This window comes from Streptomyces sp. NPDC055189 (assembly GCF_053606765.1).
This window is the reverse complement of the sequence record NZ_JBSGSG010000011.1, coordinates 1-55,507: the sequence shown is the minus strand read 5'-3', so window position 1 is coordinate 55,507 and position 55,507 is coordinate 1. Positions and strand designations below refer to the sequence as shown.

Sequence of the window (55,507 nt, the reverse complement as noted above, 5' to 3'; positions counted from 1 at the left end):
CGCAGGGGCAGTGGAGCGCGCCGACCGCGCCGATGGGCGTGCCCCAGCAGCCCGGCGGGGGCGGTGGCAACGGCAACGGCAGCAAGAACAAGCTCGTCGCCATCGTCGCGGCGACGGCGGTCGTGGTGGCCGCCGGTGTCACCGGATTCCTGGTGCTCGGCGGCGACAAGGACGACGAGGCGGATGCCAAGCCTTCCGAGTCCCCCGCCAAGTCGGCTTCGAAGAAGCCGGGTTCGGACCCCGCGAAGGACGGCGGCTCGGAGCGCGGCACGGACAACGGCCCGAAGCCGGTGGTCAAGGGCTGGCAGGTCGTGGTGAACCCCAAGTGGGGCACCGCCTTCGACGTCCCGGCCGACTGGGAGGTGCAGACGGCCGACACCTTCATCGGGTTCGAGGACAAGAAGAAGGGTGACGGCTCCCCCCTCATCGGCATGTCGGCACCGGCGATCTACAAGTCGAAGTGGTGCTCCGACGACGACGACAAGGACGGCGGCAAGGACGACACCTCCCTCGGCGCCGTCGGCACCAAGGGCGCGAACGGCGCGAAGAGCACCGGCGAAGTCGCGGTCAACCAGGTGCCGTGGTGGGTCTTCGGCGGGTACACGCAGCCGGACAGGAAGAGCCTGACCTTCACCAAGAAGGCGGAGCCGTTCACCACGAAGACCGGCATCAAGGGCAGCATCGCGCGCGCTCACTCGACGAACACGCCGCAGAACGGCAAGTGCGACTCGGACGGCAAGGCGATCACCTTCGGCTTCAAGAATTCCGACGGTGAGTACGTCGCCTGGAGCCTCTACGGCGCGAAGGGCGTCAAGGAGGAGATCCCCGAGGCCACCGTCATGAAGATCCTCAATACGGTCCGTCTGCACGGGGACCCCACGGAGTCCTGAAGCGCTTCGTACGCCGGTGGGGCTTGTGACCCGATGTGCCGCTTCCCGCGCGGGGGCAGCGATGACATCAGGCCACAGGCCCCTCTATGGTTACTGCTCATGTGGCCAGGACAGCAGCCGCCCGGGGGCGAGCAGAACCCGCAGGACCAGAATCCCAATCCGTACCAGCAGCCGGGGTACCAGCAGCCGAACCCGTACCAGCAGCCCGGGTATCAGCAGCAGGGATACCAGCAACAGCCGAACTCGGGTGCCTTCTCGCAGCCGGAGCAGGCGCAGTGGGCCGCACCCACCCCGCCGCCGATGCCGCCCCAGCAGGGCGGCCAGGGCGGGGACGGGAACAAGACGAAGATCACCGCGATCGTCGCGGCGCTCGCCGTCCTGGTGGCCGCCGGTGTCACGGGCTTCCTCGTGCTCGGCGGCGACAAGGACGACGAGGCGAACGAGAAGCCGGGCAAGTCTCCGGCCAAGTCCGCCTCGCCGAAGCCGAGCGCCGACGAGAGCGACGACGGCGGCTCCGAGCGCGGCACGGACAAGGGCCCGAAGGCGACGATCAAGGGCTGGCAGGTCGTCGTGAACCCCAAGTGGGGCACCGCCTTCGACGTCCCGGCGGACTGGGAAGTCGGCACCCCGGACACCTTCATCGGCTTCGAGGACAGCGAGAAGGGTGACGGCAGCGTGCTCATCGGCATGTCCGCGCCCGCGCACTACAAGTCGAAGTGGTGCTCCTCGGACGACGACAAGGACGGCGACAAGGACGACGTCGCCCTCAGCGCCGTCGGCACCAAGGGCCAGAACGGCGCCAAGAACACCAAGGACGTCGCGCGCAACGACTCGGCGTGGTGGGTCTTCGGCGGCTACACGGGCCAGAAGAAGGCCGACAAGAAGCGGATCAAGATCGGCAAGGTGGAGTCGTACACCACCGCGTCGGGCGTCAAGGGCAGCGTCGCGACCTCCTCGACCTCCGGCGTCGTCAAGGAGGACAAGTGCGATTCGGACGGCAAGGCCACGACGTTCTCGTTCAAGAACGCCGACGGTGAGTATGTCGCCTGGTCGCTCTACGGCGCCAAGGGCGTGAAGGACGAGATCCCCGACGCCACGGTGAAGAAGATCCTCAGCACGGTACGGCTGCACGGCGACCCCGAGGGGTCCTGAGCCGCTGACGGGGTCCCGCCCCGCGGAGAATCGGTTTGGCAAGTCGGCGTCACGGCGGGGATAGTCCCCTGGTGAACACTCCCGCCGCCGTGCGCCGTCCCTCCTGGGCCGGGCGCAACTACAGCCTGCTGACCGCCGCCGCGGTCGTGACCAACCTGGGCAGCGCCGGCGCCCTGATCGCGGCGGCGTTCGCCGTGCTCGACGCCGGCGGCGACGGCGGGGACGTCGGTCTGGTGGCGGCGGCGCGCACGCTGCCGCTCGTGCTGTTCCTGCTCATCGGCGGCGCCGTGGCCGACCGGCTGCCGCGCCACCACGTGATGGTCGCGGCCAACGCGCTCAACTGCCTCTCGCAGGCGGTCTTCGCCGTACTCGTCATCTCCGGCACGCCCCCGCTGTGGTCGATGATGCTGCTCACCGCGCTCGGCGGCACCGGCCAGGCGTTCTTCGGCCCGGCCGCCGAGGGCATGCTGCTTTCGTCCGTCAGCGGCGAACAGGCGGGGCGCGCGTTCGCGCTGTACCGCATGGCGATGCAGGGCGCGGGGCTCGGCGGCGCGGCGCTCGGCGGTCTGCTGGTCGCCGCGATCGGCCCCGGCTGGGTGCTCGCCGTGGACGCGGTGGCGTTCGCGGTGGCCGGAGCCCTGCGGTCGTTCCTGGACGTAAGTCACATACCGGCTCGAAAGCCCGGCGGCGGGCTGCTCTCCGATCTGCGGGACGGCTGGCGCGAGTTCATCGGGCGGCCGTGGCTGTGGGCGATCGTCGCGCAGTTCTCAGTGGTGGTGGCGGTGGTCGGCGCGGCCGAAGCCGTCTTCGGGCCACTGGTCGCGCAGGACGAGCTGGGGGGCGCGGGACCCTGGGGCCTGGCGCTCGGCGCTTTCGGCGCGGGCACGGTCGGCGGCGCGTTCCTGATGATGCGGTGGAAGCCGCGGCGCCTGCTGCTCGCGGGGACCCTGTGCGTCTTCCCGCTCGCCGCTCCTTCGGCGGCGCTCGCGGTGCCGTTGCCGGTGGCGGGGCTCGCGGCGGTGATGTTCGTCAGCGGCGTCGCGATCGAGGTGTTCGGCGTCTCCTGGATGACGGCCATGCACCAGGAGATCCCCGAGAAGAAGCTGTCGCGGGTCGCCGCGTACGACTGGTTCGGCTCGATCGCGATGGTCCCGCTCGCCACGGCGCTCGCGGGCCCCGCGGAGACCGCCTTCGGGCGTTCGGCCTCGCTGTGGGGCTGCGCGGCCCTGGTGATCGTGGTGACGGCGCTCGTGCTGCTCGTCCCCGACGTGCGCAATCTGACCCGGCGCACGGCGTCGAAGGAGGTCGCCAAGGACGTCGCCATGGCGGGCGCTTCCCTGGTCGAACCTTCGACTCTCCCGGTCGGGCCCCCGACTCTCCCGGTCGCGCCCTCGGCTCCCCCGGTCGCACCCTCGGCTTCAGCCGATGCCGAAGGCTCCGCCCGGCGGCTCGGGTGACGCGACCGCGTCCTCGTCCCGCACCGGCCGCGCGTCGCCGATGAACAGGCGCAGCGCCACCCCGTGCTCGACGCGCGCCGGGAAGACGTCGGCCGCCGCCCGCCGGGCAAGGGCCTCGACCTCGATCGCCTCGTGCGAGGCGACGAGCACCGCGTTGCCGAAGCGCCGCCCCCGCAGCACGGTCGGTTCGGCGATCAGCGCGACCTGTCCGAACACCTCCGCGAAGGTGGCGAGCTGCGAGCGCAGGAAGCCGAACGGGGCCCCGTCGGCGAGGTTCGCGGCGTAGACGCCGCCCGCGCGAAGGACCCGGTCCGCCGCGCGCGCGTAGGCCACCGACGTCAGATGGGCGGGCACCCGCGAGCCGCCGAACACATCGGCGACCAGGACGTCGGTGCTGTCGGGTGCCGCCGCTTCGAGCCACTGCCGGGCGTCCGCGCCGTGCACGGTGATCCCGGAGTCCGCGGGCAACGGCAGCCGCTCGGTGACCAGTTCGAGGAGTCCGCGGTCCGCCTCCACCACGTCCTGCCGCGAGCCGGGCCGGGTCGCGGCGACGTAGCGGGGCAGGGTGAGCGCGCCGCCGCCGAGGTGGGTCACGTCCAGCGGCCGGTCGGGATCGCCGGTGGTGTCGAGGACGTGGGCGAGCCGCTGCGCGTACTCGAACTCCAGGTGCGTGGGCGCGTCCAGATCGACGTACGACTGCGGGGCACCGTCGACCGTGAGCAGCCAGGCGCGGGGCCGGTCCACGTCCGGCATCAGCTTGGCGGTGCCGTGATCCACGTCCTTGATGACCGCCATGGCCTCGTCCGCGCGTTCTTCCTCAGTCACCGCTCCATTGTGCCCGCGCCGACGGTGCGCCCGCCCTCGCGGATCGCGAAGCCGAGGCCCGTCTCCAGAGGCATGTCGCGGCCGAGCTCGACCGTCATGGTGACGGTGTCGCCGGGCCGGGCCACGGCGGCGTCGCCGAGGTCGACGTCGCCGACGACGTCCGCCGTGCGGAGGTAGAACTGCGGCCGGTAGCCGGTCGCGATCGGCGTCGACCGTCCGCCCTCCTTGGTCGAAAGGACGTACACCTGAGCGGTGAAGCGGCGACTGGGACTGACGCTCCCCGGCTCCGCGACGACGTGCCCGCGTCGTACGGCGTCGCGTGGCACTCCGCGCAGCAGCAGCGCCACGTTGTCGCCGGCCTGCGCCGACTCCATGGGCTTGCCGAAGGTCTCCAGGCCCGTGACGACCGTCTCCGTCTCAGCCCCGAGCACCTCCACCCGGTCGCCGACCCGCACCGTGCCGCGCTCGACGGCTCCGGTGACGACGGTTCCGCGCCCGGTGATGGTGAGCACGTTCTCCACCGGGAGCAGAAAGGGCGCGTCGACATACCGCTCCGGCATGGGCACATAGGTGTCCACCGCGTCGAGCAGCGCCTCGATGGCGGCGGCCCACCGCGGGTCGCCCTCCAGCGCCTTGAGACCCGAGACCCGTACGACGGGGACGGAGTCTCCCCCGTAGCCGTGCGAGGAGAGCAGTTCGCGCACCTCCAGCTCCACGAGGTCGGTGAGCTCCTCGTCACCCGCGTCGGCCTTGTTGAGGGCGACGACGATGTGGTCGACGCCGACCTGCCGGGCGAGCAGGACGTGTTCGGCGGTCTGCGGCATGATCCCGTCGAGCGCGGAGACGACGAGGATCGCCCCGTCGAGCTGCGCGGCGCCGGTGACCATGTTCTTGACGTAGTCGGCGTGGCCCGGCATGTCCACGTGGGCGTAGTGCCGGGTGTCGGTCTCGTACTCGACGTGCGCGATGTTGATGGTGATGCCGCGCTGGGCCTCCTCGGGGGCGCGGTCGATGCGGTCGAAGGGCACGAACGTGCCGGTGCCGCGCTCGCTGAGGACCTTGGTGATGGCGGCGGTCAGGGTGGTCTTGCCGTGGTCGACGTGGCCCATCGTGCCGATGTTGAGGTGCGGCTTGGTGCGGACGTATGCCGTCTTGGACATGGCGGTTCCTTCTCCGGAACTCGAAGCTGAAGTCCCGCGCGCACGTCATCGCGTGCGCGCTCGGGACGGGGACCCCGGGGCCGAACCGACCCTCCCCCTATGGGGTCCGCCGGAGTGTCCGGGGAGGGTCAGCGTCGGGCGCCGTCGACGGGGAATGCGGCGCAGAGGAAGACGGCAGCCTTCGCAGCGCCCGCGACTGCGGGCGTGGCTGCGTGGAAGGCGTACCGGAACATGTCGCAGATCATTGCCGACGGGTGGGGGTACGTCGAATGGTTTTCGCCGGGCGCCGAGCGGCAGTGGCCGGTGAAGACCACTGTGCCCAGCGGTATTTCAGAGGTTCTTCAGGGCCTCGCGCACCGAGAGGGGCGAAAGGCGCCCGCGCTCCCGCTCGACGAAGTCGCGTACGGCGTCGGGATCGGTCTTGGCGTACTCGCGCAGGCACCAACCGATGGCCTTGCGGATGAAGAAGTCGGGGTGGCCCGACTGGCGCAGGCAGTAGGCGAAGAGGCGCTCGGTGTCGGTGGCGTCCTTGTACCGGAGCTGGTGCAGGAGGGCGGTGCGGGCCACCCACAGGTCCTCGTCCCCGATCCAGGCGTCCATCTCGGCCGTGAGCTTCGGATCTGCGGTGACCAGACCGCCCACGACGTGCGCGGCGAGCGCGTCGACCGTGTCCCACCACGGGACCGTCGTGACGAGGTGACGGGCCACCGGCAGGAAGCCGGACGAGCACTGCTTCACGTGCCGTCGCAGATAATCGACGGCGAAATAGGCGTACTCGCGCTCCGGCAGCCGCCAGCAGCGCAGCGCGATCGCCGTGCAGTCCGCCTCGTCCGGGCGCGGTGTGCCGTCGAGCACGTCGCGGGACAACTGGCGGCGCAGCGGCGAGGGCAGGCCCAGGAAGGGAGCGATGTTCTTCATGTACGCCCTGGCCTGCGCGGCACGCTCCGGATCGGCCGCCCGCGGGTAGATCGTCGTGAGCCGTTCCAGGACGGTGTCCGCCAAGTAGCTGCGCGGGACTGTGACGCTCATGAGACGCACCATACGGCGATCACACACATTTGTCGGTTAGTCTCCCCGGATGCTCGACACCGCCGCCGCCCGTCCGCAGGGCTTCGCCGTGCGCTGCACCAGGGCGCTTCTCTCGCCCTGGTCGAGGCTGTCTCTGCTGCTCGTACTGCTCGCGGCCGCCGGAACATGCGTGCTGCTCTTCGAGCCACAGCGGCTGCTGTCCGACGGAGGGCTCCGCCAACTCGGCGGCGCCGCCGCCGTGACGGTGTTCGCCGTCGCGTACGGCCTGTGCACCACGGCGTTCGTGCCGCGTCCGCTGCTCAATCTGGCGGCGGGCGCCCTGTTCGGGTCGCAGGCGGGGCTCGCCGCGGCGCTCGCGGGCACGGTTCTCGGCGCCGGGATCGCCTTCGGGCTCGGGCGGATGCTGGGGCAGGACGCCCTGCGCCCGCTGCTCCGCGGTCGCTGGCTCCAGGCGGCCGACGGTCAGCTGAGCAGGCACGGCTTCCGGTCGATGCTGGCGGCGCGGCTGTTTCCGGGGGTGCCGTTCGCGGCCGCCAACTACTGCGCGGCCGTCTCCCGCATGGGATGGCTGCCGTTCCTGCTCGCCACCGGCCTGGGGTCGATCCCGAACACCGCCGCGTACGTCATCGCGGGCGCCCGCGCCTCGACGCCAACCTCCCCCGCCTTCCTCGTCGCCATGGGCTTCATCGCGGTGACGGGCCTCGCGGGCGCGGTGGTCGCCTGGTGCAAGCGCCACCACATGCGGGGCCGCTGAACCGTCCGCCGCTCGCGGGCGGCGGCCCTGCGGCGATCTCGTAACTTTGTGGCGCTACGCTGCCCCACGGCAGGGGAGTGATCACCCCTCGCGCATATCTTCCGTGCTCCCATCACATGACCGCACCCGCAGCCCATGATCCGTACTTGGACGGCGCAGTTTCCATGTCTTGGCTTGAATCCTTCATCCTCGGGCTCGTCCAGGGACTGACCGAGTTCCTTCCGATCTCGTCCAGCGCGCATCTTCGGCTGACCGCGGCATTCGCGGGCTGGCACGATCCGGGGGCCGCCTTCACCGCGATCACCCAGATCGGCACCGAGGCCGCCGTGCTGATCTACTTCCGCAAGGACATCGCGCGGATCATCTCCGCCTGGTTCGGCTCCCTCTTCGGCAAGGTGCCACGCTCCGACCACGACGCGCAGATGGGCTGGCTGGTAATCGTCGGCTCGATCCCGATCGGCGTGCTCGGCGTCACCTTCAAGGACCAGATCGAGGGCCCGTTCCGCGATCTGCGGCTCATCGCCACGACGCTGATCGTGATGGGCATCGTGCTCGGCATCGCCGACCGCCTCGCGGCCCGCGACGAGACCGGCGGCAAACACCGCGCCATCAAGGAGCGCAAGAGCCTGAAGGAACTGGGCGTCCGGGACGGTCTGATCTTCGGTTTCTGCCAGGCGATGGCCCTGATCCCCGGCGTCTCCCGCTCGGGCGCCACGATCAGCGGCGGCCTGCTCATGGGCTACACCCGCGAGGCCGCGGCGCGTTACTCGTTCCTGCTCGCGATCCCGGCCGTCCTCGCGTCGGGCGTCTTCGAGCTCAAGGACGCGGGCGAGGGGCATGTGTCCTGGGGACCGACGATCTTCGCGACGATCATCGCCTTCATCGTGGGTTACGCGGTCATCGCGTGGTTCATGAAGTTCATCACCACCAAGAGCTTCATGCCGTTCGTGTACTACCGGATTCTGCTCGGCATCGTGCTGTTCGCGCTGGTCGGAGCGGGTGCGCTCAGCCCGCACGCGGGAGAGTCGGCGGGCTGATGCCCGGCCGCGGCCGTCCCTTGTGACCAAAGGCATGCCGAAAGACCCTCTTCAGGGGGTTTGGCCCGGCCTATGTTGATGGGATGTCGCCCCTCGCCCGCATCAGCGCCTCGTACGCGCCGCGATTCGCCGAGTTCGCCTTCGAACCGGGATTCACGGCTGCCGTGGACCAGCACGTCGCCGAGGTGCGGGAGCGTCTTGAGATGTGCGGCGCCGGGCTCGTGCCGCCGGCTCCGGACCCCGAGCTCCTCGCGGACTACGCCCTGGGGTTCCTCGACGGTCTGTCCGAGAACGGATGGCGCGAGCCGGTCGGCCACGACTACGCGGTGTGCCGCCTCACCGCCATCTCCTGGCTGGTGAGGCGGCACGACCTGGTGCCGGAGACTTCCGGGTCCTGAGACCCGGACCGGTCACATGTCGTCGCGCAGGCCGCCGCGCATGTCGTTGCCCGGGTCGTCGTCGCGCATGTGACTGCCGGTGCCGCCCATCGCGCCGCGCGTGCGCTCCTGCACGGGCTGGTTGGTCATCGCGTCCGCACGACCGGCCTGGTAGGCGCCGACGCTGCCACGGGCCTTGGCCGTCTCCTGCTCCGCCGTGTCCAGCCAGCGCTCCCAGCGCTGCCGCATCGGGCCGATCAGACCGCCGCCCACACCGACGATGAGGATGCCCGCACCGGCCGCGAGGGCCGCGTACAGGACGGGCTGGGTGACCGTCGTGGCGATGCCCGCCTGACCGAGGGCCGCGATCACGCCGAGCGCGACGATGAAGGTCCAGGCGATCGTGCCGATGGTCTTGCCGTACGACATCGAGGACAGGGCACTGGTGACGATGTCGCGTACGACGTTGGCCACCGCCATGGCGACGACCAGCAGGACGATGGCGACGATGCCGCGCGGGATCCAGCCCACGATGCTGTTGAGCATGCTGGAGACCGGGTTGCTGCCGAACACACCGAAGCCGAGCTGCAGGGTGATCAGGAGCAGGGCGTAGTACACGACCTTGCAGACGATCCCGGTCATGTCGTACTTGGAGTTCGCGAGCATCCGGGAGGCGCCCGACCGCTCGGCGAGCTTCTCGGAGCCGACCTTGCGCAGGACCCGGTCGAGGACCTTGGCGATCATCTTCGACACGAACCAGCCGATGGCCAGGACGACCAGGAAGCCGATGAGTTTCGGCACGAACGTAGCGACCTTCGACCAGGCGTCGTTGAGGCCTTGGGTGAAGTCCACGGAGAGACTTATGTACTGCTGGGACATGAGTGGTCCTCCACTCGATGGGCCCCGGGCGCCAGTACGGCGTCAGGGCGACGAATCCCCCACGGCGCGCGGCTTCCGGCGCGTCCCTTCACCCTGGATATCAGGCGCCACGTCCCGGTACGGCGCGGTGATGGGCCGGACGGGTGACGGGCGGATGGCGAGCCGATGCGGCGGCCGACGCTGTGCGAATGCTCACTTGGAGGATCGACCCGGTAGCTGACAGTTCCGATTGTCGTAGCCATCCCCTAGGCTTGACCGCATGCCCTTAAACCCTCATCCCCCTGGTTCCGCGCGGTCTGCCGCGGAATTGAACGAGCGGATCCGCGGCCTGTGGATGCGCACGGGCGGCCGCCTCACGACCGAACAGCGCCGTGAGTACGAACAGCTGGTGACGGAGTGGGCGGCCGCCGTGCGCCAAGAGGTCGTCAAGGCGGCCTAGCCGACGCCCCGGCGTCCCGGGAGGGGGCGCCACCTCTGCCCCGCTGGCTGCCGGGTCAGCTCTTGCCCTGGTGCGCCTTCTTCGCGAGACGGCGCTTCTGGCGGCCCGTCAGTTCGCTGCGATTGCCCTGGCGCTTGTACGCCGCGATGCGCTGCTCGTTCTTCACCGGGCCTCCAGCTCGGGATGATCCCGCTCCTGCGAACGGTCCGACATCCGGTCAACTTCCCTGCATCGTAAGGCAGTTCACCGGAATGCGACCCGAGCCGGGCGCAACTTGTGCGCCGCGTTCCCGCATCCTTTGCGGCACGTTCCTGCACGCCTCTTGGCTCGGCACCCCCGGTGCCCAACACTGACCCGATGACGCAGCGCGTGGAACTCGCCGCAGTGATGGACCGGTTGGCCATCGACTCCCTCATCACCGAGTACGCAGTAACCGTCGACGACGGCGACTGGGACGCCTACCAGCGGCTCTTCACCCCGGACGGCCGCGCCGACTACAGCTCGGCGGGCGGCATCGACGCGAGCGCCGCCGAGGTGGCCGGATGGCTGGCCGGGACGATGGAGCTCTTCCCGATGCGCCAGCATCTGATCGTCAACAGGAGGCTGCGGTTCGGGACGCTCGACCAGGACCTCGGCGACGTCGCACAGGTGCAGGCCGACTACGTGAACCCGATGCGCTTCGCGACGGCGGCACGTAAGGATGGCGCGGAATCAGCGGCTCCGGACTTCATCTGCGGCGGCCGCTACGCCTTCACGGCGCTGCGTACGGATCAGGGCTGGCGGCTGCGTCAGGTGACCGTGCAGGAGAAGTGGCGCCAGATAGAGGAACGCTCCCCGAGCCGCACTCCTAACTGAGAGAAGGCACCGCAGTAGCACTGTCCTAGATCGTCCGGGGCGCGCACACTGAACGAACGACCGGGCGTCGGGACCGAGGGAGGCGCTGCATGGATCGACCCAGCGACGACCGGGGGCGGCGACGGCCACCCCTTGCGGCCGCCTCGGCGAAGGCGAGGGGCCTGCCCGCTTCGCCTCGCTGGCGCGCCGTCCTGGCGGTCGCCGCCGGGGCACTGCCCGCCCTCGCCTTTCCCGCCCCGGCGCTGTGGTGGTTCGCCTACGTCGCCCTGGTGCCCTGGATCCTGCTCGCGCGCTCGGCGGACACCGGGCGCAGGGCGGCGCTCGACGGCTGGCTCGGCGGTCTCGGGTTCATGGTGGCGGTGCACCACTGGCTGCTGCCGAGCCTGCATGTGTTCACGCTCCTGATAGCCGCGCTGCTCGGCCTGCTGTGGGCTCCGTGGGGCTGGCTGGTGCGGCGCCTCCTGGGCGGGGCCGCCTCGCCCGGACGGAGCGCGGCCGCACTGGTCGTCCTGCCCTCCGGCTGGCTGATGGTCGAACTGGTCAGGTCCTGGGAGGGGTTGGGCGGTCCCTGGGGGCTGCTCGGTTCCAGTCAGTGGCAGGTGGGGCCCGCCTTGCGCCTCGCGTCGATCGGCGGTGTATGGCTGGTCAGCGCCTTGATCGTCATTCTGAACACCGGCATCGCGGTACTCGTCCCGGCCCTTGCCGCCCGCCCGCGGGGAACATCACGCCCGCCCGCCGCACTGGTCGTACCCGCCACCGCCGGTCTCGTGGCCGTGGCCGCCGTGACCGCGTCCGCCTGGGCTTGGGCGCCGCGCCCCGAGCCGGCGGGCCGGACGCGCGTGGCCGTCGTGCAGCCCGGAGTCATCGACGGGGTCGGCGGCGCCGGCAAGCGCCTCGCGCGCGAGGAGGCACTGACCCGCGGCCTGGCCGGGCGGGATCTCGACCTGGTCGTCTGGGGCGAGAGCAGCGTCGGCTACGACCTCGCGGAGCGCCCGGACGTCGCGCGCCGGATAGCGGCGCTGTCCCGCGAGGTCGGCGCCGACATCCTGGTGAACGTGGACGCGCGCCGCTCCGACAAGGCGGGCATATTCAAGAGCTCCGTCCTCGTGGGTCCCGACGGCCCGACCGGCGACCGCTACGACAAGATGCGGCTCGTCCCCTTCGGCGAGTACGTCCCCGCCCGCTCGCTCCTCGGCTGGGCGACGTCCGTGGGCAAGGCGGCGGGCGAGGACCGCAGGCGCGGCGAGCGTCCGGTCGTCATGGATGTCGGGCACGGCCTGAAGGTCGGGCCGCTGGTGTGCTTCGAATCGGCGTTCCCCGACATGAGCCGCCATCTGACGCGCGAGGGGGCCCAGTTGCTGCTCGCGCAGTCGTCCACCTCGACGTTCCAGTCCAGTTGGGCGCCCGAGCAGCACGCCTCGCTCGCGGCGGTGCGGGCCGCCGAGACCGGCCGCCCCATGGTGCACGCCACGCTCACCGGCGTCTCCGCGGTCTACGACGCGGACGGCGAGCGGGTCGGGCAGCCGCTCGGCACCTCGGCGAACACGACGGCGACGTACGACATTCCGCTGGCCGAGGGCGTCACTCCGTACGTCAGGCTGGGCGACTGGCCCGTGCACGCGGCCCTCGCCGTGCTCGCGGTGCTGTGCGCGGCAGAAGGCGTGCGCGCCCTGCGGGGACCCGCGAGGGGCCGGTTCAGGCGTCCTGCTCCAGAGCCGCACGAACCACGTGCTCGCACAGCTCATGGGTCGCCAGTGCGTCCCGGGCGCTGAGCACCTTGCCCGCGCGCACGGCGTCGAGGAAGGCGAGCACCACCTGCTCGATGCCGCGCTGCCTGGCCACCGGCACCCAGTCGCCGCGCCGGCGCACGCTGGGCTGGCCCTTGTGGTCGATGACCTCGGCGAGATTGAGCACCTGCCGCTTGGTCTCCTGACCGGAGACCTCCAGGATCTCCTCGGTGGAACCGCTCATCCGGTTCATCGTGCCGAGCGCGGTGAACCCGTCACCGGCGAGCTGCAGCACGACGTGCTCCATGAGCCCGTCCTGGATGCGGGCGCGCACGCCGACGTGCTCGATCGGTCCCGGTGCCAGGAAGCGCAGGGTGTCCACGACGTGGATGAAGTCGTCCAGGACGAGCGTGCGCACGTCCTCGGGCAGGCCGACGCGGTTCTTCTGCATCAGGATCAGCTCGCGCGGGTGGTCCACGCACTGCGCGTAGCCGGGTGCGAAACGGCGGTTGAAGCCGACGGCCAGGCTCGTCGCGCGCTCCTCGGCGAGGCGTACGAGCCGCTCGGAGTCGGCGAGTTCGTACGCCAGGGGCTTGTCGACATACGTGGCCACGCCTGCTTCGAGCAGCCGCGTCACGATCTCGGGGTGGGCGGCGGTCGATGCGTGCACGAAGGCGGCGTCGATCCCCCGGGCGAGGAGCGCCTCCAGGTCGGTGTGGCAGCGCTCTTCGGGGATGTGGTGGACGCCCGCGACGCGGGCGAGGGTCGCGGGCGTGCGCGTCTGCAGGTGCAGCTCGACCCCCGGCAGGGTGGTGAGCACGGGCAGATACGCCTTCTGTGCGATGTCACCGAGTCCGATAACGCCGACCTTCACCGCTGTCTCCTGTGTTCTATCGCTGTGCGAGTTCTGTTCCCGCAGCATACGGCTGCTGCGGCGGGCGCCAGTCGGCGATCGAGGCGAAGCTCCGCAGGATCAGGTTCGGGCCGAGGCGCGATGCCGCCGCGATGACTTCGTTGCGTACGGCGATGAGGGGGGCGTTCGTCAGGTGGTTCATGCGGGCGGCGCGCGCCGCCTGCCGGACGATCGCCGTCGTACGCGGCACCCGCGCCGCGCTGTAGCCGGCGAGCCCCGCTGCCAGGTCGCCTGCCGGTTCGACGTGATGGGCCAGGACGACGGCGTCCTCGATGGCCTGGTTGCCGCCCTGGGCCAGGGTGGGCGCCATGGCGTGCGCGGCGTCGCCGACGAGCGCGACCCGCCCCCGGTGGTAGTGCGTGAGCGGCGTGCTCATGTGGCGCACGTCGTTGCGCAGGATGTCCTCGGGGCGTGCGGCGGCGATGATCCCGGGGATGGGGTCGTGCCAGTCGGCGAAACGGCGCGCCAGCTCGGCCTTCTCCCCGTCGGGGCTGTGGCCGCCCGCGGGGACGGTGGCGGTGGCGTACGCGTAGATCCTGCCGTCCTTGAGCGGATGGGTGCCCCAGACTCCGCCGCGTCCCCAGGTCTCGTGGGGTTCGAAGGGGCGGTCGGGTGCCGGGACGACGAGGCGCCAGGCCGTGAATCCGGCGTACGCCGGCTGCGGGTGCGCAGGGAAAAGAGCCGAGCGCACCGCCGAGTTGATGCCGTCGGCGCCGACCACGAGGTCCGCCTCGATGTCCCCGTCGTCCCCGTTATCGGTACGGACGACTGCCCTGCGGTTCTCCGCTCCCGGATCGGCGAGCTCGGCCCGCACTCCGGTGCGCAGGGCGTCGGCGGGCAGCGCGGAGACGAGCAGGTCGACGAGGTGTGCGCGGTGCAGGAGCACGAGCGAGCCGCCGAACTCCGCCGCGGCGGCCGAGGCGCTCATCCGGACCAGCCAGCGTCCGTTCTGGGCGCGCATCCCGCCGTCTCCCTCCCAGGCCGCGAGGGAGCGGACCCGGTCGCCGAGACCCAGGACGTCCAGCGCACGCTGGGAGTTGGGGGCGAGTCCGATGCCGGAGCCGACGGGCTCCAGGGTGGCGGCCCGCTCCAGGACGGTGACGCGCCAGCCCGAGAGGTGCAGGGCGATGGCGGAGGTGAGTCCTCCGATGCCGCCGCCGATGACGACGGCGCGGGGCCCCCGGCTCCGCGGGCCCTGCTGCGAGTGGTGCTCCTGGTGGGAATGCGACATGACTCCTCCTAGAGCTCGAGCTCGGTCACTACACCTGTAGTAGATGCGATATGCCGACCGTACTACACCTGTAGTGAACGGCGGTAGGGTGGTCCTCATGTCCGTACGCAGACTCAGCGCGGGTCCGCCCCGCAGCGAACTGATCGCCGACGCGGCACTCGCCCTGCTCTCCGAGCGCGGTATGCGGGGGCTGACGCACCGGGCCGTGGACGAGGCCGCGGGGCTCCCGCAGGGCTCGACCTCGAACCACGCGCGCACCCGGCTCGCCCTCCTGGAGACGGCGGTGGCCAGGCTGGCGGAACGCGAGGCCGCGGTGCTGGCCCCCGCCGAGCTGCGAGACCTCACTGCCGCCGACGCGAAAGACCGCGAGCCCGTGATCAACGCGCTGGCCCTGGCCCTGCACCGCTACCTGACCGGGGACCACCGCCTCCTCCTGATCTCCCGCTACGAACTGGCCCTGGAGGCAACCCGCAGGCCGGAGCTGCGCGCCTACTACGACGCGGCGGGAGCCCGGTTCAGGGAGCCGCTGGTGGCCCTGATGCGCACCATGGGCTCACCGGAACCCGAACGGCACGCACTGTCCCTGGTGGCATGGAGCGAGGGCCTCCTGTTCACCTGCGCGGCGGGCACCCACGCGGCACCGGCCCCGGACGAGCAGACGCTACGGACGGGGGTACGGGAGCTGCTGCGGGGGATGCTGGACGAGGCGTAAAGCCACCTGGGCGCTAGGGCAATCGGACGCGGGGCAATCGGGCGGGTGGGCGGGTGGGCGGGAAAAATCCGCCGCGAAGCGGCGGCACAGACAGGATCAGCCCCGCACACTCACCCATGCGGACCAACTTCACTCGGTTCCCTCGCCGAACGCACCCCCCTGGCCCCAGAGTTGCGCGAATGCACCGAACCACGACCACCGCCACGCTCCTGGCCTCCGTGGCGGTCACCGCCCTCTCCGGATCCGCCCTCTCCGGCTGTGTGAGCGTCGACCGGCAACCCGCGCCAGGGCCGTCCGCCGCGAGCGCCCCGCCCCCGGCCCCCCGCCCCGACGGCAGTTCCCGCCCACGTGTCGTGGAAGCCCCCGCCCGCGAGGCGCTGGAGCTCGTCGGACCGCCCCGTGACCCGGCGCCCCGCGCCACCGGCACCGCGCCGACCATCCCCGCCGTGCCGTCCCGCACGGCGAGACCCCCGCAGCGCTCCACCCCGCCCCCGCACCGCCACGGCCACCGGCCCGTGGCCGCCGAACCGCCCGCGCTCCCCACCGCCGCGCCCACGAACGCGGACCTCTGCGCCCTCGGCAAGCAGTACGGCGGCTGGCAGCCCGGCAGCCCGGAGGCCGTCATCTGCCAGAACGCCTACGGACATTGACCGGCCGCACACCCCCGCGCCCCCGCGCACAGCCGCCCCGCCGCACACCCCCGCCTCACTCCACCTCGCTCCCCTCCCCCAACTGCAGCTCCAGGCGCCCGATGGCCGCCCGGATCCCGTCCCCGTACCCGTCGTCGCCCAGCGCCCCGACCACCGCACGCGCCCGCCGGAGGTGGTTGCGGGCCGCCTCGGGGCGCCCCAGCTTGGCGTAGTCCGCGGCGAGGTTGAGGTGCAGGGAGGGGTAGAAGCCGCGGACCGCGATCGAGTCGTGGTGTTCGTGCAGACGCTCGTCCGTGAGCTCGTCCGCCGCCGACAACGCCCGCAGGTCCCACGCCAGTTCGTTCGACGGGTCTTCCTGCGTGTCCGCCATGTAGTGCGCGAGCGTGCAGCGGTGCAGCGGGTCGCCCTCCTCGCCGATCTCCGACCACAGACCGAGGAAGCGGCCCTGCGCCTCCTCGCGGTCGCCCCCGTGGTGCAGCATGACCGCCTGCCCGATCCGGGTCATCATGGCGTCTTCCGCCGCCTGCTCCTGCTGCTCCGCCACCGGGTCCTCCGCACTCGTAAGCCCAACGTGCCCAACGTGCACACCGCTCTCGACGCTAGCCGCACCCACTGACAATCACAGTCAGGCGCGGTCGGCCGCGAGGCGCTCGCGCGTGCCGCTGGGCCAGCCCGGTGACGGTGAGGGCCGGCCCGGTGCCGCCGTGACGGACGACGGCACCGGCGCGATCGGCCGAGCTCAGCCGAGGTCCGGGATGCGCCAGTCGATCGGCTCGTGTCCCTGCGCCGCGACCGCTTCGTCGATCTGCGTGAAGGGGTGCGAGCCGAAGAACTTCTTCGCGGAGAGCGGCGAGGGGTGCGCGCCCTTCACGACCGCGTGCCGCTCCTCGTCGATCAGCGGGAGCTTCTTCTGGGCGTAATTGCCCCACAAGACGAAGACGGCGGGGTCGGGGCGGTCGGCCACGGCGCGGATCACGGCGTCCGTGAACTTCTCCCAGCCCTTGGCCTTGTGGGAATTGGCCTCTCCCGCCCGCACGGTGAGCACCGCGTTCAGGAGCAGGACGCCCTGCTGGGCCCACGGCATCAGATAGCCGTTGTCCGGCACGGGGTGGCCGAGCTCCTCCTTCATCTCCTTGTAGATGTTGCGCAAAGAGGGCGGGGTCTTCACGCCGGGCCGCACGGAGAAGCAGAGGCCGTGCCCCTGTCCCTCTCCGTGATACGGGTCCTGGCCGAGGACGAGCACCTTGACCTGGTCGTACGGCGTCGCGTCGAGCGCGGCGAACACTTCGTCACGCGGAGGGTAGACGGGACCCTTCTCCCGCTCTTCCTCGACGAACTCGGTGAGCTCCTTGAAGTAGGGCTTCTGCAGCTCCTCGCCGAGGACTCCGCGCCAGGACGCGGGCAGCATGGCGATGTCGGTCACGTCAACAACCTCCGGTGTGCGGTCACTTCTCACCACTGAACCTACCGGCGGCCACTGACAATCGGCCCCGCTGCCCGCGGTCTCCCGCCACCAGCTGATCTTGTGCTACCAGCTGGTCTTGCGCTCCAGCTCCCACATCATCATGATCGCCGACGGGTCGAGGGCGCGTTCGCCGCCCGCGATCTCCTCGCTCGCCATGATGTACTGCTTGCCCTGCCACAGCGGCAGCAGCCTGGCGTCGTCGACGAGGACCTTCTGGGCCTGCTCGAAGTCGTCGGCCACCGCGCCGCGGTCGGCCTCGCGGCGTGAGCGCGGCAGAACCTCGTCGGTGATCTCCCGCGACGGGTACGGCGTGTTGAGCACGTTCTTCTCACCGATGAACGGCGCGATGAAGTTCTCCGCGTCGGGGAAGTCGGGGAACCAGCCGCGGCCGAAGACCGGGTACTCGCCCTTCTTGGTGCCCGCGTCGAACTCCGTCCAGGGGCGCCCCTTGAGCGTGATCTTGAAGAGGCCCGAGGCCTCGAGCTGCCGCTTGATCTCCTTGAACTCTCCCTCGGTGGCCGAACCGTATCGGTCGGTCGTGTACCAGAGGGTGAGCGGGACCGGCTGATTGATGCCCGCGCTCTTCAGGATGTCCGCGGCCTTGGAGTCGCTGGGGTCTCCGTAGTCGTCGAAGAAGCCGGTGCCGTGCCCGGTGAGTCCCTGGGGGACCATCGAGTACAGCGGCTCGACCGTGTCCTGGTAGATCTTGTGGGCGATGGCCGGGCGATCGATGACCTGGGCGAATGCCTGCCGGACCGGCTTCTTCCTGGCCCAGGGGTCATCGGGGTTGAACACCAGGTAGCGGATCTCGGTGCCGGAGCCCTCGACGAGCTGGATGCCCTCGCGCGCGTTCTTGTTGGCCTGCATGTCGACGACGTCCTGGGAGGCGAGCCCGCGGAAGGTGACGTCGATCTGCTTGTCCCGCAGGGCCTCCACCATGGTGGCCGATTTCTTGAAGTAGCGGATCGTGACGGCGTCGTTCTTGCGCTCGGCCGCGCCCTTGTAGTTGGTGTTCTTGACCAGTTCGGCCCGCTCACCGGCCTGGTACGACTTCAACGAGTAGGGCCCCGAGCCCGCGATCGTGGAGCCCTCGCGGAGCTTGTCCGCCGGGTACTCACGGGGATCGACGATCGACATGGCGGGCGTGGAGAGCACGAACGGGAAAGTGGCGTCCGGCTTCTTGAGGCGGAAGGTGACCGTGCGGTCGCCCTTGGTCTCGACCGAGTCGAGCGACCCGAGCAGCCCGGCGGGACCGCCCTTCACGTCGATGCGCCGCATCCGGTCGAAGGTGTACTTGACCGCCTGCGCGTCCATCTCGTGGCCGTCGGAGAACTTGAGGTCCTCCCGCAGCTCACAGGTGAAGACCTGGTTCGACCCGTCGGTGAACTTGCAGGACTCGGCCGCGTCCGGCTCCGGCTCCGCCGCCCCGCTGGGGAAGCTCAGGAGCGTCTGGAAGACGTTTCGGTACAGCTCCCAGGAGCTGTCCCAGGCGGCCGCCGGATCGAGAGTACTGGGAGCACTCATCGTGCCGACGGTGATCTGCTGCTCCTCGTCGGCATCATCCGAAGAGAAGACTCCGCACCCCGCGAGGAGGGAGACGGACACCAGCGCCGCGGCCGGCCGCAGGCCCCGGCGGGGCAGCCCGGCCAGGCCACGAAGACCCGCCGCCGCCACCAGGCGAACTTCACTGAACACGCGCACGCTCCTCGATCGGCCATGCCATGGGTCGGCAGACCCTACCGCAATGCCCCGCCGAGCCAACTTGCGGCGCCGACGGGGCACTTGATGCGGGAGTACGTCCGTTTTCAGGGGCGTACCTGGCGATTGTGCGCCCTTCGTCAGCCGACGCCCGCATTGAGGAAGATGCCGCCATCGACCACGAGTGTCTGGCCCGTGACCCAGTCGGACTGGCTGGACGTGAGGAACGCGGCGGCGCCCCCGATGTCCTCCGGCACGCCGAGCCGCCCCAGGGGGTACGCGGCGGCTGCCTCCTCCTCGCGGCCCTCGTACAGCGCCTTGGCGAACTGGGTCTTGACCACGGCGGGCGCGATGGAGTTGACCCGCACCTTCGGCGCGAACTCGTGCGCGAGCTGCAGGCTGAGGTTGACCATGGCGGCCTTGCTCATCCCGTACGCGCCGATGAACGGCGAGGGAGAGACGCCCGCGACGGAGGCGATGTTCACGATCGCGCCGCCGTTCTCGCTCTGCCAGGCCTTCCACGTCTGCTGGGCGAAGCCGAGCGCCGAGATCACGTTGGTCTCGAACACCTTGCGCGCCACATTGAGGTCGAGCTCGGCCATCGGCCCGAACACCGGGTTCGTACCGGCGTTGTTGATCAAGAAGTCGACCCGCCCGAAGGCCTCCATGGCGCGCTCGACGGCGATCGCCTGGTGGGCCTCGTCATGGGCCTTGCCCGCGACGCCGATGACACGGTCGGAGCCGAGCTTCTCGACGGCCTCCTTGAGCGCGTCCTCGTTGCGCCCCGTGATGCACACCCGGTCACCCCGGGCGACGAGCGCCTCCGCGATGCCGTAGCCGATTCCGCGGCTCGCGCCCGTGACGAGCGCGGCCTTTCCGCTGTCCTGCACAGTCATCTCCGCATCCCTCCGGGACAAGAACTAGTTGAGCGGGCCGCCGGCCACGTACATGACCTGACCCGAGACGAAGCCCGCGGCGTCGCCGGTGAAGAAGGCGATGGCGTTGGCGATGTCCTCGGGGCGGCCGACGCGCTGCACCGGGATCTGCGTGGCGGCAGCGGCCTGGAAGTCCTCGAAGCCCATGCCGACGCGGTCGGCGGTGGACTTGGTCATCTCGGTGACGATGAAGCCGGGGGCCACGGAGTTGGCGGTGACGCCGAACTTGCCGAGCTCCTTGGCCAGCGTCTTGGTGAAGCCCTGCAGGCCCGCCTTGGCCGCCGCGTAGTTGACCTGGCCGCGGTTGCCGAGCGCCGAGGACGAGGAGAGGTTGACGATCCGGCCGAACTTGGCGTCCACCATGTGCTTCTGGATCGCGCGGGACATCAGGAACGCACCGCGCAGGTGCACGTTCATGACCGTGTCCCAGTCGCTCGCGCTCATCTTGAAGAGGAGGTTGTCGCGGAGCACACCGGCGTTGTTCACGAGGATCGTGGGCGCGCCGAGCTCGTCGGCGATCCGGGCGATGGCCGCCTCGACCTGAGCCTCGTCGGACACGTCGCAGCCGACGGCGATCGCCTTGCCACCGGCAGCGGTGATCTGCGTGACGGTGTCCTTGCAGGCGGCCTCGTCGAGGTCGATCACCGCGACGGCGCGGCCTTCGGCGGCCAGACGTACGGCGGTCGCCGCGCCGATGCCTCGCGCTGCTCCGGTCACGACCGCGACGCGCTGCTCAGTGGTGGACATGCTGGTTCTCCTCGCCCTTGGGATGCGGCTCTACGGTACGCCCCGATGGTGAGCGACCGCTTAGTACCTTCAGCTGAACGAGACGCTAGAAGCCCTGGCACCCGGTGTCAACGGCGCACAGGGGGCTGTGATTCTTTACCTCACCAGGAGGTCGAGGAGTCGGTCCACCTCTGCGGCAGGATCCGCCGTGAGGCCCGTGTGCACAGGGCCCGGCTGTACGACGGTCGAGCGCGGCGCGATCAGCCACCGAAAACGCCGCCCCGGATCGTCCCGCTCGGCCTGACCTGCCGCTTCGCCGCCCGCGCAGATCCGCTCGACGGCGCCGAGCGCCGCCCTGATGCCCCCGAGGTCGGCCGCGGGGTCCAGGGCGCGCAGCTTGGCCTCGTCCAGATGCGTACGGGCGGCCACGAAGGACTTGGCCCGGCAGTAGACCACCACCCCCGCGTTGAACTGCTCGCCGCGCTCCACCCGCGGCACGACCCGCACCAGGGCGTACTCGAAGACGTCCCGCTCGATCGGTTGCTCGGTCACTGTCCGGCGCCCTTCCGCTGCGGCTCGGGCAGCTGGATCCGTTCGTGAATGGTCTTGGCACGCGGCAGCAGCGCCGCCACGTAGGCACGGCGCACGGCGTCGGGGCTGTCGAAGCCCGGCTCGTCCACCAGCCACGCGTCGGGCACGTCGGCCGCCGCGGCGGCGAGCATCTCCCCGGTGACGAGCGGGGCGAGCTCGGCGGCGGCCGCGGCGACGTCGGGGCCGAACGGGACGAGGGCGTGGTCGCAGGCGTCGTACGGCTTGGCGGCCGCGGTCTCGGCGGTGCGCCAGTTGTGGTGCCAGATCATGCTGGCGCCGTGGTCGATGAGCCACAGGTCGCCGCCGGCGACGAGCATGTTCGGGTTGCGCCAGGAGCGGTCCACGTTGTTGATGAGCGCGTCGAACCACACGACGCGGCCCGCCTCGGCCGGATCGACGTCGTGCGCGAGCGAGTCGAAACCGAGGGCACCCGAGAGGTACTCCATGCCCAGGTTCAGCCCACCACTGGACTTGAGCAGCTCCTGCACCTGCTGATCGGGCTCGCCGAGGCCGAGCACCGGGTCGAGTTCGATCGCCGTCAGGCCCGGCACCCGGAAGCCTAGGCCGCGCGCGAGCTGCCCGCAGATCACTTCCGCGACGAGCGTCTTGCGGCCCTGTCCGGCCCCGGTGAACTTCATGACGTACGGCGCGTACGTTTCCCGGCCGTCGACGGCCTCGACGAGGCCGGGGAGCGATCCGCCCTCCCGCAAGGGCGTGATGTAGCGGACCGCGGTGACTTCGGTGAGCATTGCCCCAGGTTAATGCCGGTCCGAACGGGGCCCGCGCAAGAAGTGCTTGAGCCTTTGAACACAGCGGCGCGCGGCCTCGTACCACCGGACATGACCATTTCGAAGGAACATCTGCCCGCGCCGTCCCGCCGTTCGGTCGTCGCGGCGGCGGGCGTCGTCAGTCTGGCCGCCGCCCTGGCGGCCTGTGGTGAGAGCGAAGACGGTGGCGGTTACGGCTCCGACCCGGCCGCGGAGGAGAAACCCGAGAAGACCGGGGAGGCCGAGCAGCCCGGGGGCGGCGCCGCCGGGGCCGTGCTCGCCAAGACGTCGGACATCCCGGTGGGCGGCGGCAAGATCTTCAAGGATGCCGGGGTGGTGGTGACGCAGCCGACGGAGGGCGAGTTCAAGGCCTTCTCGAACCGCTGCACCCATAAGCAGTGCCCGGTGACGAGCGTCGAGGGCGGCACCATCAACTGCCCTTGTCACGGCAGCAAGTTCGCCATCGCCGACGGGAGCGTGAAGGCGTCCCCGGCTCCGAAACCGCTGCCCGCCGCCGAGATCACCGTGGACGGCGAATCGATCAGACTGGCCTAGGGCGCTTCCAGCTGCCGAGGATGTCCTCGGTGGTGGCGATGGTGGCCACCAGGGCGAGCGTGTTGCGGATCATCGCGGGTGCATAGTCGGAGGGGACTCCCGCGATGGCGTCCGAGGGCACGACGGCGGTGTAGCCGAGGTTCACGGCGTCGAAGACGGCGTTCGGTATCGCCACGTTCGCCGACACACCGGTCACCAGGAGGGTGCGGCACCCCAGGTTGCGAAGGAGCGGGTCGACGTCCGTGCCCGCGAGGGGCGAGAGCCCGTGCAGCCGCCGTACGACGAAGTCCTCGTCGGCCACCTCGATGGGCGGCGCGATCCGCACCGCCTTGGTGCCGGAGAGCTGCTGCACGGGCAGCCGCCCGGCGGCGCGGAAGAGGCGGGCGTTGCGGTTGGCGCCGCGCCCGTCGGGCCGCCGTTCGGCGACGGCGTGCATGACCTGGACGCCGGCCTGGTGGGCGGCGGAGACGAGCCGCGCGACATTGGCGAGGCAGCCCGACGAGCGTGCCACGTCGGCGAGTTCGGGCAGCGCGCTCTCCGTCCCCACCACACCCTGCTGGCACTCGACGGTCATCAGCACGGTGGTCGCGGGATCGAGGAGTTCCCTGAGCTGTTCGTACGACGGCATGGCTCCCCCTGTCCGGGTCATTCGGGTCATCCGGGTCGTCCGGGGCACCCGGGCCGTCCGAGGCACCCGGCGTGCGGGATGCGCGGAGGTTAGCGGCCATTGCATCAGGGCGGAAGAGACCGCATGCTTTCCTGACGCACGGACCTGATGGTTTGTCAGTTCGGCCTGTGCGCCCATCTTTTCCACATGTCGCGGGAGGACCGATGGCCGTCACACAGCGCCGGGGCCGCAGGATCATGATGTCGCCGGACGAGCTCGACGCGTTCCTCGCCGCGGAGCGCACCTGCCGGGTCGCGACCGTATCCGGTGACGGCGCCCCGCACGTCAGCGCGCTCTGGTTCGCCTGGGACGGCACGTCCCTGTGGCTGTTCTCCATCACCCGCAGCAAGCGCTGGGCGGACCTGCGCAAGGACCAGCGGATCGCCGTGGTGATCGACTCGGGTGTCGAGTACGGGGAGCTGCGGGGCGTGGAGCTGTCCGGACTCGCGGAATTCGTCGCCGAGTCGCCCCGCGTGGGCGAGCCCTTTCCCGAACTCGAAGCCCCTGAGCGCCTTTTCGCCCGGAAGTACTTCGGGATGGACGAGATGCCCTATGACGGGAAGCACGCGTGGATCCGGCTCACGCCCGACGCGATCGCGTCCTGGGACTTCCGAAAACTGGCGGACCTGCAGTCGCGCCCCTGAATCAACAGGCCGCCCTAGAGCCGCAGGCGCGCCCCTGATCGCTAGCGCGTCCCGGCGGCCCCCGCCCCCTGAAGCGCTTGGACCGCCGCCCTGATCGAGGGGCGGCGGTCCGCGTCCGCGCGCCACACCACGTACACATGACGGTGCACCCGGTGCCGCACCGGAACGGTCCTGACCCCGGCGGGCATCGGATCGCGCCCCAACTGGGGCGCCACGCACACGCCGAGGCCCGCGGCCACCAGGGCGAGCTGGGTGTGATGCTCCTCCGCGCGGTGCGCGATCCGCGGCTCGATGCCCTTGGCGCGCAGCGTGAACATCAGCCACTCGTGGCAGAACTCCCCCTCCGCCCAGGTGATCCACTCGTCGTCCGCGAACTCCTCCAGGTCCACTTCGGCGCGGTCGGCGAGGGGGTGCGCCTCAGGCATGGCGACATCGGCGGCGTCGTCCAGGAGGGGTGCCTTCACGAGGCCTTCGGGCATCGGGAGCGGCTTGTTGTACCAGTCGAGGACGACCGCCATGTCGATGTCGCCGCGCACCACGGCCGCCACTCCGAACTGCGGTTCCATCTCCTGGCAGCGGACCCGCAGGCCGGGGTGCCCGGCACGCAGCGCGGCGAGCGTGGCGGGCAGCAGGCCGCGCATCGCCGTGGGGAACGCGGAGATCCGCAGTTCGCCGACGGCCTTGCCGCGCTGCTCCTCCAGGTCGGACTGGGCGAGCTCCACCTGGGAGAGGATGCGCCCGGCGTGCTCGGCGAGCAGCCGTCCTGCGTCGGTGAGGCGCACTCCCCTGCCGTTCTTGGCCAGGAGCTGCTGGCCCACCTCGCGCTCCAGCTTGGTCATCTGCTGGGAGACGGCCGATGTCGTGACGTGCAGCCCCGCGGCCGCGCCGCTGACCGAGCCGTGCCGGGCCAGTGCGTCGAGCGTGCGCAGGCGCTCCAGGTTCAACATGTAAGCAATGCTACGCGATATTGGGCAGTTTAATTCGCTTGTTCTACGAGGTTTCCCTGCCCCAAGGTGACGTACATGAGCGTCACCCCCTCCCCTCAGGACTCCCTCGCCGCCACTGCTCCCGCACCCGCCCTCACCCCCGCCCCCGCCCCCGTCGAGCCGGAAGTCCGGCGCGCCCTCGGTTGGCGTCTGCGCTTCGGCATCCTCTCGCTGATCTGGGGCTTCAGCTTCCTGCTGATCAAGGTGGGCACAGAGGGCTACGCACCGTTCCAGGTCACCCTGGGGCGCCTGGTCTTCGGCACCGCGGTCGTCGCGGCCGTCCTCGTCGCCAAGCGCGAACGGCTGCCGCGCGGCGCACGAACGTGGGCGCATCTCGCGGTCGCGGCACTGTTCCTCAACGCCCTGCCGTTCTCGCTGTTCGCGTACGCGGAGCTGACGATTCCGTCCACGCTCGCGGGCATCTGCAACGCGACCTCGCCCCTGTGGGGCATGGCGCTCTCCCTGGTCGCGCTCTCCGAGGACCGTCCGACGCGGCGCAGGGTCGCGGGGCTCGGCATCGGCTTCATCGGCGTACTGACGGTGCTCGGCGCCTGGCAGGGATTCAACGGCGTGGACTTCGGCGGCACGGCGCTGGCGCTCCTCGCCTCCCTGAGCTACCCGATCGGCTGGATCTACGTACGCCGCACCCTGGCCGGCTCCGGCCACTCCAACCTCTCGCTCACCGGCGCCCAGCTGCTGATGGCGACCGCCGAACTGGCGGTGGTCACCCCGCTGTTCACGTCATTGCCCACACACTTCCCCGTCGTGCCGCTGCTCGCCATCGTGGCACTGGGTGCCGTCGGCACCGGCTTCGCCTTCCTCATCCAGTACGGCCTTGTCTCCGAGGTCGGCCCGACGACGGCCCAGATGGTCACCTACTTCGTCCCGGTCATCGCCACCGCCGCGGGCGTCGCGGTACTGGGCGAGTCCCTGAGCTGGTCGACACCGGTCGGCGCGGTCATCGTCCTGGCGGGCGCTGCCCTCACGCAGTCCCGGCCACGCGACCGGGGGCGGGAGCGCCGGGCTCACTCATAGCGCCGCGCGGGAGCGGGCCCGGTGGCGGAGGCGACGGCGTCCGCCACCGCTTCGATGTCGCCGGCCCCCAGCGTCGACACCGTGATCCGCACCCCTGGCCGGGCGCTCATCCGGAAGCGCGCGCCCGGAGCGACCGCCCACCCCGCGTGCAGCAGCCTGGCGACCGCGCCGGTCTCGTCCGGCACCGGTACCCATACGTTCATGCCGCTGCGCCCGTGGGCGGCGATGCCCCGCCCGGCGAGCGCGGCGATCAGGGCGTCACGCCGCTCGCCGTACGACGCCGCCACCTCGGCCGGGTCGACCGCACCGTCCGTCCACAGACGCACCACGGCGCGCTGCGACAGATGGCTGACCCAGCCGGGGCCCAGCCGCTGGCGCCCCTGGACGCGATCGACGGTGACGGCGTCCCCGGTGAGCAGGGCGAGCCGCAGATCGGGGCCGTACGCCTTGGCCGTGGAGCGGACGAAGGCCCAGCTGCGGGTCACGCCTGCCAGCGGGTGCAGCGGCAGGTCGACGATGGCGTGGCCGTGGTCGTCCTCGACGAGCAGCACGTCCTTGTGCGCGGAGAGCACCTTTCGCAGGGCACGCGCGCGTGGGGCGCTGATCGCGGCGCCGGTCGGGTTCTGGGCGCGGTCGGTGACGATGAGCGCACGGACGCCACCGCTCAGCGCCCTCTCGACGTCGGCCGGCAGCGGCCCGTCGTCGTCGACCCCCACCGGCACCGTACGCAGCCCGAGCACCGGCATCAGACCCAGCAGGGCGCCCCAGCCGGGATCCTCCACCGCCACCGCGTCGCCGGGCTTGAGATGCGCGGCAAGCACCCGCTCGATCGCGTCGAGGGACCCGGAGGTGACGGCGACGGGGCCGTCCGGCACACCGTCCTCGTCGAGGGCCACGCGCGCGTGGCGGGCCATTTCGGGGTCGACCGCCTCCTCCCCGTACAGGACGGGACGCCGGTCGCCTTCCGCGGCAGCCGCCGCGAACACCCCGGCGAGGCGAGGGAGCAGCGCCGTGTCCGGATTGCCGTTCGACACGTCGCGCACGCCGTCCGGCACGTCGAGCCGGATCTGCTCGCGCACGGTCGTCGCGGGCTTGGGGCGCACGCGGCTGCCGCGCCGCCCCGCCGTCTCGATGACTCCGCGCTCCCGCAGCGTGCGATACGCGGCGGCCACCGTATTGGGATTCACCCCGAGCCGCACGGCCAACTCACGCATGGGCGGGAGCAGTTGGCCCGGCTCCAGGCCCCCGTCCCCCACCGCACGCTCCACGCTGGCAGCGATCTCAGCTGCACGCCGGCCTTCGATCCGATACTCTCCTAGCACAAACCAGATTATGCACTAGTGCAATGGAGAAGGCAATGAGCGTCGCATCCGAGTCCGGCATCGAGACCGCCGCCGACACCGCCGCGTACGCGCCGACCGACCTCACCGTCCCCACCCGCGGGCGGGACCGGGCGGCGTACGACCAGGAATTGGTGCATTCGATACTCGACGAGGCCTACGTCTGCCACCTCGGCTTCGTGCGCGACGGCGCTCCCGTCGTCCTGCCGACGCTGTACGGCCGGGTGGGCGAGCGCCTCTACGTGCACGGTTCGACGGGTTCCCGGCCGCTGCGGATGGCGGGCGACGCCCGGCAGCAGCAGGAGGACGACCCGGGCCTCGCGGTCTGCCTGACCGTCACCCACGTCGACGGCCTCGTCCTGGCCAGGTCGGCCTTCCACCACTCGATCAACTACCGCTCCGTGGTGATCCACGGCACGGCCCACCAGGTCACGGACCCCGAGGAGAAGCGCACGGCCCTCGACGCGCTCGTCGACCACGTCGTGCCGGGCCGCTCCGCCGACTCACGTCCCGCGAACGCGAAGGAGCTCGCGGCGACCGCCGTGCTCAGCCTCGACCTCTCCGCGGTCTCCGCCAAGATGCGCACCGGCGGCCCGAACGACGACCCCGAGGACCTCGACCTCCCGCACTGGGCCGGCGTGGTCCCCCTGCGCAAGGGCCACGACCCCCTCATCCCGTCGGCCGACCTGGCCTCCGGCATCGAGACCCCCGACTACCTCATCGAACTGTGATGCTGATCCACCCCTGGACCGACTGAACCGCCGCTGAAGGAGCGCCCCGCCAGGGGCGCGGGGAACTGCGCGATCAGCCCCCCACCGGCGCGCAGCCACACGGCGGCCCGTGGGGCGCGACCACACAGGCCGCGCCCCACAAGCCCCTTCAGACCAGCACCGCCCCACGCCGCGCGGCGGCCGCACCCCGCGTCTCCGCGACGGCGAGGCCCATCACCGCGGCCAGCATCATCAGCGTGCCGAGCACCGTCGAGACGGTGAGCTCCTCATCCAGCAGAACGACCGCGATGACCGCCGCGCTCAACGGCTCAAGGAGCGTGATCACGGAGACGGTCGCGGACCGGATGACCGCGGCCCCCGCGAAGTACAGGGCGTAGGCGACCGCAGTCGGGATCACCACGATGTACACCAGGTAGAGACCCATCCGCGCCGGATCCGCAGCATGCGGAACAAGCCCCTCCACAGCGGCGAGCGGCAGCAGGCAGACGGACACCACGGCGAACGACCAGACCGTCGTGTCGGACGAGTCGGCGCTGCCGTCCCGCCCCCACCACCGCGTGAGCAGCGTCATCGTGGCGTAGGCGGCAGCTGAGAGCAGCCCCCACCCGACCCCGGACGGCCGTACGCTCGCACCGCCGCCGCCCAGGACGAGCACCACGAGCCCGGCAAGCGCCCCGGCCACGGCGAGGATCCCGCCGCCCCCGAGCCGCTCGCCCATGGTGAACCGCGCCCCGAGCGCGATGAGTACGGGCCCGGCGCCCATCGTGACCACCGTGCCGACCGCGAGTCCGGTCGACTCGACGGCCGCGAAGTAGGCGGTCTGGAACACCGCGAGGGCCACACCGGTCGCCACGATCCGCGGCAGCCTTTGCCGCAGCGGCACGCTCACGGCGGCGTACGCGGAACGTCGGCGCGAGCGCATCAGACGGACGGCGTACAGCAGCACGAAGCCGCCCGCGCAGCGCCAGAAGGACAGGCTGACCGGTCCCATGTCGCTGGCCTTGAATACCAGCGCGGCGGCGGCACCTGCGGTGCCCCAGGCCGTACCGGCGACGATCAGATAGAGGAGGCCGCGTCCGACGGACAGACCGGAGGCAGCCGTCGGCACAGTCGACACATTCGACACGTGAGTTCTCCGCAGAAAAGAAAGAAGAGGAAAGTTCCCGGCTCCGTCTGCGGGCAGCGTCGTTCCACCCGGCCGCAGCCGGGTGTGATCCAGGAGATGCCCGCGCTTAAGCGGCGGGAGGCGGCAGAACGAGCGCGCGTGAATGCATGATCAACACCCTAAACGGCAGTTCCGGTTGACGACAACTGCTCTTCCGGCTCCGGCGACCCGCCCGCGGCAGGCCCTCCCCGCGGCTTGGCGGGCGTGGACGACTGGGCGATGAACGCCCCCGCGAGGACCACCGCACCCCCGATGATCTGCGGCGCCGACAGGTGCTCGCCCAGCATGACCCAGGCCAGCACGGTCGCGATGACCGCTTCCAGACAGGCCACGACCCCCGCCACCTGCGGCGAGAGCCGGCGCACCGAAAGCACCCCGGTGACGTACGCCACGACGGTCGCCAGGAGCACGATCCAGCAGATGAGCAGCCACGCGGGAACGGCCGAGCCGTCCATGTCCGCACTGCCCGCCAGCACCGACCAGTCCATGCCCCAGGGGCGCGCAACGACAGTAAGGACCACGGCACCGATCAACAGTCCGTACGCGATGACGCCCAGCGGATCAGGAGCGTCGTCCCCCGCGTCGCTGCCCTGGTCGGACAGGACGAAGTAGCCGACCTGACAGCACGCGGCGCCCAGCGCGAGCAGCAGCCCCACGGCGTCGAAGCTCAGCCCGGCCCACACCTCGACCACGCAGGCGAGGCCGCCGACCGCGAGCACCACGCCCACCGCGGCAGCCCGCGTCACGGGCCGCCGCTGCACGAAGCGCACCCAGCCGAGGACGAGCGCGGGCGCGAGGTACTCGACCAGGAGCGCGACGCCGACGGGGATGCGGGAGATCGCCGCGAAGTAGCAGGCCTGGACACCGGCCACGGCGAGCAGGCCGAAGCCGAGCAGGAGCGCGGGCCTGCGGAGCAGCAGTCCGCGGTGGCGCCAGGCGACCGGCAGCATCACCAGGGCGGCACCCGCCACCCGCAGCCACACCACGTGCAGGGGGTCAAGGCCCGCCTCGATGAGCGGCTTGGCCGCGACACCCGAGCCGCCGAAAGCGACCGCCGACACCAGGGCGAGCCCCAGGCCGACGCCTCTCCCCCGGCTCAGCCGTGAGCCTGTCTGATTCCCCGAAGTCGCTTGCACGGGCACATCATGACAGGACGTGTCATGAGCGTCACCCCCGATAGGCCCTGTCTCAATCGGCGGACGTACCGGCCTACGGGTCGGCAGTCGTCTCGGCGTACGGATCGGCAGTCGTCTCGGCGTACGGATCGACGTATGGATCAACGAACGACCCGGCGTTGGCCCCGGTGAACGGATCCTCGTCGACGCGCCGGGCGATCACCCGCGCGTCCGCCCCGGCCCGCCTCAGGACCTCGACCGCGCGGCAGTCGGGATCGGCGACGAGAGCCGCCAGGAGGTCGACGCCGAGGGCGCGCGGTTCGCCGCGCCGGCCGGCCCGCCCGACGGCTGCTTCCATGGCCGCGACCGCGGCCGGCGACCACCCCGTCTCCTTCACGGGCCCGGAGTTGTCCGCCCGCAGCAGCGGCATCGCTCCCGAGTCCTCGACCGTCCCCTGCCACTGCAGGCCGTAGCCGATGCTGCGCTGGACGAGATAGCCGAGGAGCCGCACCACTTGCGCGCCGTCGTCGAGCGCCGCCCGTACATCGGGGTCGGTCTCCAGGAGGGAGTGCAGCAGATGCGCGGTGTCGATCTGCCGGTCCCCGTCCCTCATCGCACGCCGGCGCGCGCCTGCCACGACCGACGCCAGCGCGGCACTGAGTCGTGAGTCGGTCTCTGTTCGGGTCGGGCCGGGCTCGGCGCCCTGCGGGGTACGGCTTTGCACATCTCCCACCCCATCAGCCCCCGAAGAGGGTGTCATCGGCGGCGGGAAGCATCTTCGCGTCCGACACAGGTTGGGTACGCATGTGTGGCTTCTCCTCCTTACGGATGAGATCCCACAGTTCTTCCCCGAGGGGCGCGCGCCGTCTTGATTTGCGCCCGGACCGCAACCACGACCCACCGGCCACTCGTCCCCCGGGCATGGAGTGCGGTTGCTGGATGGTCGCGCTGCCGGCGATCGACGGCAGGCAGTACGTGTATCGGGTGTACGCACCCGATGACGCACTGCCCGCCGACCTGTTCTGGGAAGCCTGGCACTGCCACGACGAGGGCCCGTTCCCCAGGGCGTGCGACCTGTTCGACGCCGCGCTGATACGCAGGGTCTGATCCGGCCCCCGACTACGCGGGCAGCGTCCCGATGACGACGGTCGCGAACATCTCCTCGTCACTCACCGACCGCGGCACGAGACCGCCGTCGGCGACCGCTTCGAGGGCGTACGGAACCTGCCGCTCGCTCGTCTCGAAGAGCAGCCGCCCGCCGGGCGCCAGCCACCGCGCCGCCTCCGCGGTCACCCGCCGCAGCACGTCCAGACCGTCCGCGCCTCCGTCGAGCGCCACACGTGCCTCGTGTATCCGGGCTTCCGCCGGCAGAAGACCGACCTCTTCGGTGGGTACGTAGGGGACATTGGCCAGCAGTACGTCGACACGGCCTCGCAGCGCGCCGGGAAGCGGTTCATAGAGGTCGCCCTCGTACACCCGTCCTCCCACGTCGGCGACATTGCGCCGCGCGCACCGCACCGCGGCCGGGTCGATGTCGGCGGCGTAAAGGTCGACCCGGTCGACCGCGGCGCCGAGCGCGGCGCCCAGTGCTCCGGAGCCGCAGCACAGGTCGACGACGACCGCACCGGGCCCGGCACAAGCGGCGGCCTGCTGTACGAGGAACTCGGTGCGCCGCCGGGGCACGAAGACCCCGGCGTCCACGGCGATCCGCAGGCCGCGGAACTCTGCCCAGCCCAGAACGTGTTCGAGCGGCTGACCGGTGACGCGCCGCTCCACCATGGCGGCGAGTTCGGCGCGATCACGCGCGGTGGTGACGAGCAGCCTCGCCTCGTCCTCGGCGAAGACACAGCCGGCGGCGCGCAGCCTGGCGACGACGGCGGAAGAAGTGAGGGACGCCGGACGTGATGAAACAGATGCCTCAGAAGACGCAGCTGGCTCAGATGACGCAGATGGCCCAGCTGACGCGGAAGGTGACGAAGGTGAAGCCGACATGGGAAAAGGAACCTCTCGGGATGCCGATGGGGCTCCCTCGGTCACCTCGGGCACCTATGCCGGGTGGACCGCGCGGTCGCGAAGGGGGAGCGCCCTACCTGCTGCTGCGGTAATGGGTCTCACCTCCCTGGTCCGTCTGCCCGCGTCCGTCGCGGGGGAGGGCAACAGTACCCGACCGGTTCGGGAGCGGCGCCGCCGGAGCCACGCACCACCACATCTGACGGTTCATCAGTATTGAATGTTCCAGGCCCTGCGGCTACGTTCCGCGACACCGCAGCTGCGCCCCGCCGCAGCGCCCAACGAAAAGGGGTCGTCACATGGCCGAAGTCAGCGCGGAAGCACGGATCGAGGCGCCCGCCGAGAAGGTCTGGGCCCAGCTCACCGACTTCTCCACGTACGGCGAATGGAACGCCACGCACACGAGCTTCCCGAAGGGCGCGCCCACCACACTGGAGGCGGGCGGCACGTTCGCGGAGAACATGAAGTTGATGGGCTTCCCCGCCGAGGTCAACTGGACGATCGAGGAGCTGGAGAGCGAGCGCACGCTGGCCATCAGAGGCAAGGGCCCGATGGGCGTCACGGTCGGCACCCGCTATTCGCTGGCCCCCGAGGGGGATGCGACGAAGGTACGCATAGACGGCGACTTCACCGGCGCGGCGGTCTCCTTGATGGCGGGCAAGCTGAAGGATTCGGCGACGGCGGCGCTGAACGAGTCGCTGCGGAAGCTGGCGGGCCTGGTGGCCTGACGCTCCCCCGCCTTCGCCTTCACCTTCGCCTTCACCCCGCCCCGCTCCACCCCACCCCGCACGCAAAGAGGCGCCCCACACATAAGTGCGGGGCGCCTCAATGGCACTGGAGGTCAGCGACCCCCACCACCTCAGTCCTCATCTGCGAGGATCAGGTACAGCTTCTTGCGGGCGTCGTTGATGACCGTGAGAGCCTTCTCGCGCTGGTCCTTGCTGCCGGTCTTCCAGACCTGGCCGAACGCCTCCATCAGCCCGAAACCGGCCTGGCGGATCTCGTTCAGCGTCTCCCAGTCGACCCCGCGCCCGGCCTCTTCCCAAGGCGCGTCGGGGCCTTCGTCGGCCGCGGTGACGCCGGCCTCGGTGAGCGAGAAGAGCTTCTTGCCGCCCTCGCTCGCGCTGCTGATCAGGCCCTCGTCCTCCAGGAGCTGGAGGGTCGGGTAGACCGAACCGGGGCTGGGCTTCCACGCCCCGCCGCTGCGCTCGGCGATCTCCTGGATCATCTCGTAGCCGTGCATGGGCCGGTCCTTCAGGAGGGCCAGGATCGACGCGCGTACGTCGCCGCGGCGCGCCCTGCCCCGCGGACCGCCTCGGCCGCCGCGCCCGCCGCCCCAGGGGCCGCCGGGCCCACCGGGGCCGCCGAAACCGGGCCCGAAAGGCCCGAAAGCGGCGCGCCGCCCTTCGAAGCCGCCCCGACCCTCGTGGCCGGGACCGCACTTTCCACGTCCGTGCTCGTGTTCGTAACCGTGGGAACGCATAGCAATCACTCCTTCTGTGATCTTGCTTCTGTAGGTGATCTATCGCGCCATCGTTGATCTGTCGCGATGCGTCAACGATATATCGGAATAGTTCGCATGACAACCCCTTCCCGTGAGATGGGCGGAGCCGCAGGTCAGGGGGGTGCTGCAGACCGGAGCCGGTGCGGGCAGGCGGGCGGGCAGGCGGCTAGGTAGGCAGGCAGGGACCACCCTCAGACCGGGCCACCCGCCAATCCCCGCACCCCTGTTCAGTCCACCTACCGGCGATTGGCCTTGTCTTACCCCCGTATTGGCCCACTAGCGTCAGCTCCATGCCGACTTCTCATCGCATCCGCATCGTCGACGCCTTCACCGACCGCCCCTTCTCGGGCAACCCCGCGGGCGTCCTCCTCCTCGACTCCTTCCCCGACGACGCCTGGCTGCAGAACGTCGCCACGGAGGTCAACCACGCCGAGACCGCCTTCGCCCACCCCCTGCCCCCGGGAGGCGAAGCAGACTGGGCCCTGCGGTGGTTCACGCCCGCCACCGAGGTCGACCTCTGCGGCCACGCCACGCTCGCCACCGCCCATGTCCTCCAGGTCACCGGCACCGCCGAAGGCCCCGTACGGTTCGCCACCCGCAGCGGGGTGCTGACCACGACCGCGCACGCCGACTCCACCATCACGATGGACTTCCCGACCGCTCCGCTCACCCCGGCCGACGTCCCCGACGGCGCGGCCGAAGCCCTCGGCGCCGAGCCGCTCGCGGTGTACGACACCGGGGCGAACCTCGGTGACCTGCTCGTCGAGCTCGCGGACGAGAAGACGGTGCGCGCGCTCACCCCGGACCACAAGGCCCTGGCGCGGCACTCCCGGCGGGGCATCATCGCCACCGCGCGCGCCGAAGACCCCGCCGGCGGCTACGACTTCGTCTCGCGGGGCTTCTTCCCGCGCGTCGGCATCGACGAGGATCCGGTGACCGGCAGCGCCCACACGGCCCTGGCCCCCTTCTGGTCCGAGCGCCTCGGCCGCGCGGAACTCACAGGGCTGCAGGCGTCGGCCCGCAGCGGCCTGGTCCGCACGGAGCTGCGCGGCGACCGCACCCTCCTGACCGGCCGCGCGGTCACCGTCATCGAGGGCGACCTGTACGCCTGACAGCACTGTGGGGACGTACGACCCGGTCGTCGTACGTCCCCACGGCACCGCCGGTCCTGCCCGCCGCCTAAGGCGTGGGCAGCCACCCCACCTTCCCCGCGAGCAGCGCGTACCCGACGAACGCCCCGATATCGAGCAGCGAATGGGCCACCACCAGCGGCCCGACCCGCCCCCACCGCCGGTACAGGAGCACGAAGACCACGCCCATCGCCATGTTCCCGATGAACCCGCCGATGCCCTGGTAGAGGTGGTAAGAGCCGCGCAGCACCGAGCTGCCGACCAGCGCGGCCATCGGCGTCCACCCCAACTGCCCGAACCTGCGCAGCAGATAGCCGACGACGATCACTTCCTCAAGGACCGCGTTCTGCACCGCGGACAGCACGAGCACCGGGTACTTCCACCACACGTCCGGCAGGTCCTCCGGCACCACCGTCAGGTTGAACCCGAGCCCGCGCGCCGCCAGATAGAACGCGATCCCGGTACTGCCGATCACCGCGGCGATCGCCGCCCCGCGCCCCAGGTCCGGCCACGGCCGGCTGCGGTCGAAGCCGATCGTGCGCAGCCCGGCGCCCTCCCTGATCAAGAAATGCGCGACCAGCGCCACCGGCACCAACGCGGTCGTGATTCCGAACAATTGCCACGCGAGATCAAGCCACGGCCGCCCCGGAGCGGCGGACGCGTTCATGGTCGCCGCCTGATCCTTCAGACCGCCCGGTTTGGTGACTGATCCGACAAAGCTGATCAGGGCGGACACACCGCTCGCGCCCAGTGAAAGGGCCAGGACGAGCAGCGTCTCGTCCCGCAGGATCCGTCGCGATGGCCCCTCGCCCCGAAAAGAACCGGCCAACGGCCCGGACTCCGCTTGCACTCCGCCTCCAGTTGAGTAATCCCGCCTCATCCCCATCCCCGTCCCGCTAGGGTCTCGAAAGAAGTTACGAAGATCGTGCGCGACAGGCCGAGGGGGACGGACGCCGACTGCGGTCATGCCAACCCCCTCTTTCCTTGCTTCATCACTCAAGGAGGGGCACCACCGCCATGGGACGTCACAGCTTGCCCGATGAGGACGGGGCGGACGCACCCGACCCACGGCCACGCACCCGCGGCCGCACCGTGGCCATCGCGACGGCGCTCGTCCTGACGGTCGCGGCGGGCACGGCGGTAGCCGTCCGCAGCGATCTGCTGAGCTTCGGCGGTTCGTGCCGCGACGACGCGGTGGAGCTGGACGTCGTCGCCGCCCCGGACATCGCCCCCGCCCTGCGGACGGCCGCCGACGACGCGCGCGAGAAGGAGGTCACGTCGGACGGGTCGTGCATCGACGTACGGGTCACCGCCCGGGATTCGTACAAGGTCGCCGACGAACTGCGGGCCGGCAAGGGCGATCGGGAGTACGACGTGTGGGTGCCGGACAGCGAACTGTGGCTGCAGCGCGTCGGTCTGGGCAGCGAGCAGAACAAGGTGACGCCCGCGGGGAACATCGCCTCCTCACCGGTTGGCATGGCCATGATTCCTTCCGCCGCCGAATCCCTGGGCTGGCCCAGGAAGACGTACAACTGGCCGGAGTTGGCGGGCGCGGCGATGAAGAACGACAAGCTGCGGCTCGGCGCCGCCGACCCCGCGCGCAGTGCGACCGGTCTCCTGGCACTCGCCAAGCTGAGCGCGTCGGCCAAGAAGTCGGGCGGCAAGGATGGCGGCACACAGGCCGCCGGCATGGCCAAGGCACTGTCCTCGCGCACGACCGACAGCGACAGCCGGCTCGTGGACACGCTGGCCCGCGACTCCTCCGGCACCGAGAAGGGCAATCCGCGCCGCAACCAAGCGCTGATCCTCTCCGAACAGGCCGCGTTCGAGCACAACGCGTCCGCCGGTGAGGAGAACAGCCTGGACATGTTCTATCCGAAGGACGGCTCACCGCGTCTGGACTACCCGTACACGCTGGTCCAGGAGGACGAGCTGTCCACGGACCAGAGCCGCGCCGCCCTGCGCTTCATGACGCTGTTCAGCGACGACGAGGGGCGCGCGATCCTGGAGGAGCACGGTTTCAGGACCGGCGCCGAGGCCCCATCGGCGAAGCTCGTCACGGCGGCCGGCGGCCGCACCCCCCAGCCGTACGCGGCCGAGGCGAGCGAACCGCCCACCGAGAGGGAGCTCCAGGAGACGCTCGGCATGTGGACGATCACCGTCCAGAGCGCCCGGATCAGCACGGTCGTCGACGTCTCGGACTCCATGGGCGCGTTCGTGCCGGGCCAGAACCGGTCCCGGATGGAGGTCACCAAGTCCTCGCTGCTGCAGGCGCTCGCGGGATTCACCGACGAGGACGAGATCGGCCTGTGGGAGTTCGCCACCCTCCTGGACGGCGAGCGCGACTACCGCAAGCTCGTGCCCACCCAGCGGCTCGGTGACCGCAAGGGCGACGGCACCCAGCGGGACAAGGTCTCGGAGGCCTTCAGCGATCTGGCGCCCATCCCTGGCGGGGCGACCGGCCTGTACGACACCACGCTCGCGGCGTACAAGGAAGCCACGTCCACCTACGCGAGCAGCAAGTTCAACGCGCTCGTGGTGCTCACGGACGGCGTGAACCAGGACCCGGGCTCCCTCTCGCGCAGCAACCTCATCTCGCAGCTGGAGAACCTCTCCGACCCCAAGCGCCCGGTGCCGCTCATCGCGATCGCGGTCGGCCCGGACGCGGACAAGGACGAGGTGGTGCAGATCGCGGAGGCGACGGGCGGATCGGGTCACCAGGTCGACGACCCGGCGCAGATCCACGCGGTCATCCTCAAGGCGATCATGGAGGCGGGCAGCCACGGCTGATGCGGCCCGCCTCCGTGTCCTCAGCTTCCGTGTCCTCCAGCCTCCGTGCCCTCAGCTGAGGACGGCGGGCTCGGGCAGCCCCACCGGCCAGGTGTGCACGGGGTCGCCCGCATGCATCAGTTCGGCGTAGCGCCGGGTGGTGGCGGCGAGCGCGGCCTCGCGTTCGAGCCCGGTCTCCAGTGCCTGGTGGTACGTCGCCGCCTGCCAGGACGCCCCGTTCACCCGCCGCCTGCACCGCTCCTCGATGACGCCGAGGTAGAAGTCCCGGTCGGCGGGCTCGACACCCCATGCGTCGAGCCCCGCCGCGGCCAGCGGCAACAGTTCGTCGCGTACGAGAGCGACCGCGGGCACCTCGGCGATCCCTCCTCCGTAGCGGCCGCGCCGCGGCCACTGCAGACGGGCCTCGATGCCGTCGCGGCACGCAGTGTCGAAGTTGCGGGCCGCGGCCTCGAAGGGCAGCCGGGACCACACGGGCCTCGGCTCCTCGGCTAGGGCGCGTACGACGCCGTAGTAGAAGGCGGCATTGGCGATGACGTCGGTGACGGTGGGCCCGGCGGGCAGGACGCGGTTCTCCACGCGCAGGTGCGGAACGCCGCCCGCGATGCCGTACACGGGACGGTTCCAGCGGTACACGGTGCCGTTGTGCAGAACGAGTTCGCCGAGCTGCGGCACGCGGCCGTCGTCGAGCACCTCAAGGGGGTTCTCGTCGTCCAGGAGGGGAAGCAGCGCGGGAAAGTAGCGCAGGTTCTCCTCGAAGAGTTCGTAGGCGTCGCTGATCCAGCGCTCCCCGAACCAGGTCCGCGGCCGCACGCCCTGCGCCTGGAGCTCGGGCGGGCGGGTGTCGGTGGACTGCAGGAACAGCGGAGGGCGCGACTCGCGCCACAGCTCGCGCCCGAACAGGAACGGCGCGTTGGCGCCGACGGCGACCTGCGCCGCGGCGACGGCCTGCGCCGCGTTCCACACGTCGGCGAACCTGTCCGGCGTGACCTGGAGGTGCAACTGCACGGAGGTGCACGCCGCTTCGGGCGCGATCGACGCGGAGGTGCAGGTCAGCCGCTCCACCCCCTGGATGTCCAGGACGAATTCCTCGCCGCGCGCGGCCACGATCTGATCGTTGAGCAGTGCGTAGCGGTCGACGTCGGAGAGATTTCCCGAGACCAGGTCGTGGTGCGCGAGCGTCGGCAGAATTCCGATCATGACGATGCCGGCGTTCACTTCGTTCGCTTTCCGGTGGGCATAGGCGAGGCCTGTGCGCAGCTCCTCGGCGAGGCGGTCGAGAACACGTCCGCCCAAACGGTGCGGAGCGATATTGACTTCAAGATTGAACATCCCGAGTTCCGTCTGGAAGTCGCGGCTCGCGATGCGTTCGAGAACTTCCGCATTCAGCATTCTCGGCATGCCGTCGGGCCCCGCGAGATTCAGCTCGATCTCCACACCCATCAGGTTCTTGGGCCTGTCGAACCGCTCCTCGTCCAACAGCCTCCGCAGCCCCGCCAGACACTCCTTGAGCTTGATCCGGTACCGGTGCCGCTCGGCCAGGTCAAACGTTCCTGCTACGACCTTCTCCCCCATCGAAGCGTCCCTCCTCTGCTGGGCTCTGATGGGCAGCCAATGATCCGGCCGCTGTGTCTCGGAGGATGATGCCCTGCAATGTGATCGATAACGCCCCGCACATGCCCCCGGCCCAGTAGGCTCTACGCCATGTCCGGGCGGCACATTCACCAGGCATGAGGGTCGCCGCGGGAATCCTCGCGCCGAACCCTGGTGAAAAACGCCGATGAGAATCGGCCGTCCGCTCCCGCGAAGGGAGCCGAGGTCAAACGCCCGGGCTCATCAGGAACCGGGTTAAAGCCCGCAAAATGGCGACCGGATATCGCCTTGCGGGCAATATCGGGTGCGGTTAGACGAAACAATGCCTGAACACGTGTCGTATAAACTCCGCGAACGAGGCAGAGAGTTGGCGCTCGCGGTCCCCTGCCCGCCCCCCTCTGTCCCCGGAGCAGACAGCGACGTCCGCACCTGTCCTCGTTCCACCGTGCCTGTCGAAGTGAGAGAGGCGACCCATCATGCCGCTGCAAGTCCCCCCGGCTCCCGCGCCCGCCCTGCGCAGCGTCCTCGCGGCACTCGGTTCACCCACCGCCGTACGCGAAGCCCGAACCCCTTCCCTGCGCGCCGCGCAGGGTCCCGCAAGCCCCGAACTTCCTTTGCCCGTACACGTCCTGGACCGGATCACCCCGTCGGGTACCTCGCCCACCCGGCTCGCGGGGTGGCGTTTCCTGATCCGCTGCGGCGAGCGAGCCGTCGCCGCGGCGGACACGATGCTGACGCCTGACGGGTGGACCTTCTCCCACTTCTTCGAGGGCCCGTACATCGCGGCCACCGAACGCGCCCTGCGCCACGCCGAGGCGATGCAGATGCCTTATCAACCGCGCTTGTTGTCCGTACCCGAGCTTTACATGCTGACCCTGTGGCTGCACGGCGACTGCACCGCGGACGGCGCGGGCGGCAATCTCGCGCCCTCCGACATCCTCGTGCCCCTGGCGCCCGCGCCCCCCGGCATCGCGGCGCACCGCCCGCACCGCGCCGCGGAGCTTCTCCAGGTCCTCACCCACCGCATGACCCCGGCACCGCTGCTCGGCTCACCCGCCTGACCTCGCCGTACGTTCCCGTGCCCCGCCGCCGTTCCCGGCCGCGGGGCTCGGCGCGTCCTGTACCCATACGGACTAGCCCGGTATGACCACCCCGAACCACCCGAAGAGACACTGCAGTTGGGCTGAACCGTCCGGGCGGGTGATACGTCATTAAGCAGTAAGGAGCGCTGCCGCTAAATCCCTGCGGATTGACGTCCGTAGGGCAACACTGGGACCGGACCGATTGAACGGGGGGCGGCCATGAACGCCGCATCGAGCCGCAAGGCAGACGTCACAGCCATCACACCGCAGCGAAAGAACCCTTCCATGTGCCAGCACCAACCACCGTGCCCGACAGCCGACTCCGCAGACCGGGAAGCCGCGCGCCTCATGGCGAGCCACCCGGAGCAGGGCTGGAGCCTGCTGTGCAACGGCGTCCTCCTCTTCGAGGACACCGGTGAGCTGCTGCCGGACGGCCAGATCATCGCCCCGCACCGACCGCTGGGCACGGACGAGATCATGACCGCCGCTTGACGCATCAGCGACACGGCACGGACAACAGCACGGACAACAAAGGGGCCGACCCGGAGAGACAACCTCCGGACCGGCCCCCACGCATGTCGCGGACGCGATATCAGTCCTCGTACGCATCCAGCGGCGGGCAGGAGCAGACGAGGTTCCGGTCGCCGTACGCCTGGTCGATGCGGCGCACCGGCGGCCAGTACTTGTCCGCCGCGACGACCCCGGCCGGGAAGACCGCCTCCTCGCGGCTGTACGCGTGCTCCCACTCACCGCCGAGCACGGCGGCGGTGTGCGGCGCGTTCCGCAGCGGGTTGTCATCGGCGCTCCACTCGCCGCCGACCTTCTCGATCTCCGCGCGAATGTTGATCATCGCCTCGCAGAACCGGTCGATCTCGACCAGGTCCTCGCTCTCGGTCGGCTCGATCATGAAGGTCCCCGCGACCGGGAACGACATGGTCGGCGCGTGGAAGCCGTAGTCGATGAGGCGCTTGGCGATGTCGTCGACGCTGACACCGGTCGCCTTGCTCAGCGGGCGCAGGTCGATGATGCACTCGTGCGCGACGAGACCGCCGGGGCCGGTGTAGAGCACCGGGTAGTGCGGCTCGAGGCGCTTGGCGATGTAGTTCGCGGAGAGCACCGCGACCTGCGTGGCGCGCTTGAGGCCCTCGCCGCCCATGAGGCGTACGTACGCCCAGGAGATCGGCAGGATTCCGGCGGAGCCCCACGGCGCTGCGGAGATCGGCCCGACGCCCGTCTCGGGACCCGCGGCGGGCTGCAGCGGGTGGTTGGGCAGGTACGGCGCGAGGTGCTCACGGACACCGACCGGGCCGACGCCGGGGCCGCCGCCGCCGTGCGGGATGCAGAAGGTCTTGTGCAGGTTCAGGTGCGAGACGTCGCCGCCGAACTTGCCGGGCTGGGCGAGGCCCACCAGGGCGTTGAGGTTCGCCCCGTCGACGTACACCTGACCGCCCGCCTCGTGCACGGAGGCGCAGATGTCGGCGACATGCTCCTCGAACACACCGTGCGTCGAGGGGTAAGTGATCATGAGCACGGACAGCTCGTCACGGTGCTTCTCGATCTTGGCGCGCAGGTCCTCGACGTCGATCTCGCCGTCGTCGCTGGTCTTGACGACGACGACCTTCATGCCGGCCATCACGGCGCTCGCGGCGTTCGTGCCGTGCGCGGAGGACGGGATGAGGCAGACGGTGCGCTGCTCGTCGCCGTTGGCGCGGTGGTAGCCGCGCACGGCGAGCAGTCCGGCCAGCTCGCCCTGCGAACCGGCGTTGGGCTGCAGCGAGACCTTGTCGTAGCCGGTGACCTCGGCGAGCCGCTCCTCCAGCTCGCGGATGAGCGTCAGATAGCCCTGCGCCTGCTGGGCGGGCGCGAAGGGGTGCAGCTGGCCGAACTCGGGCCAGGTGACCGGCTCCATCTCCGTGGTCGCGTTGAGCTTCATGGTGCAGGAGCCCAGCGGGATCATGCCGCGGTCGAGCGCGTAGTCCCGGTCGGACAGCTTGCGCAGGTAGCGCAGCATGGCCGTCTCGGAGCGGTACTGGTGGAAGACGGGGTGCGTGAGGTACTCGTCCTCGCGCAGCAGACCGGCCGGGAGCGTGTCCCCGGTCTCCGCGTCGAGCGCCTCGACGTCGGCCTCGACACCGAACGCGGTCCAGATCGCGGTCAGTTGCTTGCGCGTGGTGGTCTCGTCGCAGGCCAGGGAGACGTGGTCGGCGTCGATCTGGTGGATGTTGACGCCGCCCTCGCGGGCCGCGGAGACGAGCTGCTCGGCCCGGCCCGGCACCCGCGCGGTGAGGGTGTCGAAGTACGCGCCGTGCACGACCTCGACCCCGCCCGCGGCGAGCCCGGCGGCGAGCACGGTGGCGTAGCGGTGGGTGCGGCGCGCGATGGACCTGAGGCCCTCGGGCCCGTGGTAGACCGCGTACATTCCGGCCATCACGGCGAGCAGCACCTGGGCGGTACAGATGTTGCTGGTGGCCTTCTCGCGGCGGATGTGCTGCTCACGGGTCTGCAGCGCGAGCCGGTAGGCCTTGTTGCCGTCGGCGTCGACGGAGACTCCGACGAGCCGGCCCGGCAGGCTGCGGGCGAACTTCTCGCGCACCGCCATGTAGCCGGCGTGCGGGCCACCGAAGCCCATCGGCACGCCGAAGCGCTGCGTGGTGCCCACCGCGATGTCGGCCCCGAGCTCACCGGGCGAGGTGAGCAGCGTCAGGGCGAGCAGGTCGGCGGCCACGGAGACTATGGCGCCGAGCTCGTGCGCCTGCTCGATGAGGGGCTTGATGTCACGTACGGCACCGGAGGCGCCGGGGTACTGGATCAGTACGCCGACGACACCGCGCTCGGCGACCTCGGCCGGGATGCCCTCGCTCAGATCGGCGACCACGACCTCGACGCCCGTCGGCTCGGCGCGGGTCTGGATCACGGCGATGGTCTGCGGCAGCGCGTCGGCGTCGACCAGGAAGACGCCGTCCTTGACCTTGCCCATACGCCGCGACAGGGCCATGGCCTCGGCGGCAGCGGTCCCCTCGTCGAGCAGCGAGGCACCGGAGGTGGGAAGGCCGGTCAGCTCGGCGACGACGGTCTGGAAGTTCAGCAGCGCTTCGAGGCGCCCCTGGGAGATCTCCGGCTGGTACGGCGTGTACGCGGTGTACCAGGCGGGGTTCTCCATGACGTTCCGCAGGATCACGGGCGGCGTGAAGGTCCCGTAGTAGCCGAGCCCGATCATGGAATCGAGAACCTGGTTACGGTCCGCCAGCGAGCGCAGCTCGGCCAGGACCTCGGCCTCGGTGCGCGCTCCGGGCAGCTTCAGCGCCTCGGCGTTCTTGATGACATCCGGTACGGCGGCGGCGGTCAGCTCGTCGAGCGAGCCGTATCCGACCTGCGCGAGCATCTTGGCCCGTGCTTCCACATCGGGGCCGATGTGCCGCTGCTCGAAGGGGATGCCCTGCTCGAGCTGTGAAAGCGGGATGCGAGGGGTGGCGGTCATTGCGGAGGCCTCCTGGTCTGACGCGACCTGCGAGGGGCACCACGGCACGGGTACCCGGACGGCCTCCCCCTCTGTCATCTCAACCTGAGAGTTTCACCGGGCCATGCCTGCGAGAGGCATCGTCCCGGCTTTCACCGTCGGTGAGGAAGGGTTCCGAACGTGCCCGCCCGACGCCCGCCCTGCTTTCCAGAGTGACCTCGTCCGTGCGGTACAGGGGCCTGAGAGATTCCGGGGAGGAGTTGCTCCTTCGGCGCCTCCGGTGTTTCGACCGGAGAGCTCTCCCGCACGGGGTCAGCAGCCATCCGCCAGCCTACCAGCGAGGACCACGGCCCATCCCTCGAGTGGCCGCCTGCCCCGAAGTGCTCTTTCGTAGTGATTACGAACGAACAAGGATGAGTTACGCCCCACTTCGACGAGCCTCGACCAGTTCTTCGACAAGCCTCGACCAGTTGGAGGGACCGTGCAGACCGATATCGATCCGCGCAACCTGATCGGCCGGAAGGCGTTCGACCTGAACGGGGCCAAGATCGGCACGATCGACGAGGTCTATCTCGACGACGCCACCGGCGCCCCGGAGTGGGCCGCCATACGCACCGGTCTGTTCAGCCGGGACGCGTTCGTCCCCCTGGAGCCCAGCGAGCTCAGGAGCGACGGCACCCTGCGCATCCCCTTCGAGCGCTCCCTGATCAAGGACGCCCCCGATTTCGGTGTGGGCCGCCACCTCTCCCCCGAACAGGAACTGCAGCTCTACCACCACTACGGCCTGGACATCACACCCCCGCAGTCCCCACCCCCACCGGACCAGAACTTCGGCAAGATCGCAGGCCAGGAGGGCACCTGAGGGCCTTGTTGCGGGCAGGCTTTCCGCAGGGCCAATGGGACCGGCGTCACAGCAGGGGGCACGGCTCGACCCCGTCCCCCGGCCGGGCCACCAAGGGCAACGGCTCCGCGGGCTCGAGCGAAGGATCATCGGTCCGAAAGGTCCGCACCCGCCCCGGCACTGCCGAAAGCGGCGTCTCGAAGCGGACCGTCACCCGCCCCAGGCCACTGCCCTGCACCCACCCGTGCCCGTACTCGGCATGCCGCACATCGTGCCCAGCGGCCCACCGCCGCTCGGCCGGCGCGACCGGCGCCTCGACGATTTCGGCCACGCCCTCCACGGGACTCTCCCCGTCCCGCTCCCCCGGCGCCTCCTCATGCGCCTCCCCCTCGGCGTTCCGCTGCACCTCCAGGGCCTCCGCCGCCTCTGCCTCGGCCTGCGCCTGGGCCTGCGCGAAGAGGTCCTCCTGCGTGTAGTCGGCGAGCCCCGTGACCCCCACCCCCAGAAGCCGCACGCCTCCGGTGGTGTCCACGGACTCCAGGAGCCGCGCGGCAGCCTCCCGCACCACCCCGGGGTCGTCCGTCGGCCCGCGAAGCGTCTCGGAGCGCGTCAGCGTCGAGAAATCGAACCGCCGCACCTTCAGCACGATGGTCCGCCCCGAGTGCCCCGCCGCCCGCAGCCGCTCCACACACCGCTCGGCGAGCCGCGCCACCTCACCCCTGACCCGTACCCGGTCATGAATGTCCACGTCGTACGTGTCCTCGACGCTGACCGACTTCGACTCCCGCTCCGCCACCACGGGCCGCTCGTCCCGCGCGAGGGCCATCGCGTACAGCGCGCTCCCGTGCGACTTCCCCAGGAGCCGCACGAGCTCGTCCTCACCGGCCCCGGCGATCTCCCCCACCGTCGTGATCCCGCCCCGCCGCAGATGGTCCCCGGTGGCAGGCCCGACACCGGGCAGCGTCCGCACCGACATCGGCCCGAGCAGGTCCCGCTCGGTCCCCGGCTCTATCAGCCGCAGCCCGTCCGGCTTGGCCTCCTCCGAGGCGATCTTCGCCAGCATTTTGGACGCGGCGAGCCCGACGGACCCCGCGAGCCCGGTCACCGCCTTGATGTCCGCCCGCAACCGCTCGCCCACGGCAAGCGCCGACGCCCGGTCGTCGGCCACGCCGCCCGCCTCCAGGTCGACGAAGGCCTCGTCCAGGCTGAGCGGCTCCACCAGCGGCGACAGTTCCCGCAGCAGCGTCATCACCTGGTCGCTGATCTCGCGGTAGAGCCCGAAGCGCGGCACCAGATAGGCCGCGTTGGGCGCCAGCCGCCGCGCCTGACCCATGGGCATCGCCGAGTGCACCCCGAACCTGCGCGCTTCGTACGAGGCCGTTGCCACCACGCCCCGCGGTCCGAGGCCGCCCACCACCACGGCTTTCCCGCGCAGACTCGGCTTCGCGGCCTGCTCGGCAGACGCGTAGAAGGCATCCATGTCGAGATGCAGAATCGTGGGCGCGGTTCTCACACCTCTGATGCTGCCCTATGCCACTGACAACGCCCCCGGAGCGCCACCCCGCACCGGAACCGAACCCTGGCTCCCACGAGCGCCTCACACGGCCCTGTTGCGCCGCCTCGCGAGCTCATCGGCGGGGTTCTGCCGCAGCAGCGTCTCCCCGGTGTCGATCCGCTCGCCGTGCAGCTGCGAGAGCGCCGCTTCCACGTCGCGCCACACGACACCCACGGCGATCCCGAAGACGCCCTGACCGCCCTGGAGCAGATCGTGGACCTCGTCGGGCGACGTGCACTCGTAGACCGTCGCGCCGTCGCTCATGAGCGTCATCCGCTCCAGGTCCGTGAAGCCGCCGTCGCGCAGATGCTGGACCGTGGTCCGGATGTTCTGCAGGGACACACCGGTGTCGAGGAACCGCTTCACGATCTTCAGGACCACGACGTCCCGGAAGCTGTAGAGCCGCTGGGTCCCCGATCCGCCCGCGGAGCGCACACTGGGCTCCACGAGCCCCGTACGGGCCCAGTAGTCGAGCTGTCGGTACGTGATGCCGGCGGCCGCGCACGCGGTCGGCCCCCGGTAACCGATCTGTTCCTGTTCGGACTGTCCGGACGTGGCGTCCCCGCTCCCCTGAACGCTCTCCTGAACCGCAATCGGCCTCTGCGGAGAGTGACCGGCCGTGCCGCTGTGAAACGGATACGGCCCACCCATCGCCGTACCGTCGCCGCTGCTTCTCACGCCGACCTCCGTCCTTGACCTGCCTTCTCGACGGTAGGCAGTCGCCAGGGGCTCGTCAACGATCGCCACACTCGGCACGCCGAGTGATAATCACCCTAAGAGTGGTTTGCCGTACCGCACCGCCGGGAAAGGCTAGCCGAATGGTCCGCCGGGACCCTACGGAATCGGCGGACTACTGGCTGTTGGTACCGAAGTCCTCGGGCGAGATCTGGTCGAGGAACTCGCGGAACTTCTCCACTTCGTCCTCCTGCTCGTCCGGAATGGCGATGCCCGCGTCGTCCAGGACACCGTCACTGCCGTAGATCGGCGTTCCGGTGCGCAGGGCGAGCGCTATGGCGTCGGACGGCCTCGCGCTCACCTCGACTCCGCTGGCGAAGACCAGCTCCGCATAGAAGACCCCTTCCCGGAGGTCCGTGATGCGCACCTCGGTGAGCTCCTGACCCACCGCCTCCAGCACGTCCTTGAACAGGTCGTGGGTCAGCGGCCGTGCGGGCGCCATCCCCTGCTGTGCGAAGGCGATCGCGGTCGCCTCCCCTGGTCCGATCCAGATGGGGAGGTAACGATCGCCTCCCACTTCACGCAGGAGCACGATCGGTTGGTTGGAGGGCATTTCCACCCGGACACCTACGACGTCGAGCTCGTTCACACAGCAACCCTAGGACGTGCCCGGCCGGTTTGGGTAGTCGGGCACCTCCCGAGTCAGGGCAACCGCACTCCGAGCGCCGTCTGTACCAGTGCAGAATGCAGCTTTCCGGTCAGCCCGGCGAGCTCCTTCGTACGGGCTTCCGCATGGGCTCTGGTCTGCGGGTTACGGTGCCGGCGCAGCGGCGCGACCACCTGGTCGACGAGGCCGGCCTCACGTTCGGCCGCCGACTTCATGGTGCGCAGATGTCTGGGTTCGATACCGAACCGCCCGAGTTCCACGACAAGCGCGGCGACCGTCACGGCCTCCGCGTCATAACCGCCGTCGGGCAGGGGCACGATGAGCCCGTACGTCTCCCAGTCGGCGAGCTGCTCCGCCTCGATCTCCGCGGCGGCGAGCAGCTCGGCACGGCCCACGCGGGCGGCAGTGGGCTCCTCGGCGTCACTCACGCCCCAGGCGTCACCCGGCTCGCGTGGTTGCCCCAGGGAGGGCAGTGGAGCCCTCTCTCCGCGCTCCAGGGCGTCCAGGTGCTCCCGGATGACCTTGAGGGGCAGATAGTGGTCCCGCTGCATCCTCAGGACGTGACCGAGCCGCTCGACGTCCTCCGGGCTGAACTTGCGGTAGCCGGACGGCGTGCGCTCCGGCTCGATGAGCCCTTCGGACTCCAGGAAACGGATCTTGGAGATCGTGACCTCGGGGAACTCGTCACGCAGTGCGTTCAGCACGGCGCCGATGCTCATCATCCGACGGTCCTCGGCGGCGGTGCCGTTCCCGGCACCGCCCCTCGGTGTTTGTGGCATGGCCCTTCCTGGGTCAGATACCGACGCCCCGCTGGCTGGCGTAGAAGACCAGCCGGTACTTGCCGATCTGCACCTCGTCGCCGTTCGACAGCGCGACCGAGTCGATGCGCTCCCGGTTGACGTACGTGCCGTTGAGGCTGCCCACGTCGGCGACGGTGAAGGACCCGTCCCCGAGGCGACGGAACTCCACGTGGCGACGCGAGACGGTCACGTCGTCCAGGAAGATGTCGCTCTGCGGGTGACGCCCCGCCGTGGTCAGCTCGCCGTCCAGGAGGAAGCGGCTGCCCGAGTTCGGCCCACGGCGCACCACGAGGAGCGCGGAGCCGAGCGGCAGTGCGTCAACGGCGGCCTGGGCCTCCGGCGAGAGGGCGGGCGAGGCGGTCTGCCCCGTCACCTCCGCGTCGTAGGCCTCCAGGCCCGAGATGGAGATCGTGGAGGTCGTCTCGGACGGACGCTCCGGCGCGGCCCCGGCCCGCAGCGGCGCGCCGCAGTTGGAGCAGAACCGGCTCGCCTCGGCGTTGCGGTTCCCGCACCTCGTACACACCAGGGCCATGGACGGATCCTCCTGCCGCGGCTGCCCCGCGGGGGCATTCGATGCGTACGGATCGGGGGTAAACCCTCCACCCGTACTTGAGGTTGACGGTTCTCCGAAACCTATGCGGCCCGCACCGGCAGGGTCAACAGACGACGCGCCCTGCGCGCCCGAATTGTCACCGCCTGGCCCACCGACCTGGTCACGGAACATCGGGCGCTCGCCGCCCTGCTCCCCGTCATCTCCATGGCGCGGGGCACGGTGCCGGGCAGTGGCGGGATTGCCGCTGTCCTCACGTGCACTCTTGCCGAACAACTTCGCAAACAACTTCACGGGCGATTCCCCTTGACCGAAACAGACCCGCCCGTGGGGCAGGACGAACCCTGATTGCACACACCGCCGTACATCGGCGGCACAGACATCCTCACAACGTCCGTATCCGCCAAACAGTTTCCACCACGCACCACGCTTACGATGCGCCGACCCCCCGCAACCTCATGCCCTCGACCGGCGGCCCCCATGCACCCCCGCCTCACTGGGACGACGACCGAGCGTAGTCAGGCCGCTTCGCCGCTCGCAAGGCGTCGACCACGATCTTCTCCGCTCGCGTCACGGTGACGGTGGCTTGCTCCTTCTCCAGAGTCTGCACCACGCCACCTGGGATGTTCAGCGCCGGCTCGAGGTCCTGCGGCTTGCCGATCACCTTGAACCGGTAGGGCTTGCCGACCTTGCGGCCGTCCACCCGTACACCGCCACTGTCCGTATCCGACAGATAGGTGTTGGCCACTACGCGTACATCATTGATCTGGATGGCCTCGGCACCCGCGGCGCGCAGCTCCTGAATGGCGTCGAGCAGCATGTCCGCCTCGACCGACCCCTTCTTGTCATCGATGGTCAGCGTGATTCCAGGACCCTGCGCCGCCACGGTGCCCGCCAGAATGCCGAGTTGTCGTTCCTTCTCGACAGTCTGCTTGCGAGCCTCCTCGGCCTGGTCCGAGCTGTTCTCAAGCCCGGTGCGCTGATCCTCGAGACGCTGCTTCTCACCTTCCAGACGCTGTGTACGGTCATCCAGTTCATCGAGGATGCGTACGAGATCTTCTTGGCGCGCGCCACGCAGGGCACTGCTGTCGTTGTTGGAACGCACCTGGATGGCCAGGCCGAGCCCCAGCACGAACAGCAGCAGGGCGACGATGAGTTGAGGACGCGTGACGCGCGGCGGCCACAGGCCCTTCGCCAGCCGCTGACGGCCGCTCTGCGACGCCTGCCCGTCCTTGGCCCGTACCTGCTCGTCCTGCTGGGGTGTCGCGCCCTCCACGGGCTCCTCAGGCTTCGCGGGCGGGCCCTGCACCTCGGCGGGAAGCTCCCTGCTCCGGTTGTCGCCCCCGGGCGTCTCTTGCGTACCCATCCGCGTCACGCCCTGAAGATGTGTCGGCGGATGGCGGCGGCGTTCGAGAAGATCCGGATACCGAGGACCACCACGACACCGGTGGACAGCTGTGCGCCGACGCCCAACTTGTCGCCCAGGAACACGATCAGGGCGGCGACGACCACGTTCGAGAGGAACGACACCACGAAGACCTTGTCGTCGAAGATCCCGTCGAGCATCGCGCGCAGGCCTCCGAACACCGCGTCGAGTGCCGCCACCACGGCGATCGGAAGGTACGGCTCGACCACGGCCGGAACCTCGGGCCGGACCAACAATCCGGCCACGACTCCCACGACGAGGCCCAGTACGGCGATCACGATGTGCCCTTTCCTGCCTTCGGCTCTGCTGTACGTACGGTCACACTCGGTGCTGCCGGCAGTCGGACGTCGTCATGGGCGGAAATGCTGGTCCGGACCCCGAAGTTCTCCTGCAGAGCATGCAGATACTGACCGTCGCGACTGTTCTGGAAACGCGTGCTCAAGCGCTGCCCGTCACCCACCGCAAGCACCGTATAGGGCGGCACCAGCGGCTTGTTGTCGACCAGTATCGCGTCACCCGCGGCCCTGATCGCCGACAGGGCCGTCAGTCGCTGGTCATTGATGGCGATCGCCTCCGCACCGGACTGCCACAAGCCGTTGACGACCCGCTGCATGTCTCGGTCCCGCACCCGGCCGGTGTCGGAGAATCCCGCACTCTCCCGCGGCCCGCCCCCGCCCTGGTCGGCTTCCTTGGCATCGTCCACCACAAGCTTCACACCGCGCCCGTGGACCTTGGTGGCGCCGGAGAGCAGGGACACCAACTCACCCTGGCTGCCCCCGTGTTTCTTCAGTGCCTCGCGCTGCCGTTCGCCCACGTCGTCGCGGAGCGTCTCGACATCACCCTCGAGCTCATCGGCGTCCGAGGTCGCCGACTCGATCCGGTCGATGAGCTCGCCGCGCTCCTTGGCGACCACCGGAGCGGCTATCCGCGCCTGCGCGGCACCCACCGTGACCACCAGGGCGGCGAGGACAAGTCCGAGCGCGAGTCCGAGCTTCGCCCGCAGCGGACGCGGCATTCCACCGTCGCCCTGCGCCTTCTTGCGGGCCGCCGCCTCGGCGTACCCCTCGTCCAGGCTGTGGTCCATGACCGTGGTCAGCAGCGACATGGAGGCGTCCGGGCGCCGGGGGCGCGAGGGGGTGCTCCGAACGGGGGGCTGCTGCGGCATGCCGCACATCGTCGCACGTCGCGGGCCTTACCTCCGAATGGCCCCACCGGCGTGCCGGACAGCACCCCTTACGGGTGCCGTCCGGCCCGTGCCGCCGGTCAGCGACCGGCGCTGTCCACCACGGCCGACCACTCGTCGAGCAGCGCCTGAGCGGACGCGTCGTCCGGTCCCTCGGCCCACAGATGAGTGACGGCCTCAGCGGGATCGGGCAGCACAAGGACCCATCGCCCGTCGGCCTCCACGACCCGCACACCGTCGGTCGTGTCCACCGACCGGTCCCCCGCAGCCTCCACGACGGTCCGCATGACGAGCCCCTTGACCGCCCAGGGCGTCGCAAGGTCACGCCGCAACACATGCGCACGCGGGATACGGGCGTCGATCTGGCTCAGCGTGAGCTGCGTCCGTGCGACAAGACCGATGAGCCGCACGAAGGCTGCCGTACCGTCGAACACGCTGCTGAACTCGGGGATGATGAATCCACCGCGGCCGTCGCCGCCGAAGATGGTCGACTCATCGCGCCCCACGCGCGTCAGATCGTCGGGTGACGTGGTCGTCCAGTCGACCTGCGTCCCGTGGTACGCGGCCACCTGCTCGCCGATGCGCGTCGTCGTCACCGGCAGCGCCACCCGCCCGCTGCGGCGTTCCGCGGCTACCAGGTCGAGCATGACGAGCAGCGCACGATCGTCCTCGATGATCCGCCCCTTCTCGTCGACGAGCGAAAGCCGCTCACCCACGGGGTCGAACCGCACGCCGAAGTCGGCACGCGAGGACGCCACGATCTCACCGAGCCGCACAAGGCCCGACCTGCGTGCCTCGTAGGTCTCGGTCGGACGCGACTCGTCGAGACCCGGGTTGATGGTCAGCGCATCGACGCCGAGACGGCCGAGCAGGCTGGGCAGCACAAGGCCCGCACTGCCGTTGGAGGCATCGACGACAACCTTCAGATCCGACTCGGCCACGCCTGTGGTGTCGACATTGCGCAGCAGCGAACCGGTGTAGGAGTCGAAGACGCTGGACGGGAAGTGCAGATCCCCGATCTCCCCGGGGAACGCCCGCCGGTACTCCTGACGCGCGTACACCCGGTCCAGCTTGCGCTGGCTCCCCTGCGACAGGTCGGCCCCGCGCGCGTCGAAGAACATGATGTCGACGGAGTCGGGCGCCCCTGCCGTCGTCCGGATCATGATCCCGCCGGCACTGCCCCGAGCCGTCTGCTGCCTCGCTACGGGCAGCGGTACGTTCTCCAGATCTCGTACGTCGATGGCGCTGGCCTGCAGGGCCGAGATCACCGCTCGCTTCAGGGCCCGCGCGCCTCGCGAGTGGTCACGCGCCGTGGTGACGGTCGACCCCTTCTTGAGGGTCGTGGCGTACGCCCCCGCCAGCCGTACCGCGAGCTCGGGCGTGATCTCCACGTTCAGGATCCCGGAGACCCCACGCGCACCGAAGAGGTGGGCCTGGCCCCGCGACTCCCAGATGACGGACGTATTGACGAACGCGCCGGCCTCGATCGTCTTGAACGGGTAGACCCGCACATTGCCCTGAATAATCGATTCCTCACCGACGAGGCACTCATCGCCGATGACGGCGCCGTCCTCGATACGGGAGGCCCGCATGATGTCGGTGTTTCTCCCGACGACACAGCCCCGCAGGTTGCTGTGCTGGCCGATGTAGACGTTGTCGTGCACGACGGCCTTGTGCAGAAACGCCCCGGTCTTGACCACCACGTTCGAGCCCACGACCGTGTGTTCACGAATTTCGGCGTCCGCCTCGACCTTTGCGTAGTCGCCGATGTAGAGCGGCCCGCGCAGCGTGGCATCGGGGTGTACCTCGGCCCCTTCGGCGACCCACACACCCGGTGAGATCTCGAAGCCGTCGAGCTCCACGTCGACCTTGCGCTCGAGCACGTCGGCCTGAGCCTTGACGTAGCTCTCGTGCGTGCCGACGTCCTCCCAGTAGCCCTCGGCGATGTACCCGTAGACGGGCTTGCCTTCCTTCATCAGCTGAGGGAAGACATCCCCGGACCAGTCCACCGACACATCGGCGTCGACATAGTCGAAGACTTCGGGCTCCATGACGTAGATGCCCGTATTCACGGTGTCGGAGAAGACTTGCCCCCAGGTCGGCTTCTCCAGGAAGCGCTCGACCTTTCCTTCTTCGTCCACGATGGTGATGCCGAATTCCAGCGGATTGGGAACGCGCGTCAGACAGACGGTGACAAGCGCGCCCTTCTCCTTGTGGAAGTTGATCAGCTCGGTGAGATCGAAATCAGTCAGAGCATCACCGGAGATCACAAGGAACGCATCATCCTTCAATGCTTCCTCGGCGTTCTTCACACTCCCGGCAGTGCCGAGTGGCTTCTCCTCATTGGCATAGGTGAGCTCCATCCCGAGCTCTTCACCATCGCCGAAGTAATTCCTGACCAGCGAAGCCAGGAACTGGACTGTTACCACGGTCTCGGTGAGCCCATGCCTCTTGAGCAGCCGCAGCACGTGCTCCATGATGGGCCTATTGGCCACAGGCAGGAGCGGCTTGGGCATACTCGAGGTCATAGGGCGAAGGCGCGTGCCTTCGCCTCCGGCCATTACGACGGCCTTCATGTCGGAAGCGTCCTCCTCAATAGGCGACGATCTAGCCGACTTAGCCCGCCAAATTAGGCCCGCATATCTGACTTACGGGTCTGCAAGCCTCTACAGCTGCCGAATCGGCGAGCTCAATCGGCCGTGACGTCCGCACGGACAAGCCGGCGGACCTGAACCACGTAGAGGATCCCTGCCCACCAGTACAGAGTTGTACCCCATCCTGCGAACGCCCATCCGAAAATAGCAGCGAGAGTGTTGATCCAGCCACTGCCGTCACTGAGGAGCAGTAGCGGAAAGGCATACATCAGGTTGAAGGTCGCTGCCTTGCCGAGGAAGTTCACCTGCGGCGGCGGATAGCCGTGGCGTCTGAGGATCCCGACCATCACCAGGAGAACCAGCTCGCGCAGGAGCAGCACCGCGGTCAGCCAGAGCGGGAGAATCTCCCGCCACGTCAGCCCGACCAATGTCGACAGGATATAGAGCCGGTCGGCAGCCGGGTCGAGCAACCGTCCGAGGTTGCTGATCTGGTTCCAACGGCGGGCCAGCTTGCCGTCGAGATAGTCACTGATGCCGCTCAGCATCAGCACCAACAGCGCCCAGTGATCACTCTTCGGCCCGCCGAACTCGGGCCTGAGGATCAACCACAGGAAGAGGGGTACGCCAAGGAGACGCGCCATGCTGAGGATGTTCGGGATGGTGAGGACCCGGTCCGTCTGGACGCGAGTCTCCTGGACCTCCACCCGGGGGCCTCCTGTGGGAAACGAGCCGATGATGCCTCCTGACCTTACCCTCAGTTGTCAGCCGGCGGTGCAGAGGGGTAGCCAAGGGGCGGAAAGGGTCCAGAAACACAAAAAGCCGTGGTCCCTGGACAATAAGTCCAGGGACCACGGCTATAAGTAAAGTTCGGCGGCGTCCTACTCTCCCACAGGGTCCCCCCTGCAGTACCATCGGCGCTGTGAGGCTTAGCTTCCGGGTTCGGAATGTAACCGGGCGTTTCCCTCACGCTATGACCACCGAAACACTATGAAACTGTCAACCGCACCGCAGTCGTGGCCCGACATACGGGGTTGTTCGTGGTTTCAGAACCAACACAGTGGACGCGAGCAACTGAGGACAAGCCCTCGGCCTATTAGTACCAGTCACCTCCACCCGTTACCGGGCTTCCAGATCTGGCCTATCAAC

General features: G+C 70.0%; 56 protein-coding genes, 1 rRNA gene and 1 riboswitch (1 of these 58 cut by a window edge). Of the genes, 22 read left to right on the top strand and 35 right to left on the bottom strand.

Annotated elements, in window-relative coordinates; genetic code table 11:
• The 3 genes from ACWFR3_RS10875 to ACWFR3_RS10865 all read left to right on the top strand — a co-directional run.
• Nucleotides 1-890 carry the 3' portion of a hypothetical protein gene (locus ACWFR3_RS10875; RefSeq protein WP_453734237.1) on the top strand. It extends 163 nt beyond the left edge of the window, so only the last 890 of its 1,053 coding nucleotides appear in the window; its start codon lies off the left edge, out of view; its stop codon occupies nt 888-890.
• Between the two features lie 99 nt (nt 891-989).
• Nucleotides 990-2,042 (top strand): hypothetical protein, encoded by a 1,053-nt coding sequence (locus tag ACWFR3_RS10870; RefSeq protein WP_453734236.1) that lies wholly within the window; start codon nt 990-992, stop codon nt 2,040-2,042.
• Nucleotides 2,043-2,113: 71 nt separating this feature from the next.
• A complete protein-coding gene (locus tag ACWFR3_RS10865; protein ID WP_453734235.1) occupies nt 2,114-3,499 on the top strand; it encodes an MFS transporter in 1,386 nt (461 codons plus the stop codon).
• Here ACWFR3_RS10865 and ACWFR3_RS10860 read toward each other — a convergent pair.
• From ACWFR3_RS10860 to ACWFR3_RS10850, 3 genes are all read right to left on the bottom strand, one after another.
• Complete coding sequence (locus ACWFR3_RS10860; RefSeq protein WP_453734354.1) at nt 3,461-4,294, bottom strand: spermidine synthase; 834 nt, start codon at nt 4,292-4,294, stop codon at nt 3,461-3,463. The two genes, ACWFR3_RS10865 and ACWFR3_RS10860, sit on opposite strands and share 39 nt — an antisense overlap.
• 26 nt (nt 4,295-4,320) lie before the next feature.
• Nucleotides 4,321-5,484, bottom strand: a complete 1,164-nt coding sequence (tuf, locus tag ACWFR3_RS10855; protein WP_453734234.1) for an elongation factor Tu — start codon at nt 5,482-5,484, stop codon at nt 4,321-4,323.
• A gap of 330 nt (nt 5,485-5,814) precedes the next feature.
• The gene (locus ACWFR3_RS10850) at nt 5,815-6,513 is read right to left on the bottom strand and encodes a DNA alkylation repair protein (protein ID WP_453734233.1); all 699 of its coding nucleotides are present in this window, start codon (nt 6,511-6,513) and stop codon (nt 5,815-5,817) included.
• A gap of 49 nt (nt 6,514-6,562) precedes the next feature.
• Between ACWFR3_RS10850 and ACWFR3_RS10845 the strand changes: the two genes are divergently transcribed.
• The 3 genes from ACWFR3_RS10845 to ACWFR3_RS10835 all read left to right on the top strand — a co-directional run bounded on the left by ACWFR3_RS10845 (nt 6,563) and on the right by ACWFR3_RS10835 (nt 8,702).
• Complete coding sequence (locus ACWFR3_RS10845; RefSeq protein ID WP_453734232.1) at nt 6,563-7,267, top strand: TVP38/TMEM64 family protein; 705 nt, start codon at nt 6,563-6,565, stop codon at nt 7,265-7,267.
• Between the two features lie 164 nt (nt 7,268-7,431).
• Nucleotides 7,432-8,304, top strand: coding sequence for an undecaprenyl-diphosphate phosphatase (locus tag ACWFR3_RS10840; RefSeq protein ID WP_453734231.1), 873 nt, complete (start codon nt 7,432-7,434; stop codon nt 8,302-8,304).
• Nucleotides 8,305-8,387: 83 nt separating this feature from the next.
• A complete protein-coding gene (locus ACWFR3_RS10835) occupies nt 8,388-8,702 on the top strand; it encodes a DUF6401 family natural product biosynthesis protein (protein WP_453734230.1) in 315 nt (104 codons plus the stop codon).
• A gap of 12 nt (nt 8,703-8,714) precedes the next feature.
• Here ACWFR3_RS10835 and ACWFR3_RS10830 read toward each other — a convergent pair whose 3' ends face one another.
• Entirely contained in the window at nt 8,715-9,560 is an 846-nt protein-coding gene (locus tag ACWFR3_RS10830; RefSeq protein ID WP_453734229.1) for a membrane protein, read from the bottom strand.
• A 307-nt stretch (nt 9,561-9,867) separates the two neighbouring features.
• On the opposite strand from ACWFR3_RS10830, the gene ACWFR3_RS10825 reads away from it, so the two are divergent.
• The 3 genes from ACWFR3_RS10825 (at nt 9,868) to lnt (ending at nt 12,626) form a co-directional block, all read left to right on the top strand.
• Nucleotides 9,868-9,999: a hypothetical protein gene (locus tag ACWFR3_RS10825; protein WP_453734228.1), complete on the top strand. Its 132-nt coding sequence runs from the start codon at nt 9,868-9,870 to the stop codon at nt 9,997-9,999.
• 357 nt (nt 10,000-10,356) lie between these two features.
• Nucleotides 10,357-10,854, top strand: a complete 498-nt coding sequence (locus ACWFR3_RS10820; RefSeq protein ID WP_453734227.1) for a nuclear transport factor 2 family protein — start codon at nt 10,357-10,359, stop codon at nt 10,852-10,854.
• An 89-nt stretch (nt 10,855-10,943) separates the two neighbouring features.
• Nucleotides 10,944-12,626, top strand: coding sequence for an apolipoprotein N-acyltransferase (gene lnt / locus ACWFR3_RS10815; RefSeq protein WP_453734226.1), 1,683 nt, complete (start codon nt 10,944-10,946; stop codon nt 12,624-12,626).
• On the opposite strand, the gene ACWFR3_RS10810 is transcribed toward lnt, so the two are convergent.
• Nucleotides 12,550-13,455, bottom strand: coding sequence for a Gfo/Idh/MocA family protein (locus ACWFR3_RS10810; RefSeq protein ID WP_453734225.1), 906 nt, complete (start codon nt 13,453-13,455; stop codon nt 12,550-12,552). The genes lnt and ACWFR3_RS10810 overlap by 77 nt on opposite strands.
• 16 nt (nt 13,456-13,471) lie before the next feature.
• Complete coding sequence (locus tag ACWFR3_RS10805; protein WP_453734224.1) at nt 13,472-14,725, bottom strand: FAD-dependent monooxygenase; 1,254 nt, start codon at nt 14,723-14,725, stop codon at nt 13,472-13,474.
• 97 nt (nt 14,726-14,822) lie between these two features.
• Here ACWFR3_RS10805 and ACWFR3_RS10800 point away from each other — a divergent pair, with 97 nt between their 5' ends.
• Together ACWFR3_RS10800 and ACWFR3_RS10795 are read left to right on the top strand one after the other, a co-directional pair.
• Nucleotides 14,823-15,437, top strand: a complete 615-nt coding sequence (locus tag ACWFR3_RS10800; protein WP_453734223.1) for a TetR/AcrR family transcriptional regulator — start codon at nt 14,823-14,825, stop codon at nt 15,435-15,437.
• Nucleotides 15,438-15,616: 179 nt separating this feature from the next.
• Nucleotides 15,617-16,087: a hypothetical protein gene (locus ACWFR3_RS10795; protein WP_453734222.1), complete on the top strand. Its 471-nt coding sequence runs from the start codon at nt 15,617-15,619 to the stop codon at nt 16,085-16,087.
• A 55-nt stretch (nt 16,088-16,142) separates the two neighbouring features.
• Here ACWFR3_RS10795 and ACWFR3_RS10790 read toward each other — a convergent pair whose 3' ends face one another.
• The 7 genes from ACWFR3_RS10790 to ACWFR3_RS10760 all read right to left on the bottom strand — a co-directional run bounded on the left by ACWFR3_RS10790 (nt 16,143) and on the right by ACWFR3_RS10760 (nt 22,251).
• The gene (locus ACWFR3_RS10790; protein WP_453734221.1) at nt 16,143-16,631 is read right to left on the bottom strand and encodes a hypothetical protein; all 489 of its coding nucleotides are present in this window, start codon (nt 16,629-16,631) and stop codon (nt 16,143-16,145) included.
• Between the two features lie 195 nt (nt 16,632-16,826).
• A complete protein-coding gene (ung, locus tag ACWFR3_RS10785) occupies nt 16,827-17,510 on the bottom strand; it encodes a uracil-DNA glycosylase (protein WP_453734220.1) in 684 nt (227 codons plus the stop codon).
• Nucleotides 17,511-17,615: 105 nt separating this feature from the next.
• The gene (locus ACWFR3_RS10780) at nt 17,616-19,226 is read right to left on the bottom strand and encodes an ABC transporter substrate-binding protein (protein ID WP_453734353.1); all 1,611 of its coding nucleotides are present in this window, start codon (nt 19,224-19,226) and stop codon (nt 17,616-17,618) included.
• A gap of 164 nt (nt 19,227-19,390) precedes the next feature.
• Nucleotides 19,391-20,146: an SDR family oxidoreductase gene (locus ACWFR3_RS10775; RefSeq protein WP_453734219.1), complete on the bottom strand. Its 756-nt coding sequence runs from the start codon at nt 20,144-20,146 to the stop codon at nt 19,391-19,393.
• Nucleotides 20,147-20,170: 24 nt separating this feature from the next.
• Entirely contained in the window at nt 20,171-20,932 is a 762-nt protein-coding gene (gene fabG, locus ACWFR3_RS10770; protein WP_453734218.1) for a 3-oxoacyl-ACP reductase FabG, read from the bottom strand.
• Nucleotides 20,933-21,067: 135 nt separating this feature from the next.
• Nucleotides 21,068-21,463 carry a DUF3037 domain-containing protein gene (locus ACWFR3_RS10765; RefSeq protein WP_453734217.1) on the bottom strand — a complete coding sequence of 132 codons (396 nt, stop codon included), beginning with the start codon at nt 21,461-21,463 and terminating at the stop codon, nt 21,068-21,070.
• On the bottom strand, nt 21,460-22,251 hold the full coding sequence (locus tag ACWFR3_RS10760) for a HipA family kinase (protein ID WP_453734216.1): 792 nt from the start codon (nt 22,249-22,251) through the stop codon (nt 21,460-21,462). The genes ACWFR3_RS10765 and ACWFR3_RS10760 overlap by 4 nt, the downstream gene beginning before the upstream one ends.
• 90 nt (nt 22,252-22,341) lie before the next feature.
• Between ACWFR3_RS10760 and ACWFR3_RS10755 the strand changes: the two genes are divergently transcribed.
• The gene (locus tag ACWFR3_RS10755; protein ID WP_453734215.1) at nt 22,342-22,824 is read left to right on the top strand and encodes a Rieske (2Fe-2S) protein; all 483 of its coding nucleotides are present in this window, start codon (nt 22,342-22,344) and stop codon (nt 22,822-22,824) included.
• On the opposite strand, the gene ACWFR3_RS10750 is transcribed toward ACWFR3_RS10755, so the two are convergent.
• The gene (locus tag ACWFR3_RS10750) at nt 22,811-23,452 is read right to left on the bottom strand and encodes a cysteine hydrolase (protein ID WP_453734214.1); all 642 of its coding nucleotides are present in this window, start codon (nt 23,450-23,452) and stop codon (nt 22,811-22,813) included. The two genes, ACWFR3_RS10755 and ACWFR3_RS10750, sit on opposite strands and share 14 nt — an antisense overlap.
• 203 nt (nt 23,453-23,655) lie before the next feature.
• Here ACWFR3_RS10750 and ACWFR3_RS10745 point away from each other — a divergent pair, with 203 nt between their 5' ends.
• A complete protein-coding gene (locus ACWFR3_RS10745; RefSeq protein WP_453734213.1) occupies nt 23,656-24,135 on the top strand; it encodes a pyridoxamine 5'-phosphate oxidase family protein in 480 nt (159 codons plus the stop codon).
• Between the two features lie 41 nt (nt 24,136-24,176).
• Here the strand turns inward: ACWFR3_RS10745 and ACWFR3_RS10740 are convergent, their stop codons facing one another.
• A complete protein-coding gene (locus ACWFR3_RS10740; protein ID WP_453734212.1) occupies nt 24,177-25,082 on the bottom strand; it encodes a LysR family transcriptional regulator in 906 nt (301 codons plus the stop codon).
• A 75-nt stretch (nt 25,083-25,157) separates the two neighbouring features.
• On the opposite strand from ACWFR3_RS10740, the gene ACWFR3_RS10735 reads away from it, so the two are divergent.
• A complete protein-coding gene (locus tag ACWFR3_RS10735; RefSeq protein ID WP_453734211.1) occupies nt 25,158-26,156 on the top strand; it encodes a DMT family transporter in 999 nt (332 codons plus the stop codon).
• Here the strand turns inward: ACWFR3_RS10735 and ACWFR3_RS10730 are convergent.
• Entirely contained in the window at nt 26,147-27,478 is a 1,332-nt protein-coding gene (locus ACWFR3_RS10730; RefSeq protein ID WP_453734210.1) for an aminotransferase class I/II-fold pyridoxal phosphate-dependent enzyme, read from the bottom strand. The genes ACWFR3_RS10735 and ACWFR3_RS10730 overlap by 10 nt on opposite strands.
• Before the next feature lie 35 nt (nt 27,479-27,513).
• Here ACWFR3_RS10730 and ACWFR3_RS10725 point away from each other — a divergent pair, with 35 nt between their 5' ends.
• Nucleotides 27,514-28,227: a pyridoxamine 5'-phosphate oxidase family protein gene (locus ACWFR3_RS10725; RefSeq protein ID WP_453734209.1), complete on the top strand. Its 714-nt coding sequence runs from the start codon at nt 27,514-27,516 to the stop codon at nt 28,225-28,227.
• Between the two features lie 148 nt (nt 28,228-28,375).
• Here ACWFR3_RS10725 and ACWFR3_RS10720 read toward each other — a convergent pair whose 3' ends face one another.
• From ACWFR3_RS10720 to ACWFR3_RS10710, 3 genes are all read right to left on the bottom strand, one after another.
• Nucleotides 28,376-29,335 (bottom strand): DMT family transporter, encoded by a 960-nt coding sequence (locus ACWFR3_RS10720; protein ID WP_453734352.1) that lies wholly within the window; start codon nt 29,333-29,335, stop codon nt 28,376-28,378.
• Between the two features lie 176 nt (nt 29,336-29,511).
• Nucleotides 29,512-30,528 carry an EamA family transporter gene (locus ACWFR3_RS10715; protein WP_453734208.1) on the bottom strand — a complete coding sequence of 339 codons (1,017 nt, stop codon included), beginning with the start codon at nt 30,526-30,528 and terminating at the stop codon, nt 29,512-29,514.
• A gap of 73 nt (nt 30,529-30,601) precedes the next feature.
• The gene (locus ACWFR3_RS10710; protein WP_453734207.1) at nt 30,602-31,231 is read right to left on the bottom strand and encodes a Clp protease N-terminal domain-containing protein; all 630 of its coding nucleotides are present in this window, start codon (nt 31,229-31,231) and stop codon (nt 30,602-30,604) included.
• A gap of 215 nt (nt 31,232-31,446) precedes the next feature.
• Between ACWFR3_RS10710 and ACWFR3_RS10705 the strand changes: the two genes are divergently transcribed.
• Nucleotides 31,447-31,614, top strand: coding sequence for a hypothetical protein (locus ACWFR3_RS10705; protein WP_453734206.1), 168 nt, complete (start codon nt 31,447-31,449; stop codon nt 31,612-31,614).
• Nucleotides 31,615-31,626: 12 nt separating this feature from the next.
• Here the strand turns inward: ACWFR3_RS10705 and ACWFR3_RS10700 are convergent, their stop codons facing one another.
• On the bottom strand, nt 31,627-32,499 hold the full coding sequence (locus ACWFR3_RS10700; RefSeq protein WP_453734205.1) for a putative protein N(5)-glutamine methyltransferase: 873 nt from the start codon (nt 32,497-32,499) through the stop codon (nt 31,627-31,629).
• Between the two features lie 317 nt (nt 32,500-32,816).
• On the opposite strand from ACWFR3_RS10700, the gene ACWFR3_RS10695 reads away from it, so the two are divergent.
• Entirely contained in the window at nt 32,817-33,245 is a 429-nt protein-coding gene (locus ACWFR3_RS10695; protein WP_453734204.1) for a type II toxin-antitoxin system Rv0910 family toxin, read from the top strand.
• Between the two features lie 131 nt (nt 33,246-33,376).
• On the opposite strand, the gene ACWFR3_RS10690 is transcribed toward ACWFR3_RS10695, so the two are convergent.
• A complete protein-coding gene (locus ACWFR3_RS10690; protein WP_453734203.1) occupies nt 33,377-34,000 on the bottom strand; it encodes a PadR family transcriptional regulator in 624 nt (207 codons plus the stop codon).
• 311 nt (nt 34,001-34,311) lie between these two features.
• Between ACWFR3_RS10690 and ACWFR3_RS10685 the strand changes: the two genes are divergently transcribed.
• Entirely contained in the window at nt 34,312-35,133 is an 822-nt protein-coding gene (locus ACWFR3_RS10685; RefSeq protein ID WP_453734202.1) for a PhzF family phenazine biosynthesis protein, read from the top strand.
• A gap of 67 nt (nt 35,134-35,200) precedes the next feature.
• Here the strand turns inward: ACWFR3_RS10685 and ACWFR3_RS10680 are convergent, their stop codons facing one another.
• The gene (locus ACWFR3_RS10680) at nt 35,201-36,001 is read right to left on the bottom strand and encodes a CPBP family intramembrane glutamic endopeptidase (RefSeq protein ID WP_344529486.1); all 801 of its coding nucleotides are present in this window, start codon (nt 35,999-36,001) and stop codon (nt 35,201-35,203) included.
• Between the two features lie 167 nt (nt 36,002-36,168).
• Here ACWFR3_RS10680 and ACWFR3_RS10675 point away from each other — a divergent pair, with 167 nt between their 5' ends.
• Nucleotides 36,169-37,941, top strand: a complete 1,773-nt coding sequence (locus ACWFR3_RS10675; protein ID WP_453734201.1) for a substrate-binding and VWA domain-containing protein — start codon at nt 36,169-36,171, stop codon at nt 37,939-37,941.
• Nucleotides 37,942-37,992: 51 nt separating this feature from the next.
• On the opposite strand, the gene ACWFR3_RS10670 is transcribed toward ACWFR3_RS10675, so the two are convergent.
• Entirely contained in the window at nt 37,993-39,513 is a 1,521-nt protein-coding gene (locus ACWFR3_RS10670) for a glutamate--cysteine ligase (RefSeq protein ID WP_453734200.1), read from the bottom strand.
• 494 nt (nt 39,514-40,007) lie between these two features.
• Between ACWFR3_RS10670 and ACWFR3_RS10665 the strand changes: the two genes are divergently transcribed.
• On the top strand, nt 40,008-40,592 hold the full coding sequence (locus ACWFR3_RS10665; protein ID WP_453734199.1) for a hypothetical protein: 585 nt from the start codon (nt 40,008-40,010) through the stop codon (nt 40,590-40,592).
• Nucleotides 40,593-40,898: 306 nt separating this feature from the next.
• Complete coding sequence (locus tag ACWFR3_RS10660) at nt 40,899-41,105, top strand: DUF5999 family protein (protein ID WP_453734198.1); 207 nt, start codon at nt 40,899-40,901, stop codon at nt 41,103-41,105.
• A 100-nt stretch (nt 41,106-41,205) separates the two neighbouring features.
• On the opposite strand, the gene gcvP is transcribed toward ACWFR3_RS10660, so the two are convergent.
• Nucleotides 41,206-44,091: an aminomethyl-transferring glycine dehydrogenase gene (gcvP, locus tag ACWFR3_RS10655; protein ID WP_453734197.1), complete on the bottom strand. Its 2,886-nt coding sequence runs from the start codon at nt 44,089-44,091 to the stop codon at nt 41,206-41,208.
• Between the two features lie 196 nt (nt 44,092-44,287).
• Nucleotides 44,288-44,385: riboswitch (glycine riboswitch) on the bottom strand.
• A 166-nt stretch (nt 44,386-44,551) separates the two neighbouring features.
• Between gcvP and ACWFR3_RS10650 the strand changes: the two genes are divergently transcribed.
• On the top strand, nt 44,552-44,932 hold the full coding sequence (locus tag ACWFR3_RS10650) for a PRC-barrel domain-containing protein (RefSeq protein ID WP_453734196.1): 381 nt from the start codon (nt 44,552-44,554) through the stop codon (nt 44,930-44,932).
• A 46-nt stretch (nt 44,933-44,978) separates the two neighbouring features.
• Here ACWFR3_RS10650 and ACWFR3_RS10645 read toward each other — a convergent pair whose 3' ends face one another.
• From ACWFR3_RS10645 to rrf, 11 genes are all read right to left on the bottom strand, one after another.
• Nucleotides 44,979-46,424 carry a DNA polymerase IV gene (locus tag ACWFR3_RS10645; protein ID WP_453734195.1) on the bottom strand — a complete coding sequence of 482 codons (1,446 nt, stop codon included), beginning with the start codon at nt 46,422-46,424 and terminating at the stop codon, nt 44,979-44,981.
• 84 nt (nt 46,425-46,508) lie between these two features.
• On the bottom strand, nt 46,509-47,144 hold the full coding sequence (locus ACWFR3_RS10640; protein ID WP_453734194.1) for a MerR family transcriptional regulator: 636 nt from the start codon (nt 47,142-47,144) through the stop codon (nt 46,509-46,511).
• Nucleotides 47,145-47,316: 172 nt separating this feature from the next.
• A complete protein-coding gene (locus ACWFR3_RS10635; protein WP_006123076.1) occupies nt 47,317-47,790 on the bottom strand; it encodes a bifunctional nuclease family protein in 474 nt (157 codons plus the stop codon).
• Between the two features lie 53 nt (nt 47,791-47,843).
• The gene (gene ftsR / locus ACWFR3_RS10630; protein ID WP_453734193.1) at nt 47,844-48,587 is read right to left on the bottom strand and encodes a transcriptional regulator FtsR; all 744 of its coding nucleotides are present in this window, start codon (nt 48,585-48,587) and stop codon (nt 47,844-47,846) included.
• Nucleotides 48,588-48,600: 13 nt separating this feature from the next.
• Nucleotides 48,601-49,569, bottom strand: coding sequence for an FHA domain-containing protein (locus tag ACWFR3_RS10625; protein WP_453734351.1), 969 nt, complete (start codon nt 49,567-49,569; stop codon nt 48,601-48,603).
• An 82-nt stretch (nt 49,570-49,651) separates the two neighbouring features.
• Entirely contained in the window at nt 49,652-50,524 is an 873-nt protein-coding gene (locus tag ACWFR3_RS10620; RefSeq protein WP_453734350.1) for a DUF881 domain-containing protein, read from the bottom strand.
• Nucleotides 50,525-50,529: 5 nt separating this feature from the next.
• Nucleotides 50,530-50,862 (bottom strand): small basic family protein, encoded by a 333-nt coding sequence (locus ACWFR3_RS10615; RefSeq protein WP_030794354.1) that lies wholly within the window; start codon nt 50,860-50,862, stop codon nt 50,530-50,532.
• Nucleotides 50,859-51,758 (bottom strand): DUF881 domain-containing protein, encoded by a 900-nt coding sequence (locus ACWFR3_RS10610; RefSeq protein ID WP_453734192.1) that lies wholly within the window; start codon nt 51,756-51,758, stop codon nt 50,859-50,861. Before ACWFR3_RS10610 ends, ACWFR3_RS10615 begins: the two co-directional genes overlap by 4 nt.
• Nucleotides 51,759-51,847: 89 nt before the next feature.
• Complete coding sequence (locus ACWFR3_RS10605) at nt 51,848-54,343, bottom strand: sugar phosphate nucleotidyltransferase (protein ID WP_453734191.1); 2,496 nt, start codon at nt 54,341-54,343, stop codon at nt 51,848-51,850.
• Nucleotides 54,344-54,456: 113 nt separating this feature from the next.
• Nucleotides 54,457-55,065, bottom strand: coding sequence for a CDP-alcohol phosphatidyltransferase family protein (locus tag ACWFR3_RS10600; protein WP_361195334.1), 609 nt, complete (start codon nt 55,063-55,065; stop codon nt 54,457-54,459).
• A gap of 161 nt (nt 55,066-55,226) precedes the next feature.
• Nucleotides 55,227-55,343: ribosomal RNA gene (gene rrf, locus ACWFR3_RS10595) — 5S ribosomal RNA — on the bottom strand.
• Between the last annotated feature and the right edge of the window lie 164 nt (nt 55,344-55,507).

What these genes read in the sequence shown, in the direction of transcription:
- ACWFR3_RS10870 (WP_453734236.1), top strand. Translation starts at nt 990, where the DNA reads ATGTGGCCAGGACAGCAGCCGCCCGGGGGCGAGCAGAACCCGCAGGAC.
- ACWFR3_RS10860 (WP_453734354.1), bottom strand. Translation starts at nt 4,294, where the DNA reads ATGGCGGTCATCAAGGACGTGGATCACGGCACCGCCAAGCTGATGCCG.
- tuf (WP_453734234.1), bottom strand. Translation starts at nt 5,484, where the DNA reads ATGTCCAAGACGGCATACGTCCGCACCAAGCCGCACCTCAACATCGGC.
- ACWFR3_RS10850 (WP_453734233.1), bottom strand. Translation starts at nt 6,513, where the DNA reads ATGAGCGTCACAGTCCCGCGCAGCTACTTGGCGGACACCGTCCTGGAA.
- ACWFR3_RS10845 (WP_453734232.1), top strand. Translation starts at nt 6,563, where the DNA reads ATGCTCGACACCGCCGCCGCCCGTCCGCAGGGCTTCGCCGTGCGCTGC.
- ACWFR3_RS10840 (WP_453734231.1), top strand. Translation starts at nt 7,432, where the DNA reads ATGTCTTGGCTTGAATCCTTCATCCTCGGGCTCGTCCAGGGACTGACC.
- ACWFR3_RS10835 (WP_453734230.1), top strand. Translation starts at nt 8,388, where the DNA reads ATGTCGCCCCTCGCCCGCATCAGCGCCTCGTACGCGCCGCGATTCGCC.
- ACWFR3_RS10830 (WP_453734229.1), bottom strand. Translation starts at nt 9,560, where the DNA reads ATGTCCCAGCAGTACATAAGTCTCTCCGTGGACTTCACCCAAGGCCTC.
- ACWFR3_RS10820 (WP_453734227.1), top strand. Translation starts at nt 10,357, where the DNA reads ATGACGCAGCGCGTGGAACTCGCCGCAGTGATGGACCGGTTGGCCATC.
- lnt (WP_453734226.1), top strand. Translation starts at nt 10,944, where the DNA reads ATGGATCGACCCAGCGACGACCGGGGGCGGCGACGGCCACCCCTTGCG.
- ACWFR3_RS10805 (WP_453734224.1), bottom strand. Translation starts at nt 14,725, where the DNA reads ATGTCGCATTCCCACCAGGAGCACCACTCGCAGCAGGGCCCGCGGAGC.
- ACWFR3_RS10800 (WP_453734223.1), top strand. Translation starts at nt 14,823, where the DNA reads ATGTCCGTACGCAGACTCAGCGCGGGTCCGCCCCGCAGCGAACTGATC.
- ACWFR3_RS10795 (WP_453734222.1), top strand. Translation starts at nt 15,617, where the DNA reads ATGCACCGAACCACGACCACCGCCACGCTCCTGGCCTCCGTGGCGGTC.
- ACWFR3_RS10775 (WP_453734219.1), bottom strand. Translation starts at nt 20,146, where the DNA reads ATGACTGTGCAGGACAGCGGAAAGGCCGCGCTCGTCACGGGCGCGAGC.
- fabG (WP_453734218.1), bottom strand. Translation starts at nt 20,932, where the DNA reads ATGTCCACCACTGAGCAGCGCGTCGCGGTCGTGACCGGAGCAGCGCGA.
- ACWFR3_RS10760 (WP_453734216.1), bottom strand. Translation starts at nt 22,251, where the DNA reads ATGCTCACCGAAGTCACCGCGGTCCGCTACATCACGCCCTTGCGGGAG.
- ACWFR3_RS10755 (WP_453734215.1), top strand. Translation starts at nt 22,342, where the DNA reads ATGACCATTTCGAAGGAACATCTGCCCGCGCCGTCCCGCCGTTCGGTC.
- ACWFR3_RS10750 (WP_453734214.1), bottom strand. Translation starts at nt 23,452, where the DNA reads ATGCCGTCGTACGAACAGCTCAGGGAACTCCTCGATCCCGCGACCACC.
- ACWFR3_RS10745 (WP_453734213.1), top strand. Translation starts at nt 23,656, where the DNA reads ATGGCCGTCACACAGCGCCGGGGCCGCAGGATCATGATGTCGCCGGAC.
- ACWFR3_RS10740 (WP_453734212.1), bottom strand. Translation starts at nt 25,082, where the DNA reads ATGTTGAACCTGGAGCGCCTGCGCACGCTCGACGCACTGGCCCGGCAC.
- ACWFR3_RS10735 (WP_453734211.1), top strand. Translation starts at nt 25,158, where the DNA reads ATGAGCGTCACCCCCTCCCCTCAGGACTCCCTCGCCGCCACTGCTCCC.
- ACWFR3_RS10725 (WP_453734209.1), top strand. Translation starts at nt 27,514, where the DNA reads ATGAGCGTCGCATCCGAGTCCGGCATCGAGACCGCCGCCGACACCGCC.
- ACWFR3_RS10705 (WP_453734206.1), top strand. Translation starts at nt 31,447, where the DNA reads ATGGTCGCGCTGCCGGCGATCGACGGCAGGCAGTACGTGTATCGGGTG.
- ACWFR3_RS10700 (WP_453734205.1), bottom strand. Translation starts at nt 32,499, where the DNA reads ATGTCGGCTTCACCTTCGTCACCTTCCGCGTCAGCTGGGCCATCTGCG.
- ACWFR3_RS10695 (WP_453734204.1), top strand. Translation starts at nt 32,817, where the DNA reads ATGGCCGAAGTCAGCGCGGAAGCACGGATCGAGGCGCCCGCCGAGAAG.
- ACWFR3_RS10690 (WP_453734203.1), bottom strand. Translation starts at nt 34,000, where the DNA reads ATGCGTTCCCACGGTTACGAACACGAGCACGGACGTGGAAAGTGCGGT.
- ACWFR3_RS10685 (WP_453734202.1), top strand. Translation starts at nt 34,312, where the DNA reads ATGCCGACTTCTCATCGCATCCGCATCGTCGACGCCTTCACCGACCGC.
- ACWFR3_RS10675 (WP_453734201.1), top strand. Translation starts at nt 36,169, where the DNA reads ATGGGACGTCACAGCTTGCCCGATGAGGACGGGGCGGACGCACCCGAC.
- ACWFR3_RS10670 (WP_453734200.1), bottom strand. Translation starts at nt 39,513, where the DNA reads ATGGGGGAGAAGGTCGTAGCAGGAACGTTTGACCTGGCCGAGCGGCAC.
- ACWFR3_RS10665 (WP_453734199.1), top strand. Translation starts at nt 40,008, where the DNA reads ATGCCGCTGCAAGTCCCCCCGGCTCCCGCGCCCGCCCTGCGCAGCGTC.
- ACWFR3_RS10660 (WP_453734198.1), top strand. Translation starts at nt 40,899, where the DNA reads ATGTGCCAGCACCAACCACCGTGCCCGACAGCCGACTCCGCAGACCGG.
- gcvP (WP_453734197.1), bottom strand. Translation starts at nt 44,091, where the DNA reads ATGACCGCCACCCCTCGCATCCCGCTTTCACAGCTCGAGCAGGGCATC.
- ftsR (WP_453734193.1), bottom strand. Translation starts at nt 48,587, where the DNA reads ATGCCACAAACACCGAGGGGCGGTGCCGGGAACGGCACCGCCGCCGAG.
- ACWFR3_RS10620 (WP_453734350.1), bottom strand. Translation starts at nt 50,524, where the DNA reads ATGGGTACGCAAGAGACGCCCGGGGGCGACAACCGGAGCAGGGAGCTT.
- ACWFR3_RS10610 (WP_453734192.1), bottom strand. Translation starts at nt 51,758, where the DNA reads ATGTGCGGCATGCCGCAGCAGCCCCCCGTTCGGAGCACCCCCTCGCGC.
- ACWFR3_RS10605 (WP_453734191.1), bottom strand. Translation starts at nt 54,343, where the DNA reads ATGAAGGCCGTCGTAATGGCCGGAGGCGAAGGCACGCGCCTTCGCCCT.